This is a genomic window from Streptomyces sp. NPDC101151 (assembly GCF_044768335.1).
In the GTDB taxonomy this organism is placed as follows: Bacteria; Actinomycetota; Actinomycetes; order Streptomycetales; family Streptomycetaceae; genus Streptomyces.
Window position 1 is genome coordinate 1 of the sequence record NZ_JBIWPP010000052.1, and the last position, 47565, is coordinate 47565.

Here is a 47565-nt window from a genome sequence, read left to right on the forward strand (position 1 = left end):
GGCCCGATAACTCAGACACGCGCGAAGACACCCAACCCACCCCCTGGGACCCCTACCCAGGAACCCACGCCCGAGACCTAAAACAACGGCATTGCGCCTAGGGGGTGTGCGGCTTCCGGCTGCAGATCACTGTGCGCATCCGGCGCTGAGCCGTGTATCCCGGCGGGCCCCGTGTCGGACCTCAGCGCCGTGCCAGCGCCAGCACGCTCAGACCGAACATCAAGACACCCAGGGGGAGATGGACCGACGGAACGTGCGCGATGCCGAGCACGACCTGGACCGAGGCGAGTACGAGGAAACCTGAGGCGTGCCAAACAGGCCGGGGCGAGCCGCCGCCCGGCTTCCACGCCAGCACCGCCGCGAGCACGTACAGCATCGACGCCCCATACATCACACGGGCTCCGACACCGTGCAGCGTCTCTCCGTAGGACGAGGTCAGCAGCAGTCCGGCGGAGACCGCTTGAAGGAAGATGGTCAGGGTTTGCAGGGCGATCGCGATCTGCAGGAACGAGGAGCCGCGCCGTGCGTTCGCCGTCGTCGTCACCTGAGTGGCCATGTCACAGTCCCCTTTTCCGCCCTCGGGCAGTAGATCGATAAGGTCTCACCAGCCCGACGACGCGGGCCTGCGAAAGGTAAGGCGAGGGGGCGGCGGGAAAGCATGGGGACTGTCGGGACAAGCACGGATGGCATAGCCGGCGAGCGAGGCCAACTGATCAATGTGGCTTACCGGTTGCTCGGTTCGGTGACCGAGGCCGAGGACGCCGTACAGGATGCCTACGCACGCTGGTACGGGCTGCCGCGAAGCCGGCAGGAGGAGATCCTGTCTCCCGGCGCCTGGCTGACGACGGTGACCAGCCGCATATGCCTGGACCTGCTCGGCTCGGCACGGGCTCGCCGTGAACGCTATGTCGGTGCGTGGCTGCCCGAGCCGCTGCCCGACCGCACCGAGTGGGATCACGCGGGCGGCGCCGACCCCACCGGCCGTGCGGACCCCGCCGACCGGATCGTCCTGGACGAGTCGGTGGCCATGGCCTTCCTCGTGGTCCTGGAGTCGATGACGCCTGCCGAACGGGTGGCGTTCGTCCTGCACGACGTCTTCCGGTACCCGTTCGTCGAGATCGCCGACGTTCTCGGCCGGACCCCTGCGGCCTGTAAGCAGCTGGCGGCCTCCGCCCGACGGCGGGTGAGCTTCGGGCCCGTTCCCGCGACGGCGACCGGCCAGGCCGACGTGGTCCGGCGCGTCAAAGAGGCTTGGGAGACCAAGGACATCGCGACGCTCGTCGGTCTCCTCGACCCGGCCGCCGTGATGACCGCCGACGGCGGCGGCATGGTCGGCACCGTCCTGCGCCCGGTCGAGGGCGGCACTCGCATCGCCCAGTACATGATCGCCATTGCCGACAAGGCCCCGGGGCTCGAACTCCTGGAGCGGTTGGTCAACGGTGTGCCGGGCCTGGTGGCCCAGCGTGCCGGCGTTGTCATGACCGTAGCCTCGTTCGACGTCTCCGACGGGCGCGTCACCCGGATCTGGGCGGTCCGCAACCCGGAGAAGCTGCGACCGTGGGCGCGGGAGGACTAGCTGGCCCTCGCTCGGGAGACATTCGGGAGACATGCAGTCGCCGCCAGCAGAGGAGCGCGCATCCGAGGAGTGCTTCGTGGAGGTCGTCACGTACCTACCAGCGGTTCCGCGGGCGGAGGCCGTTCTTCCTGACCGTCGCGGTGGTCCCCGCGATGATCGAGGCCGGTGGTGGCACGGGGAGCAACCTGGGCTCATGGATCGCCCGGCTCGGAATCCCGATCGAAACTGGAGCCGTGCTACGGGCCGTGCCGGGAGCGCAGGCAAGGCGTCCGAGTTACACCTTGCTCGGGGGAGTGACCAGGATGCGTTGTCATCGACATCCCAGGGCTTTGGCCGCGCGACCGCGCGCCGGAGCGTTCTGCTGCGGCCGTGGGTGCGGGTGGTGCCTGCCGCCCTGCGGTGCCGCCTGGTAGGGGATCGGCCCGGTCGTCACAAGGCGCACGAGTCGGTCAGTGCCAGGGAGCCGCTGGCCGGTTGAGCGCGAGCTGGAACGTCCCGGCCGCCACCAGCAGCGCCACACCGGCAACGCCGGTCGACCACTTCGGCTTCTTCTGCCGGGCCAGGGCCCATGAGCACATCAGGACCAGCGGAACCCACCCGCCGAGGTACATCCACCATGCCAGGGTCTTGCCGAACGCCCAGTCGTCGTTGTCCGACTTGATGCACGCCAGAACCGACAAGACGGCAAAGGCAATGGGAGAGCCCCACATCGCCTCGTATAACGCCTCGCGTGCACTTTTTGTCCCCTGCTGCGCCTGCGTCATCGTGGTGTGCCCGGCCTTCCCGTGGTCTGCCGTGGCCTGCGTGCGCCCCCGGTGTGAACTAGGTTACGCCGAGCGGCCGGCCCTCGGGTTCGAAGCCGGCCGACGGCGTCATCCGGCATTCCTCCGGGCCCGGTGTTCGGCGCCCAACCGGGCGTAGTAGTCGATCAGGTCCGGGTCGTCCACGGCTCCGGGGTTGACGGTCTGGTCGGCCGGGGCGCCCTGGAGCAGGCGCTTGACGGGGACTTCGAGCTTCTTGCCGGTGCGGGTGTGCGGGACGGCCGGCACGGCGAGGATCTCGTCGGGGACGTGGCGGGGTGAGGCGCCGGCGCGGATGGCGTCGCGGATCCTGCCCCGGAGGACGTCGTCGAGGGCGGCGCCCTCCGCGAGGACCACGAACAGCGGCATCCAGTAGCCGCCCTCGGGTTCCTCGGCGCCGATGACGAGCGCTTCGGTGATCTCGGGGAGACGTTCGACCACGTCGTGGATGTCGGCGCTGCCGAGTCGTACGCCGTTGCGGTTGAGGGTGGAGTCGGAGCGCCCGTGCACGATCACCGAACCGTGGGACGTGAGAGTGATCCAGTCGCCGTGCCGCCATACACCGGGGTACGTGGAGAAGTACGCCTCGTGGTGGCGGCTGCCGTCGGGGTCGTTCCAGAAGTACAGCGGCATGGACGGCATGGGGCGGGTGACGACGAGTTCACCGACCTGGTCGACCACCGGATGGCCGTCGGCGTCGTACGCGGCGAGCGCGACCCCGAGGTTGGGGGCGGACAGCTCCCCGGCCCACACCGGCGTGGTGGGGGCGCTGCCCACGAAGCCGGAGACGACGTCGGTGCCGCCGCTGGTGGAGGCGAGCTGGATGCGGTCGCCGACGTGGTCGCGTACCCAGGGGTAGGCGGAGGCGGGGAGGGCGGAACCGGTGCAGCCGATGGCGCGGATCGACGAGAGGTCGTGGACGGCCGGAGCAACACCGAACTTGGCCATGCCGAGCAGGTATTGGGGGCTGGTGCCGAAGACGGTGACGCGGTGCCGGGCCGCCAGCTCCCACAGCACGTCCGGGCGGGCGGCGGGCGCCGGACTGCCGTCGTACGTACATGTGGCCGCGCCGGTCAGCAGCGTCGAGACCACCAGGTTCCACATGATCCAGTGGGTGGTGGTGTACCAGAGCAGACGGTCGCCGGGGCCGAGGTCGGAGTGCAGGCCGAGGGTCTTGAGGTGTTCGAGCAGGACGCCGCCGTGGCCGTGCACGATGCCCTTGGGCAGGCCGGTGGTGCCGGAGGAGAACACGATCCAGAGCGGGTGGTCGAACGGCACCGGGGTGCATTGAAGTTGCTCGGTGCGGGTGGCCGCGTCCTCCCAGGGGACGGTCAGTGAGGGGTGGGCCCCGGACGGCCAGGGCAGGCCGAGGTGGGCGACGAGCACGGTGGCTTTCAGCGTCGGCAGCGCGCGGGCCAGGTCGAGGGCCGCCTCGCGGCGGTCGTGCGTGGTGCCGTTGAACAGGTAGCCGTCCGCGGCGATCAGTACGGTGGGCTCCAGTTGGGCGAAGCGGTCGGCGGCGGCCTGAGGCGCGTAGTCCTGCCCGCACACCGACCACACCGCGCCGAGGCTGGCGGCGGCGAGGAAGGCGACGATGGCGTGCGGGGTGTTGGGCAGGTAGCCGACGACCCGGTCGCCTCGGCCGACGCCCAGGTCGCGCAGGGTGGCGGCGACGGACGCCACTTGGGTGCGCAGCCCCTCCCCGGTCACCTCGTAGCCGGATCCGGTTTCGTCCAGAGCGACGATCGCCGGGGCGTCGGCGGGCAGGTGACGCAGTGCGTGGTGTGTGTAGTTGAGGGTGGAACCGGTGAACCAGCGGGCGCCGGGCATCGTCTCCTCGATCAGTACCCGCTCGTACGGGGTCGTCGCATCGATCTCGAAGTACTCCCACAGTGCGCCCCAGAAGCCCTCCAGGTCGGTGACCGACCACTCGTGCAGGGCGGCGTAGTCGGTGTGGTCGTCCAACGCGTTCACCGCGCGACGGCTGGTGAGCCACCGGCCGAAGTCGGCGATGCGGGAGTCCGCCGCCGAAGTGGCGTCGGGCGTCCAGAACGGCTCGGACCGCGAGGTGCCGTACGGGGTGGTCATCGGATGATGCTCCTCAACTGTGAGGCCGGAGTGGTCTGTTCGGTCAGGGGGACGGGGCGCCGCGCCGTGCACATCAGTGGTGCCCAGGCGGGAGAGCCCAGGGGGCGGCTCGCACCGCCACCAGCCGGGACGGCGTCCAGGACGGTGCGGTCGGGGCGCAGCAGGACGGCGTCCGCGCGACCAGCACGCAGCCAGGCGGCGAGGGTGCCGCCGTCGGCGACGGCGGTTTCTCCCGGCGGAGCACTCTTGCCGTTCAGGTGAACGATGCGGGCGCCCAGGGCACCGGCGAGAGCGCGCAGCGAGGGGGTCGGCGGTGCGGCGGTCAGGACGGCGAATCCATCCCCGAGCACGTCGTCGAGACGCACCCGCCGGCCGTCGGCCCTGACCCAGGGCTGAGGACACGGGGTGCCGGCCAGGCGGCTGCCGCGCAGCCGGCCCCGGCGGACCAGCGGCCCAGGGGCCAGGGCGGGGCTGAAGCCGTGCGCGGCGACGAACGGGGCGACGCCGGGGGCGCGGTAGATCGCGCCCAGCACCCCTCGGCGCAGCGCGGCGGTCCGGTCCTGGCCGCCGGTCATGGCCCAGCCCAGCGCGACGGCGAGCCGGATCATGTGGCGGACGTGTGGCTTGCGCTCGCTCTGGTAGCTGTCCAGCAGCCGGTCGTCGGCACCCTGTTGCAGGACCCGGGCAAGCTTCCAGGCGAGGTTTTGTGCGTCGCGCAGGCCCGAGCACAGGCCCTGCCCGATGAAGGGCGGGGTGAGGTGGGCGGCGTCGCCGAGCAGGAAGACCCGGCCCTCGCGCCACCGGTCGGCGATGAGGGCCCGGAAGGTGTACTGCGCCTGCCGGATCACTGCGAAGTCGCCGGTGTCGTCGCCGAGCGGCACTTCCATCCACGGGGCCAGCAGCCGGCGCAGGCGCTCGCGTCCGCCCGGCCCGTCGAGGGTCTCGCCCTCCGGCAGCCGGAACTCCCAGCGGTAGCGGTCCTCGCCGACGCGCATGAAGGTCCCGGGCTGCTCGGGATCACAGATCTGCTCGACACCCTCCCAAGTGCGCACCGGCAGGTCCGTGCGCACGTCGAGGACCGTCCAGCGCTCCTCGAAGTGCAGGTCCTCCCATACGGCGCCGATGGCGTCGCGGGTGCGGCTGCCCGCGCCGTCGCAGCCGAGCACCGCCTCGGCCCACAGGCGCTCCGTTTCCTCCTTGCCCTCCTCGTGCAGCGTGACCCGCACCCGGCCGGGCCCGTTGCCGTCCACGTGCTGGTCGACGGCCAGCACATCCACGCCGGTCCGCAGCTCGCATTCCGGATACCGGGCCAGCGCGTCGCGCAGCAGCCGCTCCAGCACGGGCTGGTCGAACAGCGTTGTCTGCGGGAAGCCGTGGTGTCCCTGCGGGTCGTCCCGCCGGAACTCGGCCATGACCCGGTGCCGGCCGTCCAGCAGCCGCAGGCCGTTGGCGGGGCGGGCGATGGCGGCGAACTCCTCGTGGATGCCGACTGCCTGCAGGATCCGTCGCACTTCGTCGTCCACGGCCACCGCCCGGGGCATCGGGTAGACGTCTCGGTGGCGTTCCAGCAGGACCGTGCGCACACCGCGCCGGGCGAGGAGGATCGCCGCGGTGACGCCTACCGGACCCGCGCCGACGATCACCACGGGTGCGGTGCCAGGGACGGCGTCAGTCGTGTTCACGCGTGCCTCACCTCGCGTCCGCGACCGCGGTGCGCTGCTCACCGAGGTCGATCAGCCCGTCCGGGGTGGCGATGGTGGCCGTGATCACGTCATCGGCGTGCAGGTAGTGCGGATTACGGGCCTGGCTGTTGAAAAATGCCTTCCACTTGAGGGCGGGCGGCAGCAGAGCGCCGATCTTCTCGACCGCCTTGGGCGGGGCCTTCAGCGCCGTGCCGCCGGGCGTGCCCGTCAGCAGCAGGTCACCCGGGGCGAGGGTCTGGAAGCGGGCGAGCAGCGTCAGTGCCTCGGCGGGGCGGACGATCATGTCGGCGAGGGTGCGGTCCTGACGCAGCTCCCCGTTGACGGACAACTTCAGCCGCAGATCCTGGAGATGTGCGAAGTCCTCGGGCTCCAGCAGAGCCAGGTACGGGCCGGTGGGCGTGAAGGTCGGGTACGACTTGCTCTCGTAGAACTGTGTCTTGGTCAGCTGCAGGTCACGGGCGCTGACATCGTTGGTGATCACGAGCCCGGCGACGAACGACGGCAGGTCGCGCTCCTCGACGACCGTGCCCACCGGCAGGGGCGCGCCCATGACCAGGCCGAGTTCCACCTCGTAGTCGAGGAACTTCACATGGGAGGGACGCACGACGGTCTGTGCCGGGCCACTCACCGAGCCGGACGCCTTGCGGAAGAAGGTGGGCGGGATCTCGCCCGTGAATCCCGAATCGCGAGCGTGGCTGCGGTAGTTGACCATCTGGGCGACGACCCGGCAAGGCGTGGTGACGGGGGAGGTTGCCGCCAGGTCGGCGACCGGCCTGCCCGCGTCGCCGGAGGCGGTGGCCTCCTGGACGGCGGAGCGGTCGGCGAGGAGTTCGGCGGTGGTGGTCGCCCTGGTCTCGATGCGGACGGCGCGGTCGCCCAGGACCACCCACCAGCTGTCGGCGGTGCGCAGGACGTTGGTGCTCATGAGCTCATCGCTTTCATCAGGCCCAGCAGCCGTGCGGGGTCGAGTTCGTTGTCGCCGCGCAGGGCCTGAAGGACCTCGCGGAGCTTGGCGGGTGAAGGGTTGGTGCCGAGGAAGTCGCGGGTGACCGGCGGACCCCACTGGGCGAGCCCGCCGGCCGACATGGGCGCCCAGCCGGGTTCGAGGTCGCAGGAGAACAGGTCGCCGTCGGCGAAGTGCTCCAGCATGAAATGGTCGGGGTCGCGCCAGTAGTCGAAGAGCTGACTGCCCTGGATGTGCCGGCCGATGCCCCAGCTGCGTCGGTAGCCGCGCTCGCCCAGGTACTCGCCGCCCGCGGCGATCGAGTCCAGGTCGGTGACCTGGTAGGCGGAGTGGACGTAGCAGGTGCCCGGTCCCAGGTGCATGGCCAGGGTGTGGTGATCCACGGCCAGGCTGCCACGGTCGCAGCGGATGAACGCCATCGTCGGGCCGCGCTCGCGCTGCCCGTCCAGGAACAGGAAGTCGCTGACGATCATCCCGAGGGTGTCCAGGTACCAGTCCAGGGCACGGGCGAACACCCTTGTTTCCAGCACCACATGTCCGAGGCGCTGGATGCGGGACGGCTCGCGCGGCGGCCGCTGGGTGGTGTTCGTGCGGCGGTGATCCGTGCCGAAGTTGAGAGTCAACGGCCGTTGCTCGGGCAGCGTGGGCAAGTGCTCGGCCACATCCACGACCCGGACGGGGAAGCCCGAGGGGTCGAGCAGGTCGACCGCTCTGGCGCCGCCGGGCGCGTCCGCGTCCCGTACGTCGGCGCCGGTGGCGCGGGCCAGCCGTTCCAGGTCGGCGCCTTCGGCCGCGCGGAACGCCGGGCCGATGAAACGGGACGCACGCCCCTTGCGGATCACCATGCAGGCCGGGCCGGCGAAGGTGCCGCGCAGCCAGAGGCTGTCCGGCGTGCGCTCCGCGATCGAGAAGCCGAAGTCGCGGGCGAACACCTCGGCCCGGTCCAGGTCCGGCTTCTCGAACTCCAGCCAGGCCAGATCGGCCACCTTGATCACGGGATTCCTGGAGCGCCCGGGATGCTCGCCGCGCAGGGCGCCCTGCTCACTGTGGAGATCCTGATGGGCCGTTCCGAGGTCGGTCGTGCTGCTGTACGGCTCAGGCATGGTGCCCTCCGTCGACTGATGCGGGTGGTTCGTATGAGGGGTCGACCGTCCGGCGGACACCTGCCTGGACCGCTCGCGGCGACATGTCCGACGTCCGAGCGCGCCCGCGCCCTGACGGGGAGGAGCGCCGGCACGGAGCCGAGGTGCGTCCGGCACGGGGGCCGCACGCCTGCACGGAGCCGAGGTGCGACCGGTACAGGGCCGCGCTCCGGCCGGGCGCGCTCGCGTTCGGCGTCCCGTGGGGTCCCCTCCGGCGGCGTCGGGATGTGGCATGGCGTCTCCCATCAGCGGCCCTGGTGAGTTGTTGTCTGAGGAAATCCTCAGCTTTGATTTCTTCCTCGTCAAGAGGGAGGCCGCACGTATGTGATGCATTCATCAGAACTGCGGGACTTGCTAGGCTCGGGGCATGTCGACATCAGCTCCGCCCAGCAACCGATTCGAACGACGCCGTGCCGCGACCCGGCAGGCACTCGTCCGTGCGGCCCGGCAGATCCTGGCCGAGTCCGGCGACACCAGCGTGAGCATCCAGGCGATCGCGGAGCGCGCCGATGTCGGCTTCGGCTCCTTCTACAACCACTTCGAGTCCAAGACGGACCTGTTCGACACGGCGGTGACGGACGCCCTCGACGAATACGGCCAGGCCGTCGACAGGCTCTTGCACGGGGTCGAGGACCCCGCCGAACTCGTCGCCGCCGGTATGCGGCTCAGCGTCAAGATGGCCGAGTCCCACCCCGAGATCACGCAGATCCTGCGTCACCGGGGGCTCGGACAGATCCACTCGGACCGCGGTCTGGCCCCGCGTGCTCGCCGCGACCTGGAGCAGGGCCTGGCCGAGGGCCGCTTCACCTTCACCGACGCCGACGTCGCCCTGTCCGCGCTGGGCGGCAGTTTGTTGGCCCTGCTGGAACTGCGGTTCGCCAGGCCCGACATCGACGGGGACGAGGCGGCCGAGAACATGGCGGAGGTGGTTCTGCGCATGCTGGGCGTGCCCTTCGGTGAAGCGGGGGAGGTCGCCCGGCGGCCACTGCCGGACCTCGGCTGACGGGGGCCGTGAAACGGGCGGTTGATCAGGGGGTCCGCAGTGCCGTCGATGCCTGTCCGCCAGGGCTCAAGTGATACCTGACCCGGGACAAGTCAGGTCCTGATCCCCGCCTTGAGGCCTGCCCGGGCACCCCGGGCCGGCCTGCACTGTCAGTGGCGGCTGGCAGGCTGGACTGCATGGACAGCAATGATGAGCAGCTGCTGCGCGGACGGGTCTACGGCCAGGACCCGAGTGACCCTCATCAGGGACCGCGGCCGGGCCGCACCTATGTCGAACTGGTCGGCGGGCCGCTGGACGGCCTCCTGCTCGACATCAGCGGCTGGACGCAGGACGAGGCCGACACCGGCGTGTCCCTCCAGACCGAGCTCGGGCAGTTCGGCGCCGGCGGGCACGCACTGTACGACCCGCGCCCCGGCGACCGCGGCCGGTTCGACTGGTCCGGTGACAGTCCCTGACGGCTGCCCGCGGGCCGAGTGGGCGTCCGGGCGGGGCACGATGGAGGGGGCGTCCTCGGCTCGCTTCGACGGGTGACCAGAATCAGAGCATGCAGATTCTGTCGTTCTCTGAGGAAGCCACTCCGTTCGAGTTGCGTGTGCAGGTGCGAGAGCTTCAGGAGCAGGCGTGGCCATCATCGGCCGGGTCGGTCGCTCCTTGCGATGCTCCAGCCCACGACCCTGTACTGCGGCCGTTGTCGATGCTCCTGGTGGACGACGGGACGGTGCTGGCCGCGTTGGACATCCTGTCGAAGGAAATCGTCCATACGGGCGGGCGCTATGCCGCCGGCGGGCTCAGCACGGTGGTGACACGGCGGGAGGCCCGTGGCCGCGGGCACGGTCGACACCTCGTGGCGGCGGCCCGGGCGACGATGATCGCGCGGAATCTGGACCTTGGGCTGTTCACCTGCGACAGACCACTGCAGGCGTTCTATGAGAGTGCGGGCTGGCGCGTTCTTCCGGGCGCAGTGCTGATCGGTGGGACACCGCGGGATCCGCTGCCCAGCGACCGGCCCGGCTTCGACAAGGTCACCATGGCCGACTTCTTCTCGCCCGAGGGCAAGCAGGCCGAGGCGTCCTTCCAGGGCAGCCGCATCGATCTGTATCCCGGAGAGATCGACAAACTCTGGTGATGTCGAGCGGGGGGAGGAGTGCGGCGCCGCCCGTACTGAAGCCTTGCAGGGGGATGGACAGGCAGTCGACGCTCTTGGTTGCGGGGGGTGATCTGCCGGACCGTCACGGCGCCTCCTCCTGGAGGCGCGGGGACGGGCTGCGCCGGGCCGCGGGAACCAGTGCGTCAGACGAGGTGGTGAGCCCGAACTGGGCGGCCTGGGCGGTGAACATGCTCTGATAGAGGCCGCCCTGGTGGGACATCAACTCGTCGTGGGTGCCCTCTTCGGCCACGCGGCCTTGATCGAGGACGTAGATGCGGTCCGCGTTCGCGGTCGCGGCGAGCCGGTGCGTGACGAGCACGACCGCGTGTCCCTGCTCGGCGAGGGACCACAGCCCTTCGAACGCGGCGATCTCCGCATGCGGGTCGAGTGCCGAGGTCGGCTCGTCGACCAGCAGGAACGGCGCGCCCCGGTACAGGCTTCGCGCGGTGCCCAACTTCTGCCACTGCCCGCCGGACAGCTGAACGCCGCGCTCGTAGCCCTTGAACACGATCGAGTCCCAGCCGTGGGGCAGCCCCTCGACGAGCGAGAGTACGTTCGCGGCCCGGGCTGCGTCCTTGACGCGGTCCATGTCCCGGACGCGGTCGCCGGCGCCGATGGCCACGTTCGCGGCAGCGGTCATCTCCCAGCGCGGGAAGTCCTGTGCGAGCAGCCCCACCGCGGCGAATACCTGGGTCCGGTCGGCCACTCGGAGCTCGACCCGCCCGCCCTGGTCGTCCTCCCACCACACATTCCCCTCGGTGGGCAGCAACAGCCCGGCGAGTGCCCTGGTCAGGGTCGTCTTGCCGGAGCCGTTCGCGCCCACCAGCGCCGTCACCTCGCCCCGGCGGACCGACAGGCTCACCCCCTTCAGTGCCGGGCAGTCGGCCCCCGGGTAGGTGAACGACACATCCTCCACGCGCACCCGGTGCACGGAGGAGGGGAGGGGCGTGCCGGCGGACGGGATGGCGTGCTCGGTGGCCAGTTCGACGGCGGTCTCGGTGTCGGTGAGGAACAGCAGCTCCTCGTAGAGGCGGTTGACCTGCTGTACGAGGGAGGTCAGGCGCGCGGTCGAGGTGCGGATGGCGATGACCGCGGTCCCGCCCACGGCGAGCGGCAGACCGCCGCCCGCCAGCAGCCACCACAGGACCCCGTAGCAGGCGAGCGACGCCAGCCCGGCGAAGGTGCCGGCGACCAGATCCGTCTGTGCCTGTGCGCGGGCCAGCCTCCGCTGCTCCGCCTCGGTCTGCCGGGACATCTCCTCATAGCCGGCCAGCAGCTTGGTCCCGGCGGCGTGCACGCGGATCTCGCCTGCCGCGTGCGGGCGGGTCAGGAAGGCCAGCAGCGAGGCGATCGCCCGGCGGTGGTCGACCCAGGTCAGTCGTGAGACATAGTCGCGGCGGGCGGAACGGACCGCGCCCCAGCCCTTGGGCAGCGCGATGGCCAGCAGCATGGGCAGCAGCAGCCAGTGCAGCGACGCCAGCACGACCGCGGCCGCCGCCATCCCGATGAGCACATTGCCCACGCCCACCGACAGCCGCAGCATGCTGCGGGCGGAGTCGGTGCCGAACCTGCCTGCTTCCAGGACACGTTGGATCTCCGGCCGTTCGGTCGCCTCCACCTCGACCCGGGTGACGGCCGCGTAGTACCGCGCGGACACCGCCCGCTCCACCTGTGGCTCCAGCCGGCCCGACATCGCCGTCGACCATGCCGACAGCAGCGCCGTACCCACCGCGGCGACCGTCAGCACCGCCAGCGACGGCAGGGCGTCACGGAGCTTGCCCGCGGTCGGACCGTCCGCGAACAGCTCCGTGAGCACGCCGTTGACCGCGATCAGCCCCCACGCGGCCGTCATCCCCTGCCCGATCTGGGCCACCACAACCCCGATCAGCGCCCGAGGGTCCGTCTGCGAGCCGGTACGCAGCACCATGGCGACCATGCGCGGCAGCGCGGCGGCCATGTGCCCGAACGAGAGCCTGGTCAGCGGGCCCTCGTGGCGCACATAGGACTGGTCGTAGCGGAGCCGGCCCCCGTAGAGCTCGCGTTCCGCGTCCGAGATCTTGTCGTCAACTGCACTGCTGCGTCCGCCCTCTGGCGCACTTCGGCGTGGTTCTGCCGTTGTCAACGTGGCTCTCCCCTGATGGTTGTGCGGGTGTCGCCAGGCCCAACGACGCCGCCCATTTTTCGAACACATGTCTTTCGGTCGGCCTGGGGAGCCTGGCGTCATGCGGTTTGTGGAGCGTGCGCGATACACCGGCCCTTGTCCCGCAAGAGCGCTCCCGTGAGGTGGGTTGGCCGAAACGCGACGGTCCGCTGCCGCGGCGCGTGCGAGAGCGCCGGCAGCCCGTCGGCCGCCTGGGGCGCTGGGCGAGTTTCGTGGGCAGCCTGCCCTCTGCTTTCCTGCCGGTCGCGGACGGGATCAGAGGTCGAGGACGACTTCGGTGGTCGGCTCGCTGCAGCAGACGAGGACGGTGCCGGTCTCGGGAAGTTCGAGGGGCGGGGTGGTGTAGGTGACGTCGCCTGACAGGAGAGCGGTGACGCAGGTATGACATACGCCCGTGCGGCAGGACCAGCGGGTCGGGATGTCGCAGGCTTCGGCGAGGTCGAGGAGTGATGCGTGAGTGGGTGACCAGGTGGTGGTGATGCCGCTGCGCGCGAAAGTGATGAGGGGGCCGCTGCCCGGTGGGCCGGGTGGCTGGTGGGGTCGGACGGCGGCGGTGGGCGTTACGCCGGGATTGATGGCGGAGAGGGCACTGAACTGTTCTGTGTGGATCCGCTCGGGGCTCAGGCCCATCTCGCGCAGGCCGGCGGCGAGGGCATCCATGAAGGCGGAGGGTCCGCAGAGGTAGGCGTCGGCGTCGTCGGTGGGGATGCCCAGATCCGTGAGCGACGAGGCGGTCGGGCGGCCCCGGGTGATGTGGCGCTCGCCGGGTTGCGGGTCCGCTTCGCCCGTGTAGTAGATGTGCTCGTGGGCCTGGGGGAGTCGGGCCAGGAGCGCGTGGGCCTCCTCCGCGAAGACGTGATGGGCGTGGTCGTGGGCGACGTGGATCCACCAGACGGGGCGTGGGTCTGCTGCGGCGGCGATGTCGTGGAGCATGGCGAGCACGGGGGTGGCGCCGATTCCTGCGGAGATCAGGACGACCGGACAGGTGCCTTCTTCGAGCACGAACGTTCCGCGGGGGCTGGCGATGTCCACATGGTCGCCGGGGTGCAGCGTGTCGTGGATGTAGCTGCTGACCTTCCCGTGGGCCTCGTGTTTCACGCTGATGCGGTAGGTGCCGGCTGTGGGTGAGGACGACAGGGAGTAGCTGCGAACCGTGGGGGCGGTGTCGCCGATGGCCAGGCGGATGGAGAGGTACTGGCCCGCGCGGGACACGGGCAGGGGAGTGTCGTCGGTGGTGTTGAGATAGATCGACGAGACGGTGGGGGTCTCGGGGACGACACGGGCGACGCGCATGGTCTTGAAGCCCGGCCAACCCTGCGCTTCTCCGGGTTGCCGGGCGGTGCCGAGTTCGCCGGGCCGTCCCGGTACCTGCGTGAATTGCTGTGCGGCGGCGAGTTCCCGGAAGGACTGCTGCCAACCGGGGCTGAGAGCAGGGATGTTCAGCGCTTTGCGCAGCTTCGCCGGGTCGCGGTCGGGGAGGTACAGCAGTGCGTCGGTGTCGGCGACGCTGAGTTCTTCGGGACCCTTGCGGGACAGGGTGATCTCGTCGCCGGCCTGGACGTGGCCTTCGGTGATCACGCGCAGGTAGAAGCCGGGGCGGTGGTGGGCTACCAGCAGGGAGGCCATGGCCGGTTCGCCCAGGCGCATACCGACGCGGTAGCAGGTGACGCGCGGTTGGGTGACTTCGAATTCGGCATCGCCGATGCGGTACCGGTCGCCGATGCACACGTCGTCGTCCGGCAACCCGTCGACGGTGAAGTTCTCCCCGAACATCCCGAAGGTCAGATCGTCGCGACCGAGGTGCTTCTGCCAGTGCTGGTAGGACTGCAGCTGGTAGACGAGGACGGCACGTATGTCGCCGCCGTGCCCGGCCAGGTCTCCTTGGCCGTCTCCGTCGACGTTCAGCCGTCGCACCATCCGAGGGCCCTGCACGGGGGACTTCCAGGCTCCGGTGTGGACGGACCTTCCTCGCCAGGAGACATCCTTGGGCATCCCCACGTTGACGGACAGCAGCGTCGCCATCGCGGACCTCCTGCGGGTGGCCGGCCGGGGGCAGCCCCTCATGGCGCTGTGCTTGGTGCGCTCTGGCCGATGTTAGTTCTTGCGCCGGGGCCGCCGCGATTCCGCAGGGTGGCAAGCTCGCGGGCTGTGCCGTGCTGCACCAGAATGATCACATGGAGTACATGCTCGAGGTCGTCATCGTGCCTGTGAGTGATGTCGACCGCTCTTCGGCCTTCTACACCGAGCGCCTGGGTTTCCGTCTCGACGTGGACTACTGGCCCAGTCCCGTGTTCCGTGTCGTCCAGCTGACCCCGTCCGGCTCCGCGTGCTCGGTGCAGATCGGAGTCGGTCTCACCGACGCCGAGCCTGGCTCGGCGCGGGGCCTGTACCTGGTGGTCCCCGACCTTGAAGCCACGCGTGCCGAGCTGGCGCGCCGCGGTGTCGACGTCGGGCAGATCCGGCACAAGGCACCGGTCGAGACGTGGCAGGGCGGCTTCGAACCGGGCGCCGACCCGGAGCACCGCGACTACGCGAGCTTCGCCGAGTTCAACGACCCCGACGGCAATGTATGGACACTGCAGGAGCGCGGTTTCCCGCCTTCGTGAGGTGAACCTGGCGCATCCGGAGGCTGGGGCGATGACAGAGCCTGTTCATGAACCAGACGGACCAGGAGACTCGGCGCCTTTCGGCGTGGAACGTGATCCTGCCCGAGTGGTCGCGTTCAGCGACGGGGTCATCGCCATCGCGATCACGCTGCTCGTACTGGAGATCCGCCCCCCGCACGACACCCGCCACCTGTTGCACGGCCTTGCCACGCTCTGGCCGTCCTACCTGGCCTACGTCGTCACGTTCATGCTGATCGGGCAGGTGTGGGCCAACCACCACATCATGTTCGACCACATCCGCAGCGCCGACCGGGTGGTCCTGTTCCTCAACACCCTGCTGCTGATGGACATCGCCTTCCTGCCGTTCGCCGCCTCCGTACTGGCCGAGGCGTTCCGCGAGGGACACGGACAGCGCACCGCCGTCGTCCTCCACGGCACGGCCTTCGAACTCCTGGCCGTCCTGTTCAACGTCATCTGGTGGTACGCCGGTCGTGATCGTCGGCTGCTCACCGACACCATCGATTCCACAAGTGTGGCAGCCATCAGCCGACGCTTCCGGCTCGCCTTGGTCTGGCTCGCCACCGGCACCGTGCTCGGTGCCCTGCTTCCTGCACTTGGCGTGGCCGTGTTCACGGCCTTCATTCTCTACTACTGGTTTCCGATCGCCGGGGAGATCAGGGCGGCGAAGTGTCGGCACGACCGCGGGAATCAGAAGTGACCGCAGCCACGGCTCCGGCCCCTACCTGACTGCGGCGTCGCGGGTGCGCCGGTAGTGGCGCCTCGCCTTCATGCGGTTGCCGCAGACAGCCATCGAACACCAGCGGGCCTTGTTGGTCTTGCTGCGGTCGAGGAGGAAGAGGCGGCACTCCGGGTTGGCACACGGCCGCAGCCGGCCGGGCATCGCCTCCTGCACCGCGCTCCACGCCATGATCGCTTCTACCGCCGTTCGTCGGTCGGTGGGGGCGGCCAGCTCCCACGACACTCCAGTGGACGAAAGGTGCGGGCGGGAGGGTCACGTGCTTCAGCAGCCGGGCCAGCGAGCTGGCGGGCCGGTTGCCGCGGACCACATCCTGCAGGCCGTCGCGCGCTTGCAGGAGGTGTCGGATTTCCTCCGGGGTGCCGGTGCCGCCGTGTGCCTTGTGCCAGGTCCTGGCCGCTTCCGGGTCTCCCAGCCTGTCCTGGACGACGCCGCGGACGACGGGCGTGGTGTTGAGGAGTTCCAGCAGGGCGTCCTGCTGTTCTCGGTCCGCTGCCATCACGCCTCCTGACCAGGTCGCTCTGCTTGGCAGGTTAATACCCATGCCCCTCGGTCATCGCGGCTGCGCTGGCAGGTGACCGTTCATGGGCGGAGGGTTTCAGGTGGGGCGCCGTTCCGCTGTCAGGGCGCAGCGGCACTCGATCGCCATCGCGAGCTAACCCGTAAAGTCATCTTGACAGGTTAGGTGCGGCGTGCTCGACTGGTGATGTAACCACTAAATATCGATAGAGAGGTTAGGGGCATGGTCTCCGTAGTCCACCACCGCACCGCCACCGTGAACGGGCTCGAGGTCTTCTACCGAGAGGCCGGCGACCCGGAGGCACCAGTCGTGCTTCTCCTTCACGGCTTTCCGACCAGCTCGCACATGTTTCGCCACCTCGTCCCGGCGCTCGCTGACCGGTATCACGTGATCGCCCCCGACCACATCGGGTTCGGTCAGTCCGCGATGCCCGGGCTGCAGGACTTCCCGTACACCTTCGAGGCCCTGACCGAGGTCACCTCCGGCCTGCTCCAGCATCTGGGCGTCGACCGGTTCGCGATGTACGTCCAGGACTACGGCGCGCCCATCGGCTGGCGGCTCGCCCTGAAGGCGCCGGGCCGGATCACCGCGATCATCACGCAGAACGGCAACGCCTACGAAGAGGGCTTCGTCAAGCCCTTCTGGGACGGCGTCTTCGCCTACGCCACGACCCCGGGACCGGAGACCGAGGCACCGATGCGGGGCGCCCTGACCCCCGAGATCACCCGGTGGCAGTACGTGAACGGAGTCGCCGACCCGACCTTGGTCAGCCCCGACAACTGGGTCCACGACCAGGCGCTGCTGGACCGCCCCGGCAACGACGAGATCCAGCTCAAGCTCTTCCGCGACTACCCCACCAACGTGGACCTCTACCCGCAGGTACACCAGTACTTCCGCGATTCCCAGGTCCCGCTGCTGGCGGTCTGGGGCGCGAACGACGAGATCTTCGGCCCCGAAGGAGCCAAGGCCTTCAGCCATGACCTGCCCGACGCCGAGATCCACCTGCTCGAGTCCGGGCACTTCGCCCTGGAAAGCCATCTTGCGGCCATCACCGAGCACATCCGCGACTTCCTCGCCCGCGTCCTCGTCTGACGCGCAGCCGACGCCGCCGCCGGCAGCAGCACTGCCGTCGGCACCAGCACTGCCGCCACGTCGAAGGCCATGACAGCGCGCGCCCCTCTCGCGTATGCGGTCCCGTCCGTCTCACCGAACGGCGAGGACCCTGCGTCCGCAGACCCGAAGCCCACACCTCCCGCTCGCTCCCGTACGCCCTGCCCGTCGGCAACGACCTCCATCCCGGGGGCGTGCCATTTCCGGAAGGACCCCTCATGGGACTGTCCTGGCAGCAAGGCCCCCTCTCCGCAGGCGCCGTCGGACACTTCCTCACGCCCGGCCCCCTGCCCGAGCGACTCCTGTTCGCCGAGCGGCTGCGCCGCCGCATGCGGGTCAAGTTCAACGACGCCTGGATCGCCGACAGTGAGAACGTCGTCCTTCTGCACGAACCGGGCCGCTACCCGGTCGCCTACTTCCCCCGCGCGGACATCGACGGGGATGCGCTGGGCGCAAGCGGCAAGGTCACCCAGCACAAGGACCTCGGTGAGACGGCCTGGTACGCGGTACGGGCGGGCGGCCGCACCACGGAGCGCGCGGCCTGGGAGTTCACGGGGCTGCCCGATCACTCCGCCGGCCTCCGGGACCGTATCGCCTTTGCCTGGCGGGCCATGGACGCCTTCTACGAGGAGGACGAACGCATCCTCGGACATGCCGCGGACCCGTACCACCGCATCGACATCCGCAACACCTCCCGCACGCTGGAAGTACGGCTCGGTGACACCGTGATCGCCCGCTCCGAGCGCCCAGTGGTGCTCTTCGAGTCCGGATTCGCCCCGCGCTGGTACGTCCCGCGCGCCGACATCGACGAGGGGCGGCTGCGCTCCGTCGAAGGCCAGACGTTCTGCCCCTACAAGGGTCTGTGCGACTACTACGACATCGGCGACGCGCGTCGCGCGGCCTGGTCGTACCGCAACGCCTACCGAGAGGTCGACAGGATCGGCGACCTGGTGTCGTTCGAACCGGACAAGGCCGAGGTCTGCCTCGACGGCACGCGCCTGCACCTCGAGCCCGGGCAGAACGTCGTCCCCCACGGCGTCGACCGTGGCCTCGACGTCGACGAGGCCGAGCCCCACGGACCTCGCCGGCCGTGACCTTGCCGGCGCCCCGCTCATCGAACAGCTGTGACCAGCCCCGATTGCGATGTGAGAGACAATGACTGAAACAACCGGCAACCAGGCAGACAGCATGTACGACGTCATCGTGCTGGGTGCCGGCCCGGTCGGGCAGAACGTCGCCGACCGCGCCCGCGCCGCCGGCCTCTCGGTGGCGGTCGTGGAGCGCGAACTCGTCGGCGGCGAATGCTCCTACTGGGCCTGTGTCCCCAGCAAGGCACTGCTGCGGCCGGTCATCGCGGTCGCCGACGCCCGCCGCGTGGACGGCGCCCGGCAGGCCGTCACCGGCCGGCTCGACACCGACCGGGTCTTCGCCCGTCGCAACCGCTATGTCACCGACTGGGACGACACCGGGCAGGCCGAGTGGGTCAAATCCATCGGGGCCGACCTCTTCCGCGGCCATGGCCGGATCGACGGTCCTCGTCGGGTAACGGTCACCCGGGACGACGGCGCACACGAGACCCTCGCGGCCCGGCACGCGGTGGCCGTCGCCACCGGCAGCCGGCCGGCCCTGCCCGCCATCCCCGGCATCGAGGAGGGCCGGCCCTGGACGAACCGGCACGGCACCGACTCCAGCACCGTGCCCGCGCGGCTCGCCGTCGTAGGCGGCGGGGGAGTCGGCGTGGAGATGGCTACCCTCTGGCAAGGCCTCGGCTCCCAGGTCACCCTGCTCTCCCGCCGGGGCCTGCTGCCGCGCATGGAACCCTTCGCGGGCGAGCTGATCGAGCGCAGCCTCACCGAGGCGGGCGCCCGCGTCCGCACCGGCGCCCAGGTCACCGCATTGCGGCGCCCGAACCCCACCGGACCGGTCACCCTCACCCTCGACGACGGCAGCGAACTGGAGGTCGACGAGGTTCTCTTCGCCACCGGCCGCAGACCCGCCACCGACGACATCGGCCTGGACTCCGTCGGCCTCACCCCCGGCTCGTGGCTGGATGTGGACACCACCTGCCTGGTCCGCGGTGTCGACGGCGACTGGCTGTACGCCCTCGGAGACGTCAACCACCGGGCACTCCTCACCCACCAGGGCAAGTACCAGGGCCGGACGGCGGGCGACGCCATCGCTGCCCGAGCGGCCGGGCATCCGTTGGACGACGCACCGTGGGGCGACCACGCCACCACCGCGGACCAGCACGCCGTGCCCCAGGTCTTCTTCACCGACCCCGAGGCGGCGGCGGTGGGCCTGAGCGCCGAGCAGGCCGCCGCCTCCGGCCACCGCATCAAGACCGTCGACGTGGCCTTCAACGCCGCCCAGGGCGCCAACCTCTACGCCGACGACTACCAGGGCCGCGCCCGGATGGTCGTCGACGTCGACCGGGACGTCCTGCTCGGGGTGACCTTCGTCGGCCCGGGCGTCAGCGAGCTGCTGCACTCGGCGACCGTCGCGGTCACCGGCGAGGTCCCGCTCAAGCGGCTCAGGCATGCGATCGCCTGTTTCCCGACGGTCAGCGAGATCTGGCTGTTCCTGCTCGCCGCCTACCAACGCGACTGAGCCACACACGAGTCCCCGCACGCCACGCTGCGTGAGGCCGCCGCTTCGTGCCGAGGGCCCTCCGGCGCCGGTTCACTGCCGTCCTCGTGCCAGGTCCGCGAAGGAGCGGTCCTGGTCCGAGAGCGGCAGTTCGACATGCACAGTGGTTCCCTCTGCACGCGGACTGTCCACAAGGATCCGGCCGCCGAGCGCCTCCACACGATCCTTGAGGCCGACGAGGCCGGTACCGGTGAAGTCGGCACCACCGACGCCGTCGTCGTGGACCGTCAGGCTCAGCACCTCGGCGCCGTACTCGACCGTGACCGTGACGGTCGAGGCGTGCGCATGCTTGGCCACGTTGGTCAACGCCTCGGAGACCACGTAGTAACCACTCACCTGGACCTGCTTGGGCAGGTCCCCTCCGGAATGCACCACGAGATCGACCGGGACGGGGGAGCGGCGGGCAAGCGCCTTGAGCGCGGAAACGAGACCGCCCTTGGAGAGGATCGAGGGGTGGATGCCCCGCGCCATCTCGCGCAGTTCGTCGGACGCATCCGTCAATCCGGTGGTCACTTCGTGGAGCCTCGCACGGAGCCCGGCAAGCCCGCCCGGCACCATGGCCTGTGCCGCACCCAAGAGCAGGACCAGCGATACCAGCCGTTGCTGGACGCCGTCGTGGAGGTCGCGTTCGATCTGCCTACGCGCCTCGTCGGCGGCGTTGACGATGCGGGCGCGCGAGGCGGTCAACTCGGCACGGGCCTCGGCGTTCTCCACGGCGGTGGCGACAAGCTCGGTGAAGCTGGCGATCTGCGCCTCCGTGTGCCCAGGGAAGGGTCTGTCGCTGTTCGTCGAGGCGGCGATCACCCCCCACAGCCGTCCGCCCACGGTGACCGGACAGCCGATCGACGAGCGGATACCCATCGCACGCGACTCCTGCGCGATCGCCCCCGTGGCGCCCGCGAAACTCTCGATCCGGACCGGGCGTCCGCTGGAGAGCACATCGCGGGCGACGCTCAGCCCGTTCAGGTCGAAACGGTGGCCGACGAGGAGGAGGTCCGGGCGCCTGTGCCTGCTCCAGGCGGCGATGCCGGTGACGGTCCCGTCGGGCTCGTAGCGCTCCATGCGGGCCACATCGGCACCGCAGAGCAGACCGACCTCGCGTGTGACGGCCTCGAAGACCGCTGAGGGCCTGCCCGACCGGGCGACCAGTGTCGCGACCCGGCGCAGTGCCGACTGCTCCTCCATCAGATGTTCCGCCGCAAAAGCCGCTTGCCGCAATCTGGCCGCCAGCTGTCCTACGACCACCGCCGTGAGGAGGAAGACACCCAGAGCGACGAGATTCTCGGCGCTGCCGACCTGCAGTGGGTGGATCGGCGGAACGAACAGATAGGTGTAGACCACGACACACAGCACCGACGTGACCAGGGCGAGCCCTGTCCCCCATACGACGGCTACTGGAAGGACGACGAGCAGATAGAGCACCAGAAGGTGGACCGACGCAATGTGTGGCTTGAGGAGCGCGATGACACCAGTCATCGCAGCCACCATGATCAGGCTGGCCAGAAGCCGCTTCGACCAGCGCAGAGCCGGCAAGCGGACCCAACGCCGTGCCATCGCATCGCTTCCCTGGCCAAGCATGAACGGACGTATCTAATCAAAGTGTGACATATAGGGTCCTCGCGGTGGCGATCGGTGGCCAATGCGGGCTGCGGGCTGCGGGCTGCGGGCCGCGAACGATGCCGGGTGCTCCTGCCGGGCCCCGGAGGGCGGCGAGAGGGCGTGGGCGGGCATGGCGAAGGATCGATTGCGGATTCTGCAAGGTGGGTCGGTCGACGCGTCTCCTCGCGTGGCAGCCATGCAACAGCCATGCAACGGGGAAGGCCCGTGGTCGGTGAGGGGCGGCGCCCGCGGGATGCCGTCCCGCGGTGCGGCTGCGACCAGGCCCTGAGCTGAGGCTGCCGTCCGGTCTACCGGTCAACGGAGTTGAGGTGTTGAGGCCCCCGTGCGCCGGGGCGGCGCGGCCGGTCAGGTCGCATAGGCGATGTCGGCCCAGTGGATTGCGTGGTCCGCTTCATGGCGGTCGCCGTGGGCCGCGGTGAGCTCGTCGATGATCATCAGCCCGCGGCCGTGTTCGTCCTCGGGGAGCCCGGCTGCCCGTTCATCGGCTGCGGGCCCTCCGTCCGACACCTCGACATGCACGTGCCCGGTGGTGGCGTCGTGGCCAGCCCCAGGGTCAGCGGCGGCTGGGCGTGCCGTACGGCATTGGAGACCAGTTCGGATACGGTCAGCAGGACCGAGTCCGCGACCTCGTCGGCGACGCCCCACCGCATCAGCAACTCCTGAGCCATGGTGCGGGCCTGCCCGCAGGCTTCAGGACGGTGAGCCAGGATCCACGGACGTGCAGCCGTCGGAGTGCTGCGTTCGTACGTCACGCCCATCGCCTCCTCCAGTACCGGGGCTTGGAGCGCCTCCGTGCTGGATACCCCCCATGTTCGCCTCCGACGCTTGTGCGCGTCTTCGCGGCCAGCGCCCAATGTCTCTACCGGTCAGCGGGAAGCGCCGGGCTGCAGTTGGCAGGAGTACACGAGGACATGGCGACCTCAGGCGGTGTGCGCAACCCTGTTGCCACGGCCATGCGGGCGTGGTGCGGTGACTGTCCAAGGGCACGGCCGGGCGGGCGCAACGAGCTGTGATTGCGGAGCAGGGCGGACCGCGAATACAGCTAGCAGGAATGCCGACCAGGTACCGCCCTGGGATCCTGAGGGCATGCTGCGCTGCATGGTTGTCGATGACAACCCCTACTTCCTGAACGCCGCTCGCTGCCTGCTCGGCCATCAGGGCGTCGCCGTCGTGGGCGTGGCACGGGACAGCGAACAGGCGATCAGGCTGACCGAGCAGCTCAGGCCCGAGGTGGCACTGGTGGACATCGACCTCGGTGCGGAGAGCGGCCTGGAGCTGGCCGGCCGGCTGCGGCGCGAGACCGGTGCGGCACCCCCTTCGGTGATCTTGATTTCCAGTCACTGCGAGGAGGAGTACGCCGACCTGATCGAAGCGAGCCCCGCGGTGGGCTTTCTGTGCAAGACCCTCCTGTCGGGCGATGCCATCCGCGCCTTGCTCGCCGGGATGGACGACGGCCACCGGGACGATCCGGTCAACGGGCCTCCAGGAAGGTGATCACCGCACGGACTCGGCGGTGGTCGTCGTCGGCCTCCGGCAGGTCAAGCTTGGCCAGGATGCTGCGCACGTGTTTCTCCACCGTTCCTTCGGTGACCCACAGCCGACGGCCGATACCGGCGTTGGACCGGCCCTCGGCCATCAGTTCCAGCACCTCGCGCTCCCGCGAACTGAGCGCGGCCAGTGGATCCTCCCGGCGACGGGCGGACACCAGCTCCTGCACAAGCGCCGGATCCACCACCGAACCGCCCCGGGCGATCCGTCGCAGTGCCTCGAGGAACTCCTGCACGTCACCCACCCTGCTCTTGAGCAGGTAGCCGACGCTGCGGCCACTGGCCAGCAACTCCATCGCGTGCTCCACCTCGGCATGCGCCGACAGGACCAGGATGCCCATGGCGGGGAACTCCTGCCGGATGGTGCGCGCCGCGTCCAGTCCCTCGGTGGTCTGCCCCGGCGGCATCCGGATGTCGACCACCACCAGCTGCGGCGTCGCCTGCCGGACCACGTCGAGCAACTGCGCCGCGTCGGCGGCCTGCCCGACCACCGCACAACCCGAACGCTCCAGCAGACTGGCCAGTCCTTCGCGCAGCAGGACGTCATCGTCAGCCAGGACGACCCGCAGTTCCGCCATGGCCGGTCCCTGGTCACCGGGCCCGTCCACAGCGCTGGGGCTTCCTGATGTCATACCTGACATTGTCGGCGAGCCTCGTCGGGTGAGCACCTGGCAGAGGGCTCACGGAAGACATGTCTCACCGACGAAACGAGCAGTCGGCAGTCACCGATCAAAGAAATGCGCACGCAGATCAAAGAAATGCCCACGCAAGTGGGGCCCCGCCTCCAAAGGAGACGTTGCCCCACATCGCTCTGATCAGCCGTGACCGTAGCCTCAGCCGTGACCTCCGCCGTGGCCTCCGCCGCCTCCGCCGTGACCACCGCCGTGACCTCCGCCATGACCTCCGCCGTAGCCTCCGCCGTGACCATGGCCTCCGCCATAGCCGTGACCGCCATAGCCGTTGTCATGACTGTGGTGTCCGTAACCGCCGTGGTCGTGGTTCCAGCCGCTGTCGTTGCTGTAGCCGTTCCACCAGTCACCGCTGTCACGGAACCAGCCACCGCCGTCATCGTGGCCGTGACCGCCGCCGTCGCGCTGACCGCTGTGGTAGCTCGCGGAGACAGATGCGTCGTGTGCGTCCGAGTGGGCCGTGGCGGCACTGGCGACACCGACCCCGGTGAATGCCAGGGCGGCCGCAGCGACGGGGACGGAAGCCAGACGTACGACCCTGGACACGTTTGCGCTCATGACGAGTCCTTTCCGAAATGAGGGAATTTCCGCTGCAGACCGTCACGCCGGTCAGCAAACCCGTTTCCTCGGGTCGAAGACCACGAGCCCGAGTTCCTCAGGTCGGCCGAAGGGCCGAATGCGTCCTCGGCCGACGGGTCGAGGGGCGCCTCGCCGGACGCGGCCGCTGCAGCACCGAACGCTCATCCTGCAGCGGAGGTGGCTGCTGTCGTCATCTCCGTGGCAGGGAGCCGAACTGCCTCCCAGCCTTGCGCCGCAACCCGGTCGTGTCTTTGCAGCCAGCGGTGGTTCCCGCCTACCGCTAGCAGGAAGCCCGAGGCTGCAGGCTGCGGTCATAGTGCCGCTCACCTGGGCCGACCCGGCAGCCACGCGGGCGGGAGGCTGACCTGCACATGCTCGGCATCGGGGTCCTCCGTCAGCAGGCGCGCCGTGGTGCAGGCTTCCACGACAGCGTCAGCCCCGGCAACTACGGCGACCAGGACAACTACGGTGACCAGATCTGCACGGCGACGGCGACCTTGCCGGTTTCCTCCTCGGCAACTCCCCACCACGTCGACCACTCAGGCAGACTCCCTCCGCGTCTGCCAGGGCCGACCAACTCCTCGGTCAGGCAGCCGAGATGCGCCTGTCGGATACACGGGCTGCGGCTGAGCGTTGGGTGCCAGTGGATCCGAGCGTCATGGCCGACGGGCAGGACGGAAGCCTTCGGTCGACGGCCGGAAGGTCGACAGCGCCTCCGTGAACGCCTCGGGCGCGGAACTGTGGATCAGGTGTCCGGCCGGGATGGTGACCGCTCGGCCGCCGGGGATGCGGCGGGCCGGCTCGGCGAGGCCGTCCTGAGGCGCGTGGCTGCCGGGGCCGCCGGCCACCACGAGGGTTTCGGCAGTGATGCCGCCGAGCCGCTCCAGCCACCTCGGGTCAGGTGTGTCGATCTGCTTCCTGACAGCCGGCACACGCGCTGGGCGAGGACGCAGGCGACTGGGATGCGGTGGCGCCCGTTCTCGCCCGCGGTCGACGGGTCTACACCCTCGATCTGCGCGGACGCGGCCGGAGTGACTGGCCGGGCGCCTACTCCAACGAGCTCATGCGGGCCGACGTGCTGCGTTTTCTGAACACGCTGGGGCTGGACCGGGTGGAGCTGATCGGACACTCCATGGGCGGGATCGTGGCCTACCCGTTCGCGGAGGATCATCCGCAGCGGGTGAGCCGCCTGGTCCTGGGGGACACTCCGCTTCCGCGCCCGCGCGAGGCGGCCACTCCGACGAGGCCGGACGGCGACCTGGCCTTCGACCGGTGGCGGGGCATCCGGGGGACCCGACACCTGGTAGGCCAGCCGGAGCCCTCCCACGTCGACCGTGCGGTGATCAACCGTGTCCGGACGGTATGCGCGCAGGTCACGCCGGAGGACCGGCGTTCAGCTACGGCCGAACCACCGTTGTGACGGTCGCGCCGATCAAGACTTTTCGACATTCGCTACGGCATCCCGCGGTGTCGGTGTCGGCGCACCGAGGACGTCGAGGCGCGCGGCAGGCTCCTGAGGTTCGTGCGGCCGCCGCTCGCCACGGTCCGGTCGAAGCCGGTGCCCCGGTCCGCAGGTGTCGACGGCTCCCCTGGGGGGCAGTCGGGGTCGTACAGAGCGCGGACAGCCCCTGGGCGCCGGACGACCCCGAGCGGCACGGGGAGGAGGGCGGCAGCAGGTGCGAACTGTCGGAGTGGAGGAGGAACTCCTTCTGGTCGACCCGGACAGCGGGGAGCCGAAGGCGCTGTCTGCCGCTGTCCTCGCCCATGCCGCTCAGGACGTTCCCGGTCAGGACGTGTTCGAGAAGGAGCTGTTCGGGCAGATGCTGGAGTTCGCCACGCACCCGCAGTCGGAGATGGCGGAGCTCGGCGCCGAGATAGTGCGCTGCCGCAAGGAGGCGGCGCGGTACGCCGGCGAGATCGGCTGCGCGGTCGCCGCGCTGGCCAGCTCCCCGCTGCCGGTCAGCCCGTCGATCAATGTGAACGAGCGCTACCAGTGGATGGCCGAGCAGTACGGGATCGCCACCCAGGAGCAACTGGTGTGCGGCTGCCATGTCCATGTCTCGGTGGAGTCCGACGAGGAGGGCGTGGCCGTGATCGACCGGCTGCGTCCGTGGCTCGCCGTACTGTGCGCGCTCAGCGCCAACTCGCCGTTCTGGCAGGGCCACGACACCGGCTACGCCGCCTACCGCAGCCGGGTGTGGGGGCGCTGGCCGTCCGCGGGGCCGACGGAGCTGTTCGGGTCGGCCGAGCGGTATCACCGGCGGGTGACGGACATGGTGGCCACCGGGGTCATCCTGGACGAGGCGATGGCGTACTTCGACGCGCGGCTGTCCGCGCGCTACCCGACGGTGGAGATCCGGGTGGCGGATGTGTGCCTGCGTGCGGACACGGCCGTTCTCGTCGCCACACTGGCCCGGGCCCTGGTGGAGACGGCGGCGCACGAGTGGCGGGCGGGCAAGTCTTTGCTCGACCACGGTGTCAGCCTGCTGAGGCTGGCCTCTTGGCAGGCGGCCCGCTCAGGCCTGGACCAGGACCTGCTCGACCCCGCGAGCATGCGGCCCAGGCCCGCCGCGGACGTGGTGCACGCGCTGCTGGAGCACATCGGGGACGCGCTGACCGAGAGCGGCGACGCGGCCCGCGCCGAAGGGGCCGTGGCCGAGCTGCTGAGCTGGGGCAACGGCGCTCGCGAGCAGCGGCTGCTCAAGGAGCGCACGGGCAGCCTGCGTGCTGTCGTCGCCGAGTGCGTACGGCACACCCAGAGGTAGGCGACCGGGTCAGAGGATCAGGATGAGGGCATACACGAGGAAGACGGCCGCGACCAGGACGATGACGACGGGGATCAGCGTCAGCTGCACTTTGGCCCAGCCGGTGGGTGGGCTGTGCGTCTCCCGGTGTCCGGCCTCGGGCAGGCTGCTCTCGGCGGGTGGGGTCTCGCCGGGAGGGACTCCGCCTCCGGGCTCCGGCCCGGTGATCCGCTCGGGCTCCGGATCGGGGTTCGGGTGACTCATGTGTCACGAGTCCCCCGGACACGCTCATATCATCAGCCGATCACGTCTTGCCTGGTCGCAGGGGCGAAACCGCTGCGCCGCGCTGCTTGCGAGCGCTGCCGGACACAGAGCCGAGCGGGGCGGTCACCCTCAGTACGACGCCCCCGGCTTCACATGGTGCACCGGTCGCAGGTGCGGGGACGCGTGGCAGCGGGCCGCTGTCCGGCAGCGGATGCACGAGATCCTGATCGCGGAGGGGTGGATCGCCGATGCCCTGGACGTTCCTGCCGCGGCCGTGGATGCACCGACCGCGCCACGACGGCAGACGGTTGCTGCACCGTACGGCCCGTGAAACACGAGAGCCGGTCAGTGCACGTGTTCACCGCACGCAGCCGGAAACAGGACGGCGCCGGGCGGCAGTTCGCGCGGATGCCGCCCGATCACCCGTAGGCAAGCTTCGAAAGAGCCCTGCGCGGGCGGGTATTCGAGGGCAACCTCGTCCAGCACGGTGATCTCGCCGGGGAGGTGGAGTTCCGCCGCGTGCAAGCCGTCCGGGAAACTGCCGGCCAGGGTTCCGAAGGCTGCTGTGCCGTTGCCGTCGGCGACGCGCTCGTGGATCTCGAAGCGCCAGTGCTCGCCCGCATCGGCAAGCAGCGACCTGTCCCTCTTGCCCAGCCCGGCGAGGAGAGCGGTGCGGCCTCGCACATGGTGGGCGATGGCGCAGCAGATCGGGACCGCCGTGCCGTCGGGCGCCGTCACCCGCGTGTACTCGGCGTGGGGACAGGACGACAGGGCCTCGTCGATCAGCCCCAACGCGGTGTCCCGCGCTGCCGGGTGACCCTGCTCAGCGATGTCCAGGAGCAGCGGTGCCGCCACCGCGGCGGCCGGAAACACGGCGGCACTGTGGCCATGGACGATTCCGCCGCCGCCGAGCAGCGAGCCGGCCCGCCCCGCCTGCACCAGGTTGGCCGCATCGGCCAGGGCACGCAGACCGCGGGCGACACGAGCCGGTTCATACCAGTCGGGATGGCCTGGTACAGCGTCCCAGTTCACTGCGTGGATCGCATCCAGCACGACGGCATCCTCGCACCCGGCTGTTCCCCACTGCCCTGGGGGCCGGTGAGGTCAGTGACTCTGTGCGTGCGGGAGTTCCGAGAACGCGGCAACGGCCTGGTGTGCAGCAGGAGCGCTGCACACCCTGAGCCGGCTGGCGCATTCGGCTGTGGCCAGGCGATTGGCCCCCGCGTGGCCCGCCGTCCCGGGATCGGCGGGCCGGCGCCTCGAAGGCGCCGACGCGGGGTAAACGGAACCTACGCTTCCGCCGGTCGAAACGGAAGCCCCTATCCCCATTGACCCTCACCGTGCACGGACGCACCCTGAACCCCATGCGCCGCAAGGGAGCACAGCATGAGCCGAGCCACCGACACGCTCCGCGTCGTCGAGCACCGGAAGGCTCTCAGACGCCCCGAGCCTCAAAAGCGCCTTCGCGCTCGCCCTGAGGGGCGGGCGGCGGAGCCGTGGTCGCCCTGGGGATCAGGTGCGTGGGCAGGACGACATGGAGTTCGTGGTCCGCGGCGGAGTCCTGGATGAGCTTCAGGGCCAGTTCGCCGGCCAGGCGGCCCATGTCCGACGGTGACTGCGCGACGGTGGACAGGTCCGACCACTCGGCCATCTGGTGGTCGTCGAAACCGATGACGGAGATCCGCTCGGGCACCTGGATCTGGGCCTTGCGCAAGAAGTAGATGATGGCGATGGCCAGCTCGTCCATCTCGGCGAAGATCGCGGTGGGCGGCTCCCGCAGGCTCAGCAGTTTCCCGACCCCCTCCGTGATGTCACGCTTGTCGTCGAACGACATGGTGACCACCAGATCGTCGTCCAGCGGGATGCCCGCCTCGGTGAGCGCCTGTCGGTAGCCGAGCAGCCGCTCGCGCGAGCTGAAGCAGAAGCCGCTGGCGCCCAGGGTCGGCGCGAAGGCGATCCGGCGATGCCCGAGATTGAGCAGGTGGCGGGTGGCCTTGCAGGCGCCGTCCACATCGTCGACGTACACGCTCGGGCGGCCTTCCGCATGCTGGCTGACATAAATGACCGGCATCCCGAGATCATCCAGCCGCAGGGTCTCCTCGTCGGTCAGATCGAACCCGAACACCGCCAGCGCGTCGGCGTTCCGTCGGGCCGGGAGGCGCTCGAAGAACGCGGTGCGCTCGCTCATGTCGGGTATCACGTAGACGGTCAACTCCATGCCGGCCGCGCGCAGCAGCGGGCCGAGGCTGGACAACGCCGACCCCATGAACCACGAGTTGAGCGTGGGCACGAGCGCCGCCACGACCCCGGTCTTACCCGTGACCAGGCTCGCGGCTTGCCGCGAGACCGCGAAGTTCAGCTCGCGGGCGGCCTTTTCGACCCGGGCGCGGACGTCCGGCGAGACAGTCGGCAGGCCGCGCAGGGTGCGCGAGACGGTCGACGGGGAAACCCCGGCCCGTTCGGCGACGTCGGCCATCGTGGGGAGCCGTTGAGCGGATGACATGAGCGGAAGTTAGCACAGGTCCGCTCCTCTGGCCGGTCTCTTGTGACAGCGCTGTCACGATCTCCAAGGTGAGTCTTTTCATCCATTTTGCATGCAAATAAAGTGTGCACTCCATCTAAACTCGTCCGGGCTACCGGCAAGTTACGCATTGACTTCCCATAGGTGCACTCCTAGCGTGCAAGCGTTGTCTCGACGGGGTCGGACCCGTTTCCGGGTGGCCGTCATCTGGCTCCTTGACCTGCAGTTTTCATTCGCATGACGCCGTGACAGCACTGTCAGACGCTTCGGTTCCGTACGACCCAGGAGAAGGACAGTGAAGACCAGCACCACCAGAGCCCTCCAGTGTTCGGCAACGCTCGCCGCCGCCGGACTCCTCGTCACCGCCTGCGGCTCGACCGGGGGCAGCGGCTCCGAAGGGCCGGCCGGGAGCACATCGTTCGAGGGTCGTGGCCCCATCACGTACGTGGCAGGCAAGGACACTTCCGGTGTCGTCCCGAAGGTCATCGACCGGTGGAACAAGCTGCACCCGAAGGAGAAGGTCACCTTCATCCAGCTGCCGACGGACGCGGACTCGCAACGCCAGCAGATGATCCAGAACGCGGAGACGAAGTCCGACGCCTACACGGTGCTCTCTCTCGACGTCGTGTGGACGTCGGAGTTCGCCGCCCACCAGTGGATCGACCGCCTGCCCGAGAACCGGTTCCCGCTGCAGAAGATGCTGAAGCCCGTGGTCGAGACGGCGAAGTACCGCGGCAATCTGTACGCGGCCCCGGCCAGTTCGGACGGGGGAGTGCTGTACTACCGCACCGACCTGTTGAAGAAGGCCGGCGTGACCAAGCCTCCGGCCACCTGGTCGGAGATGACGGCCGACTGCGCCAAGGTGAAGAAGCTGCCCGAGGCCAAGGGCATGTCCTGCTACGCCGGCCAGTTCCAGAAGTACGAGGGTCTGACAGTGAACTTCGCCGAGGCCGTGAACTCCGCGGGCGGTGTCGTCACCGACGCGAACGGCAAGCCGGACGTCGACACCCCCGAGGCGAAGAGGGGCCTGGACTTCCTTGCCGGCTCCTTCAAGGACGGGACGATCCCCAAGGAGGCCGTCACCTACCAGGAGGAGGACGGCCGTCAGGCGTTCCAGGCCGGGAAGCTGATGTTCCTGCGCAACTGGCCCTACGCGTACTCCCTGGCCGAGAAGTCCAAGGTGGCAGGCAAGTTCTCGGTCGCGCCCCTGCCGGGCCTGAACGGGCCCGGCGCCTCCAGCCTGGGCGGCCACAACCTCGCCCTGTCGTCCTTCGCCAAGAACAAGGCCACGGCCCTGGACTTCATGAAGTTCTTCAGCAGCGAGGACAGCGCGGGCACGTTCCTCGAGGACGCCTCCCTCGCTCCGCCGTACGCGGACCTCTACGACGACGCGTCGCTGGTCAAGCAGTACCCGTACCTCCCCGTGCTCAAGCGGTCCATCCTGCGTGCGGCCCCGCGCCCGAGGGTCGTGCATTACGGCGACGTGACATCGGCGATCCAGCAGGAGATCTATGCCGCCCTGACCGGCAGCAAGAGCAGCGCACAGGCGTTGAAGGACCTGCAGAACGACCTGCAGCAGTCCGCGGCACAGTGAGGAGCCGGGCCATGGCCGACATCAAGACCCCGCCCGGAAGCGCAGCGGACGACGAAGCCGTGGCGGCCGACCGCCACACCAGGCCGCCCTCCTCGCCGGTTAGCCTTCGGCACACACGAATGAGCCTTCGGCGCACCCGAACCAGGGCGACCACCGGCTCGGGGCGGATGGCGGCGCTGCTGGTCTCCCCGACGCTCCTGGTGCTGTCGATCGTCGTCCTCTATCCGACGCTCATGGCGCTGAAGGGGTCGCTGTACGGGGCCAAGGGACTGGACCCGAAGACCGGCTTCATCCGCACCACCGAGCCCTTCGTGGGGCTGAGGAACTACACCGACATCTTCGGCGCTGCCGGGGAGCGGTTCTGGAACGCCTTCTGGAACACCACCTTCTTCACCGTCTTCACGGTGGGGCTGGAGACGCTGATCGGGGTGGCGATGGCCCTGATCATGCACAAGGCGTTCCGGGGCCGGGCCCTGGTACGGGCCGGCATCCTCGTGCCCTGGGCGGTCCCCACGGCCATCTCCGCCCTGCTGTGGCGATGGATCTTCAACAGCAACGGCATCGCCAACGCCGTCATCGGCCACCAGATCCTGTGGACCACCGAAGGCGTCCACGCCAAGGTCGCGGTGATCATCGCCGAGGTGTGGAAGACCGCCCCCTTCATCGGACTGCTGGTCCTGGCCGGCCTGCAGGTCATCCCGACGGAGGTCTACGAGGCGGCGCGGATCGACGGGGCAGGCGCCCTGGGCCGGTTCTGGCACATCACCCTGCCCCTGGTGAAACCCGCGCTGCTGGTGGCGGTGCTGTTCCGGGGCCTGGACGCGCTGCGCATGTTCGACCTGCCGTACATCCTCATCGGCGCACAGAAGAACTCCGTGGAAACCCTGTCCATGCTCGCGCAGAACGAGGCCTCCAACGTCCGCTTCGGACCGGCCTCCGCCTACGCGGTGCTCCTCTTCCTCTACGTCCTCCTCATCGCGCTCGCCTTCGTCCGCGTGCTCGGCACCGACCTGGTCGGCGACGGCGGCACCGCACGCAGAGGCGCAGGCAGGAGCAGGCGCCGACGTGTCACGGCGTTGCGCCGCGCGGAGGTGACGGCATGACCGTCACGGCGAAATGGCGGAGTCGGCTGTTGTATGCGGGCGTCGCCGCGGTGGTGGCCTACTGCCTGGCCCCGTTCTACTGGATGCTGGTGTCCAGCCTGCGGCGCTCCTCGGACATCTTCGACACCTCGCTGCTTCCCTCCCGGGTGTCCTTCGAGAACTACCGGGCGGTGTTCAACCCGTCCCAGGGGTTCACGCGTGCGCTGCTCAACAGCCTGGTCGTGGCCGGCATCACCACCGTACTGGCGCTGCTCCTGGCCACGTTCACCGCCTACGCGATGGCCCGGCTGGAGTTCCGGTTCAAGCGGCTGGTCCTCACGTTGATCATCGCCACCTCGATGTTCCCGGTGGTGTCGATCGTGGTGCCGCTGCTGAAGCTGTTCACGGACATCGGCTGGATCAACACCTACCAGGCCATGATCGTGCCGAGCATGTCGTTCGCGCTGCCGCTGGCGGTGTGGAACCTGACCACGTTCTTCCGGCAGATGCCCGACGAGTTGGAGCACGCCGCCATGATCGACGGCTGCACCCGCGGCCAGGCCTTCCGCAAGATCATCATCCCGCTGGCCGCCCCCGGCATCTTCACCACGGCGATCATCACCTTCATCGCCGCCTGGAACGAGTTCCTCATCGCGCTGTCGATGACGAACGAGCCGGCCATGCAGACGGCGCCGGTCGCCATCTCCAAGTTCTCGGGTGCCACCCAGTTCGAGACCCCATTCGGCAGCCAGATGGCAGCAGGAGTCCTGGTCACCGTCCCCCTGGTGGTCATGGTGCTGCTCTTCCAGCGCCGTATCGTCGCCGGACTCACCGCCGGCGCAGCCAAGTAGACACCGCACCGTCCCAGACTCCCGAAGGGCCTACTTCACGCCATGCCCCGCACCGCACCGTGGTGGCGCAGCGCCGTCATCTACCAGGTCTACATCCGCAGTTTCGCCGACGCGAACGGTGACGGCGTCGGCGACATCGCCGGCATCCGTTCCCGGCTGCCGTACCTCGCATCGCTCGGTGTCGACGCCATCTGGATCAACCCGTGGTACAAGTCGCCGATGGCGGACCACGGTTACGACGTGGCGGACTACCGCGCGATCGACCCGCTGTTCGGCACCGTGGCCGAGGCCGAGCAACTCATCGAGGAAGCCCACCGGCACGGGATCCGCGTCATCCCCGACATCGTGCCCAACCACACGTCCGACCAGCACCCGTGGTTCCGGGCCGCCCTCGCGGCCGGACCCGGCAGCCCGGAACGCGAGCTGTACGTCTTCCGGCCCGGCCGCGGACCCGACGGCACCGAACCGCCCAACGACTGGGTCTCCTGTTTCGGCGGCCCGGCCTGGACCCGGCTGCCCGACGGGCAGTGGTATCTGCACCTGTTCGCACCGGAGCAGCCCGACCTCAACTGGGAACACCCCGATGTGCGCAAGGAGTTCGAGTCGATCCTGCGTTTCTGGTTCGGCCGGGGCGTGGACGGGTTCCGTATCGACGTCGCCCACGGACTCGTCAAGCACCCCGAACTGCCCGACCTGCCGCCCAGCCAGGAGCAGGCGGTGCTCGGTCCCCTGGCCTCCCGGGATTCCGGGGACAAGCAGCCCCGGCAGCACGTCGATCACCCGCACTGGGACCGCGACGAGGTCCACGACATCTATCACGCCTGGCGGAAGGTGGCCGACGAGTTCCCCGGCGACCGCTCGTTCGTCGCCGAGGCCTGGGCCGACACACCCGAACGGCTGGCCGCGTACGTCCGCGAGGAAGGCCTCCATACGGCATTCAACTTCGACTTCCTGATGTCCAGTTGGGGCGCGAAGGACTTGCGTGCGGTCATCGACGACTCGCTCGCCATGCTCGGCGCGGTGGGCGCACCGGCCACCTGGGTGCTGTCCAACCACGACGTCATGCGCCACCCCAGCCGCTACGGCCGCCGGAGGGTCAGGCGATGGACCGCCAACGAGCCGTACCGTCCAGAGGGCCCCGTGGACCTGGAACTGGGCACCCTGCGCGCCCGCGCGGCCGCTCTGCTCATGCTGGCCCTGCCCGGTGGGGCCTACATCTACCAGGGTGAGGAGCTGGGCCTGCCGGAGGTCGAGGACCTGCCCGAGGACGTGCTCCAGGACCCCGTCTGGGAGCGGTCCGGGCACTCCGACCGAGGTCGCGACGGCTGCCGCGTGCCCATCCCGTGGTCGGGCGAGACCGCACCGTACGGATTCAGCTCCGAAGCCGCCACCGCGGCACCCTGGCTGCCACAGCCCGCCGAGTGGGGTGAGCTGAGCGTGGAGGCCCAGAACGGGGACCAGACGTCGATGCTGGAGCTGTACCGCAGTGCCCTGCGACTGCGCCGCGAGCACCCCGCGCTCGGCGACGGCACCCTCACCTGGCTGGAGACCTCCGAAGCAGTCCTGGCCTTCGGCCGTGACCCCGGCTTCGTCTGCGTGGTCAACCTCTCGGCCGAGGTGTCCCACCTGCCCGCCCACACCTCGGTGCTGCTGTCGAGCGGACCGGTCGAGAACGGCCTGCTCCCGCCCGACCACGCAGCCTGGCTGTCTGTGTAGGCGGCTCCGCCCGGGGCAGCTGCCCGCGCGGGCGCACCTCCGGTGCCGGGATGCCGGAGGTGCGCCCGCTGCAGGCCGTCGTCGCCCGGCCAGACCCCCGCGGGCACGCGCACGCCGTGGCCGGCGGTGCACGCCCTGCCGGGGCGTCAGACGCGGGTGACCGTGGCGAGTTCCGCCCGCGCCCGGGACGCCGCGCCGACCGCCACGGCGTCGCCGCCCAGGTGAGCGGGCAGGACCCGGACCGATCGTCCGCTGACCGGGGGTTCGGAGGCCAGCGCGCGCTGGACCGACGGCTCCAGCAGCGCCCAAGCCCGGCTGACGCCCCCGCCGATCACAAAGGTGGTGACGTCCAACAGGCCTGCCGTGACGAGGATCGCGCGGGCCACGGCGGCGCCGGCGCTCTCGTACACGGCGAGCGCGTCCGGGTCGCCCACGGCCGCCGCCTCGGCGACCCGCCGGGCGGTGGTGCTCAGCCCGGTCCGCTCGGCGTAGCGGGCGGCGATCGACCGGCCGGACGCCAGGGTCTCCAGGTGGCCTCGGCCCCCGCAGGTGCACCGCAGGTCGCCGAAGCCGGGCACATGGCCGATCTCGCCGGCCGCGCCGTGCGGGCCGTCGTACAGTCCGCCGTCCAGCCACAGCGCGCCGCCGACTCCGGTGCCGAGGGTCATTCCGAGCACGTGGCGCTCGCCGGTCACCGCGCCCCGCACGACCTCGCCGCGCAGGAACGCGTTGACGTCGTTGTCCAGGTACGCCGGTACGCCCAGCGCCTCCTCGACCGTCTCCGTCACCGGGAAACCCGCCCAGTCCCGGAAGGAGTCGCTGGCCACGAGGATCCGCCCGGCCCTCGCGTCCACCACACCCGCCGCACCGATCCCGACCCCGAGCAGCCGCCCGGGTGTCCGGGCGAGGAGGACGCGCAGGGCATCGAGTGCGGCTCCGACCATGGCCGCCCCGCCGCCGTGCGCCAAGGTGGGCACGGTGAGCCGGTCGACGACGCCGAGGTCCGCTGCGCACAGCACCACCTCGGTGGCCGTCCCGCCGATGTCGACACCGGCGAGCAATTGGGGAGCCTCCGTCACGTGGTCGCCTCCAGTCCGAGGGAGGCCCGGCGACAGCGTTGCACCACGGGGTCCGGCACCGGCACGGCCGCGATGAGCCGGCGCGTGTACTCCGTCTCCGGGCGCAGCAGCGTGGTCATGGTCGGTCCCTCCTCCTCGACGGCTCCGGCCCGCATGACGACGACACGTCGCGCGAACTCCTGCACCACGGCCAGGTCATGGGACACGAACAGGCATGCGAAGCCCAGTTCGCCCTGCAACTCGGCGATCACCTCGAGCACCGACCGCTGCACACTCACGTCCAGCGCACTGGTCGGCTCGTCCGCCACCAGCAGCCGCGGCTGAAGGACCAGAGCCCGGGCGAGGCTCACCCGCTGCCGCTGGCCGCCGGACAGTTCGCGCGGCCCGCGTTTCGCCAAGCCGGCAGGAAGTCGTACGAGTTCGAGCACCTCGGCGACCCGCGCCCGCCGCTGGGGCGCGGACATGCCTCGGTTGTGCACCCGCAGCGGTTCGGCCACGCACTCGGCGACGCTCATCCGTGCGTCCAGCGACGCCACCGGGTCCTGCAGCACCACGCCCACACCGGACAGCAGCGAGCGCCGCGACCGCCCGCGGGTCCGGGCGAGGTCGCTGCCGAACAGCGCCACCGAGCCGGAATCCGGGCGCACGAGCCCCAGTGCGACCCGGGCCGCCGTCGACTTGCCGGATCCGGACTCGCCGACCAGTCCGACCGTCTCGCCGGGGCGGACGGTGAGAGACACGTCCCTGAGCGCCCTGACGGTACGAGGCCCACGGCCGAAGCGCACCGAGACGTCCCGCAGCTCCACGACCGGCTCCGAACCGGCCCGCTCCTGCGCGCACCCGGCCCGCTCCTCCGCGTACCCGGCCCGCGACGGCTCATCGGCACACCCGCCACGCTCCGGCCCGGCGACCGCCAGCCGCGGCACAGCGGCCAGCAGCCGCCTGGTGTACTCGTGCCTGGGCCGCAGCAGCACCTCCTCCACCGGCCCGGTCTCCACGACCTCGCCCTCCAGCATCACCGTGACCCGGTCGGCGAAGTCCGCGACCACACCCATGTTGTGCGTGACCAGCAGCACGCCCGTGCCCGCATCGGCAGCCAACGCCCTGAGCAGGTCCAGGATCTCGGCCTGCACGGTGACGTCCAGGGCGGTCGTCGGCTCGTCCGCGATCAGCAGACCGGGCGAGTTGGCGATCGCCATGGCGATGACGACCCTCTGCCGCTGTCCACCGGACAGCTGGAACGGAAACGCCGACGCCCGAAGCTCCGGCTCCGGAATGCCCACCCTGCGCAGCAGTTCGACCGCGGCACGGCCGGCCTCGGCGCGGGACACCGGCCGGTGGTTCCGTACGACCTCCGCAATCTGCGCGCCGACCCGGGTCAGCGGATCCAGCGCGCTGGCCGGCTCCTGGAACACCATGGAGACCGTACGGCCACGCAGCCCCGCCAGCTCGGACTCGTCGGCGCCGACGACCTGAGTACCGTCCACCGAGATCCGGCCCGACACGCGGGCGTTCCCCGGCAGCAGCCCTGTTGCGGCGAGCGCCACTGTCGACTTCCCGGAGCCCGACTCGCCGACCAGCGCCAGCGTCTCGCCCGGCCGGACGTGCAGGGAGACGTCCCGTACGGCCGGCACGTCGCCCGTGTCGGTCGAGAAGGTGACCGCGAGGTCCTCGATCCTCAGGACGGTCATCCACGCCCCCTCACGTCGAAGGCGTCCCGCAGCCCGTCGCCGATCGCGTTGAAGGCGCACACCACGAGGATGATCGCGAGACCCGGTGGAACGATCAGCCACCAGCGTCCGGAGTACACGGCCGTCAGACCGGCCGACAGCATGCCGCCCCAGTCGGTCGACGGCGGCTGGACGCCCAGGCCGAGATACGACACGTACGCCACGAGCAGGATCGCGTCGGCGACCTGGAACGTCGCCGCGACCACGATCGTGGACACGGAGTTGGGCAGGATGTGCCGCCCGATCGCCCGGCCGTGCGTGCCGCCGATGGCGCGGAGTGTGAGCACGTAGTCCCGGCTCTTCAACGTGAGTGTCTCCGCCCGCACCAACCGGGACGGCACCAGCCACGACACCAGACCGAGGATGACGACCAGGCCGAGCGTGCCAGGGGTGGCGACCGCGGAGACGACGAGCAGGATGAACAGCGCCGGGATGGCGATGCCCGCGTCGACGATCCGCATCATCACCGCATCCACCCAGCCGCCCGCGTAGCCCGCCACCGCACCCCACAACGCGCCGACGACGGTGGCGAGGATCCCGGAGGCCAGCCCGACGAGCAGCGAGACCGTCCCGCCGTACATGAGCCGCCCGAACTCGTCGTGGCCCACGGCGTCCGTGCCCAGCAGATGCGCACCGCTCGGCGCGAGATTGACCTGGGTCAGGTCGGTGTGCGTCTGGTCCGTCGGGTGGATCAACGGGCCGGCGAAGCAGAAGAGCAGGAAGACCACGACCACCACGAGTCCGGCGACGGCCAGCCTGTTGCGGGCGAACCGGCGCAGGGACAGGCGGTGGCCCGCCACCGGTTCGGCGACCGGAGAGGTCTGGAGCACCGCCGTCATGTCCTTTCCGCCTTCACTCGGGGGTCGACGATCCGCTGCACGAAGTCGGCCAGCAGCGTGCCGATCACCGTCGCGACGGAGATGACGAGGACGCAGCCGAGCAGCACCGGATAGTCGGAGGACTGCGCGGCGCTCCAGAACAGCAGGCCCATGCCCGGGTAGTTGAAGAGCTGCTCGACGACGAGGGCGCCCCCGAAGAGCACGGGCACGTAGTAACCGAGCATGGCGATCACGGGCGTGAGGGAGTTGCGGAAGACGTGCTTCCACAGGATCGCCGCCGGCCGGGAGCCGCCGGCGCGGGCGGTGCGGACGTAGTCCTCGGCGAGGTTCTCCAGGGTCGCGGCCCGCATGTACCGGCTGAACACGGCGATCATGGACGCGGCGCCGGTGAGCACGGGCAGGACGAGTGCCACCGGGTCCGCGAACACCTGGGACAGCGTCTCGCCCTGGGGAGCCTGCGACGGGAACCAGCGCAGGGTCTGGGAGAACACGAGAATCAGCAGCAGCCCCAGGAAGTACACCGGCGTCGAGTACGCGACGAAACCGAGCGTCGTGACGACGTAGTCCACCGGCTTGTTGCGCCGAACCGCCTGCCACATCCCGAGCGGGATCGCCAGCGCCAGACCGACCAGCGCGGACAGCACGGTCAGCACCAGGGTCTTCGGCAGACGCTGTTCGATGAGCCGGGAGACGGCGTCGTTGAGGGTGTAGGAGGTGCCGAGGTCCCCCTGCACGAGCGTGTGCAGGTAGTAGAGGTACTGGACGGGAAGCGGCCGGTCCAGGCCCTGTTCGTGGTTGAACGCCGCGATCTGCTGGGCCGTTGCCTGCGGGCCGAGGATCCCGCGCGCGGGGCCTCCGGGCAGGGCGTGCAGCAGGCAGAAGACCACGACCGTGACGATGAGGATCACGGCCAGAGCCTGCAGGAGCCGCCGGGTGAGGTACAGCGTGGTCTCCATGCTCAGCTGCTCCATTTCCACTGCGCCGGGTGGAAGTTGGCGAGTGAGTCCTGGGAGAAGCCGCCCAGGCCGTTGCGGATGACGGAGATCTGGTAGACGGGTGCCGGCAGCCAGATCACCGGCAGGTCCTGGGCCACGGCCGCGCTGTAGTCCCGGATCGCGGTGTTCGAGTTCGACGTCGTGGACTGGGAGATGAGCCTGTCGACCGCCGCGTTGGAATAAGTACCGAAGTTCGAGCCGCCCTTGGACTGGAACAGCGAGTCGCCGGTCGGGAAGGCCGGGAAGTACCAGCTGCCCGCCGTACCGAAGAAGGACAGTTGCCACTTGCAGATCGACTGCCCGGCCGTGCACTGCGGGGTCTGCGAGAGCACCGAGTTCACCGGCGCGGTCTTGATCGAGAACTTGATCCCGGTCTTCGCGAGCGAGGACTGGATGGCGCTCATCATGTTGTCGGTCACCGTCGAGCCGGACTGCGACAGCACCCGCATCGCGAACTCGGTTCCCTCGGCCACGCCCGGACCGCACTGCGTGGCGCCGGTGCCGGGGGCGGTACAGGTCATGACCCCGCCCTGCTCGGTCCAGCCGTGCCTGGTGAGCAGATCGCGAGCCGCCGTGGTCGAGAACGGGTACGGGTTCCTCCTCTGCGCCGGCGAGACGAACCCGGACGCCTGGCCCTGTGGGACCGGCCCGTAGCCGGGCACCGCCGTGCCGTTGAAGATCACCTTCGCCAGACTGCTCTGGTCGATCGACCGCTGCACGGCCTGGCGCGCGTAGAGCTGCCTGAACACGGCGCCCATGGACGGGTTGTTGAAGTTGTACGGCATGTACGTGATCGCCCAGCCGGACCAGGGCTTCACCGAGTAACCCTGGGCGGTGAACCGCTCCTTCTGGTCGAGGTCCGTCGCCTCGATGTAGCCGTAGTCGACGGTTCCCGAGCGCAGCGCGTTCTTCTCGGCGTCCGCCGTGGTGAACGGGAGCAGGTTCACCACGGCGATGCCGGGCTTCTCACCGCCGTCGTACTTCTTGTTGGCGGCGAGGACCACCCTGCCGGCGGTGGAGAAGGACCGGACCGCGTACGGGCCGCTGATCGTCTTCCACAGGTCGTCCTTCTCGTAGCCGGCGATGTTCTTGGCCGCGTTGTTGAGGTACGCCCACACCTGCTTGGCGCCCGCGGCGGTGCGGTCGGTGTCGGACACCTGCGTCGACGCGCCGGTCCTGTCCCAGGCGTGCTGCGGCATCGGGACGACGCTGCTCAGCTCGTTGGCCAGCATCCACTGGGAGTTGTAGGCCCCGTCGAAGGTGAGAGTGAAGTGTCGGGCGTCGTCCGTCTTGAACGACGTCCAGTTGTCGGGCGCCTTGCCGGGGTTGTAGCCCGCCCACTCGGCCTTGTTGGCCTTGATGAGGTTGAACCAGAACTCGACGTCCCGTGACGTGATGGGCTTGCCGTCGCTCCAGTGCCGCTCGCCCAGCGTGATCCGCACGCTCTTGCCGTCGGAGGCGAAGTCGGCGGCGGTGGCGATGGAACCGGCTTTGTTCCAGGCGATCCGGCCGGTGGAGCCGTCGTAGGCCACGAGAGGTTCCCACAGCGTGTTCGCGATGGAGATGTTGTTGGTGTTCAGGTGCGCCGCGGTGCCGATCGGGAGGATCCAGTTCGGGGTGAAGTTCGCGGGAAGTGCGTAGTTGATCGAGTCACGGGACGCGGACGACGTGCCGCTCGTCCCGGAACAGCCCGCGAGCAGCAGCGTGCCCGCGGACAGGGCGGCACCGGCGAGGAGCCTCGTGCGAGCAGGGGACATGGTTCACCTCGGGGGAGTGGGAGGGACCGGAGGCGGATGGGGAAGCCAGTCAACGGCCGCCGTGTCCGAAGAAACAGACGCACTGCTGTAAAAAGCCTGTTACTGCTGTTCTGGAAAAAGTGAAGAGAGGTGGTCGCAGGCATACGCTCGACCTCCCGACCGCCGATGCCGGAAGTTGTCTCGCCCATGACTGAAAAAAGTCCACCGCGCAGAAAACAAGCCTCCGGGGTCTCGTCGTTGGCCGAGCGCGTTCTCGAACTCCTCGCCTCCGGGCAGGCGTCGACACGCACGGAGCTCGCCGGACTGCTCGCCGCCGCCCCGTCGACCATCTCGTTCACGGTCAGCCAGCTGCTGGCCCTCGGACTGGTCGCCGAAGAGGGCACGGTGACCTCCACGGGCGGGCGACCGCGCAAGATGCTGCGCCTCGGAGGCAGCGACGGCTTCGCGGTGGCGGCCGAACTGGGCGGCAGGCACGCCCACATCGGGGTGGTGCTGGCCGGCGGCGGGCTCACCGACGTGTCCACCGTGCCGTTCGCGACGGACGAGGGCCCCGAGGCGGCACTGCCCGGACTGGCGGCGACTTTGGAGGGTCTCGCCGAGCAGCACGGCCGCCACCTGCTGAAAGGCGTCGGCCTCTCGCTGCCCGGCCCGGTCGACATCGCCTCCGGCGTCGTCACGCTCCCGTCCCGGATGCCCGGCTGGAACCGCTTCCCCGTCCGCGCCTGGCTCGAGGACCGCTTCGGCGTCCCCGCGGCCATCGAGAACGACGCCAACTGCATGGCCGTCGGCGAGCACATCGTGCAGCCGGCCGAGCGCCGGCAGTCGATCATGGTGAAGACCGGTACGGCGATCGGGGCGGGCGTCATCGCCGACGGGGGGCTCTACCGGGGTGGCTCGGGCGCCGCCGGCGAGATCACTCACGTCCGGGTCGAGGCCGCCCACGACATCCCCTGCTCCTGCGGCAACACCGGCTGTCTGGAGACCGTGGCCTCGGGCGCGGCGCTCGTCCGGATCCTGCGTGAGCGGGGTCTGGCGGTGACATCCACCGAGGACGTCGTACGGCTCGCCTCCGACGCCGACCCCGAAGCCACGCGCGCGGTGCGGCAGGCCGGGCGATACCTCGGCATGGTGCTGGCCGCCAACGTCAACTTCTTCAACCCGGACGCCGTGTATCTCGGCGGAATCCTGTCCACGCTCGAACCCTTCGTCGCCGCCGTACGAAGCCAGCTGTACGAGGGCTGCCATCCGCTGGTGACCGAACATCTGGCGATCGAGAGAGCGAGCCTCGGCGCCGACGCCGGGCTGGTCGGCGCGGGCCAGTTCGCGCTGCAGCGGGCGCTCGCCGAGGCCTTGCGCACGGTCACCGGCAACCACCACCCCTGACGTCGGGCACGGGCAGCCGTCTGTGACGCCCCGGCCACCACCCCCTGTCAACTCGCGGAGGAGCCATGCCAGCACCTCGTCCCGTGATCGCCGTCGCCGGTCTCGGCATCGAGTCGTCCACGTTCTCCCCGGCCCGCACCGAGGCCGCCGCATTCCACCCGCAGCGCGGCGCGGACGTCCTCGCCCGCTACCCGTTCCTGGCCCCCGGGGAGCCCCTGCGCGCCGCCGCCGACTGGCGCGGGGCCCTGGTCGGCAAGGCCCTGCCCGGCGGCACGGTGACGGCATCCGCGTACGTCGACCTGTCCGGCGAACTCATCGCGACGCTCAAGGAGTTGGGGCCGATCGACGGCCTCTGGTACGACATCCACGGCGCGATGACCGTCGAGGGCATGGACGACGCGGAGGCGGAACTGCTGGCCCGCATCCGCGAGACCGTCGGTCCGGACGTGATCGTCTCGACCTCCATGGACCTGCACGGCAACGTGTCCCGCGCCCTGGTCCACCTGACCGATCTGATCACCTGCTACCGCATGGCCCCGCACGAGGACGCCATGGACACCAAGGAGCGGGCCGCCCGCAACCTCGTCCACCAACTGGCGGGCGGCGGACCCCGTCCGGTGAAGGCGTGGATCCCGGTACCGGTACTGCTGGCCGGCGAACAGACCTCGACCCGGATCGAGCCCGCCAGGACCGTGTATGCGGCCGTCGAGGAGGTGGAGGCGGCCGAGGGGGTGACGGACGCGGCGATCTGGGTCGGCTACGCGTGGGCGGACGAGCCGCGCAACCGGGCTGCCGTGGTTGTCACGGGCACCGACGAGGCAGCCGTCACCGCCGGCGCCGCGCGCCTGGCGCGCGGATTCTGGGACTCGCGGCACGACTTCGCCTTCGTCGCCCCCACCGGCACCCTCGACGACTGCCTCGACGAGGCACTCGCCTCCCCGGCACGGCCCTACTTCGTCAGCGACACCGGCGACAACCCGACCGCGGGTGGGGCGGGCGACGTCACATGGGGCCTTCGACAGGTACTGAGCCGCCCGGAGTTCCAGGACCCGTCCGGCCCGACCGTGCTGTACGCCTCCCTGCCGGGGCCGGCCGCGGTCGACACGGCTGCGCGGGCGGGGGTCGGCGCCACCGTCACCGTCACCGCGGGCGGGGAGGTCGACGACCGGCACGACGCACCCCTCACCATGACCGGTGAGGTGTACGCGATCCGGCACGGCGACCGGGACGCACAGACAGAGGTCGTGCTGAGGATCGGCAGCATTCACGTGATCCTGACGCGACTGCGCAAGCCATACCATCACGAACACGACTTCACCGACCTTGAGTTGAGTCCGCGCACGGCCGACCTCGTCATCGTCAAGATCGGCTACCTGGAACCGGAACTCTTCGCCATGGCCGCCGACTGGAAGATGGCACTCACGCCCGGCGGCGTCGACCAGGACCTGGTACGCCTCGGCCACCACCGCATCCGCCGGCCCATGTTCCCCTTCGACCCGCGGATGCCCGACCCGGACCTCACGGCCCGGATCATCGCCTCCTCGGACCGGCCCCTCCGCGGCCCCGATGAGTGAGGCGGCGCCGGTGGCCCGCATGAACCAGAACCACAGCTGGCTAGGCGGGGTACACCATCAACTGTGAGGCCTTCTTGGGTGCGAAGGTGCACAGGCGGCCGGCCCAGAACAAGCATGCGAAGAAGCTGGGACAGTTCCCGCTGACGCCGCTGCACCATGTCGAACGACGTCAAAGCCCAGCGGATGCCGCCGTTCGGCGTGAGCTTCGGCGAGCCGGTTCCGGCTGCTGGACGCGACGGGTACTGGGTGGACCCGGATAGCGGCCCGTACGCGGGTTGCGACCCGTCCGAGGGCGGGGTCAGGTGCAAGATGAACTCACCGGCCTCCGCGTGGTGCAGGTTTTCATGGCCTGACCTGTGCGGTCCGGCCAAGCGGGGGGCACGTCCACCTGGTGAACGTCGGGTGGGCGCGCCCCCTTCCCCGTTCGCCCGACTCGACGGAGGACATGATGACCGACGTTCTGCCTGCCTGGGCCGCCATCACTGACTGGCTGGCGGCGCACGCCCCCGCGTCCCGGGCCGCACTGCGGCCCGGCGCGACGGTGGCCGACGTTCGTTCTGCCGAGTACGAGCTGGGGGTGAGCCTGCCCGGTGACCTGGTCACCGTGCTGATGGCCGCCGACGGGACGGTCGACGCTGCGACCCTGGATCGCGACCCGGACGAGTACGATCCGGGCCTGTTCCTTGCCCAGTACCATCTGCTGCCCCTGGAGGCGATCGTGGCAGTGCGGGGCAGTGGGGGGAGCGTCGACCAGCTCTGGGGTCCTTGGATTCCTTTCGCCGTCGCCGACTACTCCGTCACCCCGTGGGACGGGCTCGCAGTCGACGCCGGAGGCCGCCTCGCCACCTTCCGTCAGGCCAGCAATGAGTCACCGGCGGGACCGCTGACCGCCCCCGGGTACGGATCCCTCGGCGAGTTCCTGGACAGCGTGGCTGAGGCGATCACCCAAGGCACGGGCCCACTGCTGGCAGAGGGTCTTCCCGGGTTCCACCGGGGTGCGCTGGTGTGGGGACCGTTGCCGGGTGATGGCGTTCCGTGGAGGCCGACGTATCCCGGGAACAATCCCTCAGCCTGAGCGACAGCCGCAGGCCCACGACCGGGAGGGGAAGCACAGACCCTGATCCCCGGGCGGTTCGTCGCTGTGACGCGATCGGCCGTCCCGACCACCCTGCTGTCAGCGTCAGCGCCATCGCCATTGTTAGGATCGGCTGGCCTGCCGGTCTGTCCCTTTGCCCTGGCATGGATTCAAGCCCGCCGCTGCCGATGCCTTGGCAAACGGCGCAACCCTCCGGCTTCGGCTCGCTGTAGAGGCCTCGTAGCCACACCCGACGTGACAACCGGGTCGTCACGCTTCCCGGACTCCGAAAACCCCCACCCACCCCCACCACAAAGGAGCCGTCAACCAACTGACGGCCCCTCATCAACGATCGAGGCCAGATGAGCTGCGATGCGCGCCATGGTCTGTGCGTTGTCCTCGAACAGATGGGCCTGCATGCCCATGGCCTGGGCGGCCTCAACGTTGACTGCGACGTCATCGATGAAGAGACAGTTCTCCGGGCGCACGTCCAAACTGGAACAGACGGACTCGAAGGCTCGCGGATCAGGCTTGACGAAACCGATCTCGTGCGAGTAGACGATCTGATCCACCAGTGAGTCGAAGTGGTACAGCGCTGTCTCTCGCTCACGGGCACCAACGAAGCTGTTGCTCAGGATGCCCAGCTTGCAGCTTCCCCCCAGTTCCCGTACACAGGCGATGAGTTCCTCGTTCGGCGTTCCCAGGTATTGCGCCCAGAGGTCGGCCATGAAGGCTTCGACCTGGGGTGATGCGAGGCCCAAGCGGGTTGCCACCTGCTCGTGCACCTCGCGTTCGCTGATGCTCCCGACGCTCCCGGCACGCCAGACGTCGCGCATGCGCTCGTGCACTGTGCCCGGCGGCAGCTCCACTCGCTCCTCCCACCGCCGCACCCACCCTGTTTCCGGCGTGATCTCCAGCACGCCACCGATATCGAGAATGACGCAGGTCGCGGTCATGAGAGTCCCCCTGTTCGTCTTGCATGGCCGGCGAGCACAGACAGCACCCGCTGGTGCGATCGATGAGGACACTGTCGGCCTTGACTCCGGGGCAAGGTCAAGCGACGGCCTTTGGGTAAAGCTAAAGGTCTGGTGGAGAGTGGTATTGCGAATTCCGATAGAGGCCTGCAGAGTCAAAGCTGAAGCATCCAAACCTGCACGGAATTTTCACTGACAATTGTCTTGTGTGTGTTCCGCGTTGTGCTGCTAAAGTCCGCTTGACCGCAAGAAATCAGGAGGGGGATCTGGTGAGAAAGACGCTGCGATCAAGGTACGTCGCATCACTGATGGCTGTCGCGGCCATCGGTCTTGCAGTCCCGGGTACTGCCAGCGCTGCGGATCGTTCCGCCAGGTCGGCCTCGTTCACCAGCGGCTGTCCTACGGGGGAAGTGGTGGCCCTCGCCAGCGTGAACGTCAGGACCGAGCCGAAAACAACTGCCCCTGTCGTGGAAAAAGTAGCGGCGCATGATTGGCGTTACTGCTATTTCGACAGCGTCAAACTAGGTGACCGGTACAATGCGTGCGGGCACAGCAATGCCAACGGCTGGATCCACATCGCCACGAGAGTTGGAAACCGGTGGGGCTGGTCCGCCATGACCTGTTGGAACGACGTCTAGTACTGCAACGGTCCTTGTCGTGACTGCTGGCCAGCTCGGTCGTTGGTGTGGTTATGGGTGGGGACCTTGCTGGTGTCAGGTTGTGGGCCGG

General features: G+C 69.7%; 41 protein-coding genes and 2 pseudogenes. 20 read left to right on the forward strand and 23 right to left on the reverse strand.

All coding sequences use genetic code 11. From position 1 onward, the window contains the following. Positions 1-181: 181 nt before the first annotated feature. On the reverse strand, positions 182-556 hold the full coding sequence (locus ACIRU3_RS43035; protein ID WP_404069117.1) for a hypothetical protein: 375 nt from the start codon (positions 554-556) through the stop codon (positions 182-184). A gap of 102 nt (positions 557-658) precedes the next feature. Between ACIRU3_RS43035 and sigJ the strand changes: the two genes are divergently transcribed. Together sigJ and ACIRU3_RS43045 are read left to right on the forward strand one after the other, a co-directional pair. Further along, positions 659-1576, forward strand: a complete 918-nt coding sequence (gene sigJ, locus ACIRU3_RS43040) for an RNA polymerase sigma factor SigJ (RefSeq protein WP_404069119.1) — start codon at positions 659-661, stop codon at positions 1574-1576. A 113-nt stretch (positions 1577-1689) separates the two neighbouring features. Beyond that, a pseudogene (locus tag ACIRU3_RS43045) lies at positions 1690-1833 on the forward strand (short-chain dehydrogenase); the annotation flags it as partial. 192 nt (positions 1834-2025) lie between these two features. Here ACIRU3_RS43045 and ACIRU3_RS43050 read toward each other — a convergent pair. From ACIRU3_RS43050 to ACIRU3_RS43070, 5 genes are all read right to left on the reverse strand, one after another. Further along, positions 2026-2340, reverse strand: coding sequence for a hypothetical protein (locus ACIRU3_RS43050; RefSeq protein WP_404069121.1), 315 nt, complete (start codon positions 2338-2340; stop codon positions 2026-2028). A 108-nt stretch (positions 2341-2448) separates the two neighbouring features. Beyond that, a complete protein-coding gene (locus ACIRU3_RS43055; protein WP_404069123.1) occupies positions 2449-4464 on the reverse strand; it encodes an acetoacetate--CoA ligase in 2016 nt (671 codons plus the stop codon). Continuing rightward, positions 4461-6146 carry a bifunctional 3-(3-hydroxy-phenyl)propionate/3-hydroxycinnamic acid hydroxylase gene (locus ACIRU3_RS43060; protein ID WP_404069125.1) on the reverse strand — a complete coding sequence of 562 codons (1686 nt, stop codon included), beginning with the start codon at positions 6144-6146 and terminating at the stop codon, positions 4461-4463. The genes ACIRU3_RS43055 and ACIRU3_RS43060 overlap by 4 nt, the downstream gene beginning before the upstream one ends. 7 nt (positions 6147-6153) lie before the next feature. Further along, on the reverse strand, positions 6154-7092 hold the full coding sequence (locus ACIRU3_RS43065) for a fumarylacetoacetate hydrolase family protein (protein WP_404069127.1): 939 nt from the start codon (positions 7090-7092) through the stop codon (positions 6154-6156). Continuing rightward, a complete protein-coding gene (locus ACIRU3_RS43070; protein ID WP_404069129.1) occupies positions 7089-8234 on the reverse strand; it encodes a VOC family protein in 1146 nt (381 codons plus the stop codon). The genes ACIRU3_RS43065 and ACIRU3_RS43070 overlap by 4 nt, the downstream gene beginning before the upstream one ends. A gap of 406 nt (positions 8235-8640) precedes the next feature. On the opposite strand from ACIRU3_RS43070, the gene ACIRU3_RS43075 reads away from it, so the two are divergent. From ACIRU3_RS43075 to ACIRU3_RS43085, 3 genes are all read left to right on the forward strand, one after another. Continuing rightward, on the forward strand, positions 8641-9276 hold the full coding sequence (locus ACIRU3_RS43075) for a TetR/AcrR family transcriptional regulator (RefSeq protein WP_404069131.1): 636 nt from the start codon (positions 8641-8643) through the stop codon (positions 9274-9276). A gap of 176 nt (positions 9277-9452) precedes the next feature. Further along, positions 9453-9731 carry a hypothetical protein gene (locus tag ACIRU3_RS43080; protein WP_404069133.1) on the forward strand — a complete coding sequence of 93 codons (279 nt, stop codon included), beginning with the start codon at positions 9453-9455 and terminating at the stop codon, positions 9729-9731. A gap of 89 nt (positions 9732-9820) precedes the next feature. After that, positions 9821-10402 carry a GNAT family N-acetyltransferase gene (locus ACIRU3_RS43085; RefSeq protein WP_404069135.1) on the forward strand — a complete coding sequence of 194 codons (582 nt, stop codon included), beginning with the start codon at positions 9821-9823 and terminating at the stop codon, positions 10400-10402. 103 nt (positions 10403-10505) lie between these two features. Here the strand turns inward: ACIRU3_RS43085 and ACIRU3_RS43090 are convergent, their stop codons facing one another. Together ACIRU3_RS43090 and ACIRU3_RS43095 are read right to left on the reverse strand one after the other, a co-directional pair. Beyond that, complete coding sequence (locus tag ACIRU3_RS43090) at positions 10506-12479, reverse strand: ABC transporter ATP-binding protein (RefSeq protein WP_404069195.1); 1974 nt, start codon at positions 12477-12479, stop codon at positions 10506-10508. 360 nt (positions 12480-12839) lie between these two features. Continuing rightward, on the reverse strand, positions 12840-14606 hold the full coding sequence (locus ACIRU3_RS43095) for an MOSC domain-containing protein (protein WP_404069137.1): 1767 nt from the start codon (positions 14604-14606) through the stop codon (positions 12840-12842). A gap of 152 nt (positions 14607-14758) precedes the next feature. On the opposite strand from ACIRU3_RS43095, the gene ACIRU3_RS43100 reads away from it, so the two are divergent. Together ACIRU3_RS43100 and ACIRU3_RS43105 are read left to right on the forward strand one after the other, a co-directional pair. Next, positions 14759-15190, forward strand: a complete 432-nt coding sequence (locus tag ACIRU3_RS43100) for a VOC family protein (RefSeq protein WP_404069139.1) — start codon at positions 14759-14761, stop codon at positions 15188-15190. 106 nt (positions 15191-15296) lie between these two features. Further along, the gene (locus tag ACIRU3_RS43105) at positions 15297-15908 is read left to right on the forward strand and encodes a TMEM175 family protein (RefSeq protein WP_404069141.1); all 612 of its coding nucleotides are present in this window, start codon (positions 15297-15299) and stop codon (positions 15906-15908) included. A gap of 21 nt (positions 15909-15929) precedes the next feature. Here the strand turns inward: ACIRU3_RS43105 and ACIRU3_RS43110 are convergent. Next, positions 15930-16446: pseudogene (locus ACIRU3_RS43110) on the reverse strand (CGNR zinc finger domain-containing protein). Between the two features lie 243 nt (positions 16447-16689). Here ACIRU3_RS43110 and ACIRU3_RS43115 point away from each other — a divergent pair. From ACIRU3_RS43115 to ACIRU3_RS43125, 3 genes are all read left to right on the forward strand, one after another. Then, entirely contained in the window at positions 16690-17559 is an 870-nt protein-coding gene (locus ACIRU3_RS43115; protein WP_404069143.1) for an alpha/beta fold hydrolase, read from the forward strand. Positions 17560-17795: 236 nt separating this feature from the next. Next, complete coding sequence (locus tag ACIRU3_RS43120) at positions 17796-18671, forward strand: DUF427 domain-containing protein (RefSeq protein WP_404069145.1); 876 nt, start codon at positions 17796-17798, stop codon at positions 18669-18671. 61 nt (positions 18672-18732) lie between these two features. Next, complete coding sequence (locus ACIRU3_RS43125) at positions 18733-20184, forward strand: dihydrolipoyl dehydrogenase family protein (RefSeq protein WP_404069147.1); 1452 nt, start codon at positions 18733-18735, stop codon at positions 20182-20184. A gap of 72 nt (positions 20185-20256) precedes the next feature. Here ACIRU3_RS43125 and ACIRU3_RS43130 read toward each other — a convergent pair whose 3' ends face one another. Beyond that, complete coding sequence (locus ACIRU3_RS43130; protein WP_404069149.1) at positions 20257-21801, reverse strand: DUF4118 domain-containing protein; 1545 nt, start codon at positions 21799-21801, stop codon at positions 20257-20259. 476 nt (positions 21802-22277) lie between these two features. Further along, a complete protein-coding gene (locus ACIRU3_RS43135) occupies positions 22278-22511 on the reverse strand; it encodes an ATP-binding protein (protein ID WP_404069151.1) in 234 nt (77 codons plus the stop codon). Positions 22512-22941: 430 nt separating this feature from the next. On the opposite strand from ACIRU3_RS43135, the gene ACIRU3_RS43140 reads away from it, so the two are divergent. Further along, the gene (locus ACIRU3_RS43140) at positions 22942-23337 is read left to right on the forward strand and encodes a response regulator transcription factor (protein ID WP_404069153.1); all 396 of its coding nucleotides are present in this window, start codon (positions 22942-22944) and stop codon (positions 23335-23337) included. Here ACIRU3_RS43140 and ACIRU3_RS43145 read toward each other — a convergent pair. The 3 genes from ACIRU3_RS43145 to ACIRU3_RS43155 all read right to left on the reverse strand — a co-directional run bounded on the left by ACIRU3_RS43145 (position 23315) and on the right by ACIRU3_RS43155 (position 25590). Next, positions 23315-23968, reverse strand: coding sequence for a response regulator (locus tag ACIRU3_RS43145; protein ID WP_404069197.1), 654 nt, complete (start codon positions 23966-23968; stop codon positions 23315-23317). The genes ACIRU3_RS43140 and ACIRU3_RS43145 overlap by 23 nt on opposite strands. 255 nt (positions 23969-24223) lie before the next feature. Further along, complete coding sequence (locus tag ACIRU3_RS43150) at positions 24224-24637, reverse strand: hypothetical protein (RefSeq protein ID WP_404069155.1); 414 nt, start codon at positions 24635-24637, stop codon at positions 24224-24226. Between the two features lie 677 nt (positions 24638-25314). Next, positions 25315-25590: an alpha/beta fold hydrolase gene (locus ACIRU3_RS43155; RefSeq protein ID WP_404069157.1), complete on the reverse strand. Its 276-nt coding sequence runs from the start codon at positions 25588-25590 to the stop codon at positions 25315-25317. Between the two features lie 35 nt (positions 25591-25625). On the opposite strand from ACIRU3_RS43155, the gene ACIRU3_RS43160 reads away from it, so the two are divergent. Beyond that, positions 25626-26078 carry an alpha/beta fold hydrolase gene (locus tag ACIRU3_RS43160; RefSeq protein WP_404069159.1) on the forward strand — a complete coding sequence of 151 codons (453 nt, stop codon included), beginning with the start codon at positions 25626-25628 and terminating at the stop codon, positions 26076-26078. 256 nt (positions 26079-26334) lie between these two features. After that, positions 26335-27423: a glutamate--cysteine ligase gene (locus ACIRU3_RS43165; RefSeq protein ID WP_404069161.1), complete on the forward strand. Its 1089-nt coding sequence runs from the start codon at positions 26335-26337 to the stop codon at positions 27421-27423. Between the two features lie 9 nt (positions 27424-27432). On the opposite strand, the gene ACIRU3_RS43170 is transcribed toward ACIRU3_RS43165, so the two are convergent. From ACIRU3_RS43170 to ACIRU3_RS43180, 3 genes are all read right to left on the reverse strand, one after another. Beyond that, complete coding sequence (locus ACIRU3_RS43170) at positions 27433-27666, reverse strand: DUF6480 family protein (RefSeq protein WP_404069163.1); 234 nt, start codon at positions 27664-27666, stop codon at positions 27433-27435. Positions 27667-28011: 345 nt separating this feature from the next. Next, positions 28012-28719, reverse strand: a complete 708-nt coding sequence (locus ACIRU3_RS43175) for a hypothetical protein (RefSeq protein ID WP_404069165.1) — start codon at positions 28717-28719, stop codon at positions 28012-28014. Positions 28720-29101: 382 nt separating this feature from the next. Continuing rightward, on the reverse strand, positions 29102-30169 hold the full coding sequence (locus ACIRU3_RS43180) for a LacI family DNA-binding transcriptional regulator (RefSeq protein WP_404069167.1): 1068 nt from the start codon (positions 30167-30169) through the stop codon (positions 29102-29104). Between the two features lie 313 nt (positions 30170-30482). Between ACIRU3_RS43180 and ACIRU3_RS43185 the strand changes: the two genes are divergently transcribed. From ACIRU3_RS43185 to ACIRU3_RS43200, 4 genes are read left to right on the forward strand one after another with little or no spacing between them, the layout of a single operon-like run. Continuing rightward, a complete protein-coding gene (locus ACIRU3_RS43185; RefSeq protein ID WP_404069169.1) occupies positions 30483-31781 on the forward strand; it encodes an ABC transporter substrate-binding protein in 1299 nt (432 codons plus the stop codon). An 11-nt stretch (positions 31782-31792) separates the two neighbouring features. Continuing rightward, positions 31793-32884, forward strand: coding sequence for a carbohydrate ABC transporter permease (locus ACIRU3_RS43190; protein ID WP_404069171.1), 1092 nt, complete (start codon positions 31793-31795; stop codon positions 32882-32884). Then, positions 32881-33714 carry a carbohydrate ABC transporter permease gene (locus tag ACIRU3_RS43195; RefSeq protein ID WP_404069173.1) on the forward strand — a complete coding sequence of 278 codons (834 nt, stop codon included), beginning with the start codon at positions 32881-32883 and terminating at the stop codon, positions 33712-33714. Before ACIRU3_RS43190 ends, ACIRU3_RS43195 begins: the two co-directional genes overlap by 4 nt. A 42-nt stretch (positions 33715-33756) precedes the next feature. Further along, a complete protein-coding gene (locus tag ACIRU3_RS43200; protein ID WP_404069175.1) occupies positions 33757-35430 on the forward strand; it encodes a glycoside hydrolase family 13 protein in 1674 nt (557 codons plus the stop codon). 146 nt (positions 35431-35576) lie between these two features. Here ACIRU3_RS43200 and ACIRU3_RS43205 read toward each other — a convergent pair whose 3' ends face one another. The 5 genes from ACIRU3_RS43205 to ACIRU3_RS43225 are packed head-to-tail and all read right to left on the reverse strand — an operon-like array spanning position 35577 to position 41830. Further along, entirely contained in the window at positions 35577-36509 is a 933-nt protein-coding gene (locus ACIRU3_RS43205; protein ID WP_404069177.1) for an ROK family protein, read from the reverse strand. Next, positions 36506-38200 carry a dipeptide ABC transporter ATP-binding protein gene (locus tag ACIRU3_RS43210; RefSeq protein ID WP_404069179.1) on the reverse strand — a complete coding sequence of 565 codons (1695 nt, stop codon included), beginning with the start codon at positions 38198-38200 and terminating at the stop codon, positions 36506-36508. The genes ACIRU3_RS43205 and ACIRU3_RS43210 overlap by 4 nt, the downstream gene beginning before the upstream one ends. Beyond that, positions 38197-39078, reverse strand: coding sequence for an ABC transporter permease (locus tag ACIRU3_RS43215; RefSeq protein WP_404069181.1), 882 nt, complete (start codon positions 39076-39078; stop codon positions 38197-38199). The genes ACIRU3_RS43210 and ACIRU3_RS43215 overlap by 4 nt, the downstream gene beginning before the upstream one ends. Beyond that, complete coding sequence (locus tag ACIRU3_RS43220) at positions 39075-40034, reverse strand: ABC transporter permease (protein WP_404069183.1); 960 nt, start codon at positions 40032-40034, stop codon at positions 39075-39077. The genes ACIRU3_RS43215 and ACIRU3_RS43220 overlap by 4 nt, the downstream gene beginning before the upstream one ends. Before the next feature lie 2 nt (positions 40035-40036). Further along, positions 40037-41830 carry a peptide ABC transporter substrate-binding protein gene (locus ACIRU3_RS43225; RefSeq protein ID WP_404069185.1) on the reverse strand — a complete coding sequence of 598 codons (1794 nt, stop codon included), beginning with the start codon at positions 41828-41830 and terminating at the stop codon, positions 40037-40039. A 186-nt stretch (positions 41831-42016) separates the two neighbouring features. On the opposite strand from ACIRU3_RS43225, the gene ACIRU3_RS43230 reads away from it, so the two are divergent. The 3 genes from ACIRU3_RS43230 to ACIRU3_RS43240 all read left to right on the forward strand — a co-directional run bounded on the left by ACIRU3_RS43230 (position 42017) and on the right by ACIRU3_RS43240 (position 45862). Then, positions 42017-43213 (forward strand): ROK family protein, encoded by a 1197-nt coding sequence (locus ACIRU3_RS43230; RefSeq protein WP_404069187.1) that lies wholly within the window; start codon positions 42017-42019, stop codon positions 43211-43213. Positions 43214-43278: 65 nt separating this feature from the next. Further along, a complete protein-coding gene (locus ACIRU3_RS43235; protein WP_404069189.1) occupies positions 43279-44787 on the forward strand; it encodes a M81 family metallopeptidase in 1509 nt (502 codons plus the stop codon). Between the two features lie 448 nt (positions 44788-45235). Continuing rightward, positions 45236-45862, forward strand: a complete 627-nt coding sequence (locus ACIRU3_RS43240) for a hypothetical protein (protein ID WP_404069191.1) — start codon at positions 45236-45238, stop codon at positions 45860-45862. 323 nt (positions 45863-46185) lie between these two features. Here the strand turns inward: ACIRU3_RS43240 and ACIRU3_RS43245 are convergent, their stop codons facing one another. After that, positions 46186-46818 (reverse strand): HAD family hydrolase, encoded by a 633-nt coding sequence (locus ACIRU3_RS43245; protein ID WP_404069193.1) that lies wholly within the window; start codon positions 46816-46818, stop codon positions 46186-46188. Between the last annotated feature and the right edge of the window lie 747 nt (positions 46819-47565).

What these genes read in the sequence shown, in the direction of transcription:
- ACIRU3_RS43035 (WP_404069117.1), bottom strand. Translation starts at nt 556, where the DNA reads ATGGCCACTCAGGTGACGACGACGGCGAACGCACGGCGCGGCTCCTCG.
- sigJ (WP_404069119.1), top strand. Translation starts at nt 659, where the DNA reads ATGGGGACTGTCGGGACAAGCACGGATGGCATAGCCGGCGAGCGAGGC.
- ACIRU3_RS43050 (WP_404069121.1), bottom strand. Translation starts at nt 2,340, where the DNA reads ATGACGCAGGCGCAGCAGGGGACAAAAAGTGCACGCGAGGCGTTATAC.
- ACIRU3_RS43055 (WP_404069123.1), bottom strand. Translation starts at nt 4,464, where the DNA reads ATGACCACCCCGTACGGCACCTCGCGGTCCGAGCCGTTCTGGACGCCC.
- ACIRU3_RS43065 (WP_404069127.1), bottom strand. Translation starts at nt 7,092, where the DNA reads ATGAGCACCAACGTCCTGCGCACCGCCGACAGCTGGTGGGTGGTCCTG.
- ACIRU3_RS43070 (WP_404069129.1), bottom strand. Translation starts at nt 8,234, where the DNA reads ATGCCTGAGCCGTACAGCAGCACGACCGACCTCGGAACGGCCCATCAG.
- ACIRU3_RS43075 (WP_404069131.1), top strand. Translation starts at nt 8,641, where the DNA reads ATGTCGACATCAGCTCCGCCCAGCAACCGATTCGAACGACGCCGTGCC.
- ACIRU3_RS43080 (WP_404069133.1), top strand. Translation starts at nt 9,453, where the DNA reads ATGGACAGCAATGATGAGCAGCTGCTGCGCGGACGGGTCTACGGCCAG.
- ACIRU3_RS43085 (WP_404069135.1), top strand. Translation starts at nt 9,821, where the DNA reads ATGCAGATTCTGTCGTTCTCTGAGGAAGCCACTCCGTTCGAGTTGCGT.
- ACIRU3_RS43095 (WP_404069137.1), bottom strand. Translation starts at nt 14,606, where the DNA reads ATGGCGACGCTGCTGTCCGTCAACGTGGGGATGCCCAAGGATGTCTCC.
- ACIRU3_RS43100 (WP_404069139.1), top strand. Translation starts at nt 14,759, where the DNA reads ATGGAGTACATGCTCGAGGTCGTCATCGTGCCTGTGAGTGATGTCGAC.
- ACIRU3_RS43115 (WP_404069143.1), top strand. Translation starts at nt 16,690, where the DNA reads ATGGTCTCCGTAGTCCACCACCGCACCGCCACCGTGAACGGGCTCGAG.
- ACIRU3_RS43120 (WP_404069145.1), top strand. Translation starts at nt 17,796, where the DNA reads ATGGGACTGTCCTGGCAGCAAGGCCCCCTCTCCGCAGGCGCCGTCGGA.
- ACIRU3_RS43125 (WP_404069147.1), top strand. Translation starts at nt 18,733, where the DNA reads ATGACTGAAACAACCGGCAACCAGGCAGACAGCATGTACGACGTCATC.
- ACIRU3_RS43130 (WP_404069149.1), bottom strand. Translation starts at nt 21,801, where the DNA reads ATGCTTGGCCAGGGAAGCGATGCGATGGCACGGCGTTGGGTCCGCTTG.
- ACIRU3_RS43135 (WP_404069151.1), bottom strand. Translation starts at nt 22,511, where the DNA reads ATGGCTCAGGAGTTGCTGATGCGGTGGGGCGTCGCCGACGAGGTCGCG.
- ACIRU3_RS43140 (WP_404069153.1), top strand. Translation starts at nt 22,942, where the DNA reads ATGGTTGTCGATGACAACCCCTACTTCCTGAACGCCGCTCGCTGCCTG.
- ACIRU3_RS43145 (WP_404069197.1), bottom strand. Translation starts at nt 23,968, where the DNA reads ATGGCGGAACTGCGGGTCGTCCTGGCTGACGATGACGTCCTGCTGCGC.
- ACIRU3_RS43150 (WP_404069155.1), bottom strand. Translation starts at nt 24,637, where the DNA reads ATGAGCGCAAACGTGTCCAGGGTCGTACGTCTGGCTTCCGTCCCCGTC.
- ACIRU3_RS43170 (WP_404069163.1), bottom strand. Translation starts at nt 27,666, where the DNA reads ATGAGTCACCCGAACCCCGATCCGGAGCCCGAGCGGATCACCGGGCCG.
- ACIRU3_RS43180 (WP_404069167.1), bottom strand. Translation starts at nt 30,169, where the DNA reads ATGTCATCCGCTCAACGGCTCCCCACGATGGCCGACGTCGCCGAACGG.
- ACIRU3_RS43190 (WP_404069171.1), top strand. Translation starts at nt 31,793, where the DNA reads ATGGCCGACATCAAGACCCCGCCCGGAAGCGCAGCGGACGACGAAGCC.
- ACIRU3_RS43195 (WP_404069173.1), top strand. Translation starts at nt 32,881, where the DNA reads ATGACCGTCACGGCGAAATGGCGGAGTCGGCTGTTGTATGCGGGCGTC.
- ACIRU3_RS43200 (WP_404069175.1), top strand. Translation starts at nt 33,757, where the DNA reads ATGCCCCGCACCGCACCGTGGTGGCGCAGCGCCGTCATCTACCAGGTC.
- ACIRU3_RS43210 (WP_404069179.1), bottom strand. Translation starts at nt 38,200, where the DNA reads ATGACCGTCCTGAGGATCGAGGACCTCGCGGTCACCTTCTCGACCGAC.
- ACIRU3_RS43215 (WP_404069181.1), bottom strand. Translation starts at nt 39,078, where the DNA reads ATGACGGCGGTGCTCCAGACCTCTCCGGTCGCCGAACCGGTGGCGGGC.
- ACIRU3_RS43220 (WP_404069183.1), bottom strand. Translation starts at nt 40,034, where the DNA reads ATGGAGACCACGCTGTACCTCACCCGGCGGCTCCTGCAGGCTCTGGCC.
- ACIRU3_RS43225 (WP_404069185.1), bottom strand. Translation starts at nt 41,830, where the DNA reads ATGTCCCCTGCTCGCACGAGGCTCCTCGCCGGTGCCGCCCTGTCCGCG.
- ACIRU3_RS43230 (WP_404069187.1), top strand. Translation starts at nt 42,017, where the DNA reads ATGACTGAAAAAAGTCCACCGCGCAGAAAACAAGCCTCCGGGGTCTCG.
- ACIRU3_RS43235 (WP_404069189.1), top strand. Translation starts at nt 43,279, where the DNA reads ATGCCAGCACCTCGTCCCGTGATCGCCGTCGCCGGTCTCGGCATCGAG.
- ACIRU3_RS43240 (WP_404069191.1), top strand. Translation starts at nt 45,236, where the DNA reads ATGACCGACGTTCTGCCTGCCTGGGCCGCCATCACTGACTGGCTGGCG.
- ACIRU3_RS43245 (WP_404069193.1), bottom strand. Translation starts at nt 46,818, where the DNA reads ATGACCGCGACCTGCGTCATTCTCGATATCGGTGGCGTGCTGGAGATC.